Annotated in this window: 45 protein-coding genes; 17 read left to right on the top strand and 28 right to left on the bottom strand. The window is 40.0% G+C overall.

The features are described 5' to 3' along the window. Positions 1-101: 101 nt before the first annotated feature. The 6 genes from JKG61_RS19775 to JKG61_RS19750 all read right to left on the bottom strand — a co-directional run bounded on the left by JKG61_RS19775 (position 102) and on the right by JKG61_RS19750 (position 4,271). Positions 102-410: a hypothetical protein gene (locus tag JKG61_RS19775; protein ID WP_021070281.1), complete on the bottom strand. Its 309-nt coding sequence runs from the start codon at positions 408-410 to the stop codon at positions 102-104. 22 nt (positions 411-432) lie between these two features. After that, positions 433-1,011: a hypothetical protein gene (locus JKG61_RS19770; protein ID WP_202104741.1), complete on the bottom strand. Its 579-nt coding sequence runs from the start codon at positions 1,009-1,011 to the stop codon at positions 433-435. A 2-nt stretch (positions 1,012-1,013) separates the two neighbouring features. Further along, complete coding sequence (locus JKG61_RS19765) at positions 1,014-1,763, bottom strand: LytR/AlgR family response regulator transcription factor (RefSeq protein WP_202104740.1); 750 nt, start codon at positions 1,761-1,763, stop codon at positions 1,014-1,016. Positions 1,764-1,879: 116 nt separating this feature from the next. Continuing rightward, on the bottom strand, positions 1,880-2,845 hold the full coding sequence (locus JKG61_RS19760; RefSeq protein ID WP_202104739.1) for a sensor histidine kinase: 966 nt from the start codon (positions 2,843-2,845) through the stop codon (positions 1,880-1,882). Between the two features lie 128 nt (positions 2,846-2,973). Then, positions 2,974-4,023, bottom strand: a complete 1,050-nt coding sequence (locus JKG61_RS19755) for a lysophospholipid acyltransferase family protein (protein WP_202104738.1) — start codon at positions 4,021-4,023, stop codon at positions 2,974-2,976. Positions 4,024-4,121: 98 nt separating this feature from the next. Next, positions 4,122-4,271 carry a hypothetical protein gene (locus tag JKG61_RS19750; RefSeq protein WP_202104737.1) on the bottom strand — a complete coding sequence of 50 codons (150 nt, stop codon included), beginning with the start codon at positions 4,269-4,271 and terminating at the stop codon, positions 4,122-4,124. A gap of 300 nt (positions 4,272-4,571) precedes the next feature. Between JKG61_RS19750 and JKG61_RS19745 the strand changes: the two genes are divergently transcribed. Beyond that, entirely contained in the window at positions 4,572-5,546 is a 975-nt protein-coding gene (locus JKG61_RS19745) for an AraC family transcriptional regulator (RefSeq protein ID WP_202104735.1), read from the top strand. Here JKG61_RS19745 and JKG61_RS19740 read toward each other — a convergent pair. Further along, complete coding sequence (locus JKG61_RS19740; RefSeq protein WP_202104734.1) at positions 5,543-6,172, bottom strand: hypothetical protein; 630 nt, start codon at positions 6,170-6,172, stop codon at positions 5,543-5,545. The genes JKG61_RS19745 and JKG61_RS19740 overlap by 4 nt on opposite strands. 144 nt (positions 6,173-6,316) lie before the next feature. Between JKG61_RS19740 and JKG61_RS19735 the strand changes: the two genes are divergently transcribed. Next, on the top strand, positions 6,317-6,577 hold the full coding sequence (locus JKG61_RS19735; protein ID WP_202104732.1) for a hypothetical protein: 261 nt from the start codon (positions 6,317-6,319) through the stop codon (positions 6,575-6,577). A 112-nt stretch (positions 6,578-6,689) separates the two neighbouring features. On the opposite strand, the gene JKG61_RS19730 is transcribed toward JKG61_RS19735, so the two are convergent. From JKG61_RS19730 to JKG61_RS19700, 7 genes are all read right to left on the bottom strand, one after another. After that, positions 6,690-8,012, bottom strand: coding sequence for a TlpA family protein disulfide reductase (locus tag JKG61_RS19730; protein WP_202104724.1), 1,323 nt, complete (start codon positions 8,010-8,012; stop codon positions 6,690-6,692). After that, positions 7,990-9,435 carry an FG-GAP repeat domain-containing protein gene (locus JKG61_RS19725; RefSeq protein ID WP_202104722.1) on the bottom strand — a complete coding sequence of 482 codons (1,446 nt, stop codon included), beginning with the start codon at positions 9,433-9,435 and terminating at the stop codon, positions 7,990-7,992. Before JKG61_RS19725 ends, JKG61_RS19730 begins: the two co-directional genes overlap by 23 nt. Continuing rightward, positions 9,432-9,947 (bottom strand): hypothetical protein, encoded by a 516-nt coding sequence (locus JKG61_RS19720; protein WP_202104721.1) that lies wholly within the window; start codon positions 9,945-9,947, stop codon positions 9,432-9,434. The genes JKG61_RS19725 and JKG61_RS19720 overlap by 4 nt, the downstream gene beginning before the upstream one ends. Beyond that, positions 9,934-11,319, bottom strand: a complete 1,386-nt coding sequence (locus tag JKG61_RS19715) for a RagB/SusD family nutrient uptake outer membrane protein (protein WP_202104720.1) — start codon at positions 11,317-11,319, stop codon at positions 9,934-9,936. Before JKG61_RS19715 ends, JKG61_RS19720 begins: the two co-directional genes overlap by 14 nt. 28 nt (positions 11,320-11,347) lie before the next feature. Next, positions 11,348-14,695, bottom strand: coding sequence for a SusC/RagA family TonB-linked outer membrane protein (locus JKG61_RS19710; protein ID WP_202104719.1), 3,348 nt, complete (start codon positions 14,693-14,695; stop codon positions 11,348-11,350). A gap of 137 nt (positions 14,696-14,832) precedes the next feature. Then, positions 14,833-15,996: a FecR family protein gene (locus tag JKG61_RS19705; protein WP_202104717.1), complete on the bottom strand. Its 1,164-nt coding sequence runs from the start codon at positions 15,994-15,996 to the stop codon at positions 14,833-14,835. A 78-nt stretch (positions 15,997-16,074) separates the two neighbouring features. Further along, positions 16,075-16,671 carry an RNA polymerase sigma factor gene (locus tag JKG61_RS19700; protein WP_202104716.1) on the bottom strand — a complete coding sequence of 199 codons (597 nt, stop codon included), beginning with the start codon at positions 16,669-16,671 and terminating at the stop codon, positions 16,075-16,077. Positions 16,672-16,797: 126 nt separating this feature from the next. Between JKG61_RS19700 and tnpA the strand changes: the two genes are divergently transcribed. From tnpA to tnpC, 3 genes are read left to right on the top strand one after another with little or no spacing between them, the layout of a single operon-like run. After that, positions 16,798-17,079: an IS66 family insertion sequence element accessory protein TnpA gene (gene tnpA / locus JKG61_RS19695; RefSeq protein WP_237249552.1), complete on the top strand. Its 282-nt coding sequence runs from the start codon at positions 16,798-16,800 to the stop codon at positions 17,077-17,079. Continuing rightward, complete coding sequence (gene tnpB / locus JKG61_RS19690) at positions 17,079-17,417, top strand: IS66 family insertion sequence element accessory protein TnpB (RefSeq protein ID WP_262896217.1); 339 nt, start codon at positions 17,079-17,081, stop codon at positions 17,415-17,417. The genes tnpA and tnpB overlap by 1 nt, the downstream gene beginning before the upstream one ends. 48 nt (positions 17,418-17,465) lie before the next feature. Continuing rightward, entirely contained in the window at positions 17,466-18,983 is a 1,518-nt protein-coding gene (tnpC, locus tag JKG61_RS19685) for an IS66 family transposase (protein ID WP_202104714.1), read from the top strand. A 184-nt stretch (positions 18,984-19,167) separates the two neighbouring features. Here tnpC and JKG61_RS19680 read toward each other — a convergent pair whose 3' ends face one another. From JKG61_RS19680 to JKG61_RS19630, 11 genes are all read right to left on the bottom strand, one after another. Next, entirely contained in the window at positions 19,168-21,759 is a 2,592-nt protein-coding gene (locus JKG61_RS19680; protein ID WP_202104713.1) for an alpha/beta hydrolase family protein, read from the bottom strand. Next, positions 21,749-23,110, bottom strand: a complete 1,362-nt coding sequence (locus tag JKG61_RS19675) for a RagB/SusD family nutrient uptake outer membrane protein (RefSeq protein ID WP_202104711.1) — start codon at positions 23,108-23,110, stop codon at positions 21,749-21,751. The genes JKG61_RS19680 and JKG61_RS19675 overlap by 11 nt, the downstream gene beginning before the upstream one ends. Positions 23,111-23,121: 11 nt before the next feature. Then, positions 23,122-26,469, bottom strand: coding sequence for a SusC/RagA family TonB-linked outer membrane protein (locus tag JKG61_RS19670; RefSeq protein ID WP_202104710.1), 3,348 nt, complete (start codon positions 26,467-26,469; stop codon positions 23,122-23,124). A 130-nt stretch (positions 26,470-26,599) separates the two neighbouring features. Further along, positions 26,600-27,751 (bottom strand): FecR family protein, encoded by a 1,152-nt coding sequence (locus tag JKG61_RS19665; RefSeq protein WP_202104708.1) that lies wholly within the window; start codon positions 27,749-27,751, stop codon positions 26,600-26,602. Between the two features lie 76 nt (positions 27,752-27,827). Further along, positions 27,828-28,412: an RNA polymerase sigma factor gene (locus JKG61_RS19660; RefSeq protein ID WP_202104706.1), complete on the bottom strand. Its 585-nt coding sequence runs from the start codon at positions 28,410-28,412 to the stop codon at positions 27,828-27,830. Positions 28,413-28,694: 282 nt separating this feature from the next. Next, complete coding sequence (locus tag JKG61_RS19655) at positions 28,695-31,208, bottom strand: family 20 glycosylhydrolase (protein WP_202104705.1); 2,514 nt, start codon at positions 31,206-31,208, stop codon at positions 28,695-28,697. Between the two features lie 3 nt (positions 31,209-31,211). Next, positions 31,212-33,056, bottom strand: coding sequence for a hypothetical protein (locus tag JKG61_RS19650; RefSeq protein ID WP_202104703.1), 1,845 nt, complete (start codon positions 33,054-33,056; stop codon positions 31,212-31,214). 5 nt (positions 33,057-33,061) lie between these two features. Next, positions 33,062-33,898, bottom strand: a complete 837-nt coding sequence (locus JKG61_RS19645; RefSeq protein ID WP_202104702.1) for an N-acetylmuramic acid 6-phosphate etherase — start codon at positions 33,896-33,898, stop codon at positions 33,062-33,064. A 32-nt stretch (positions 33,899-33,930) separates the two neighbouring features. Next, complete coding sequence (locus tag JKG61_RS19640; RefSeq protein ID WP_202104700.1) at positions 33,931-35,682, bottom strand: RagB/SusD family nutrient uptake outer membrane protein; 1,752 nt, start codon at positions 35,680-35,682, stop codon at positions 33,931-33,933. A gap of 17 nt (positions 35,683-35,699) precedes the next feature. Then, positions 35,700-38,873: a SusC/RagA family TonB-linked outer membrane protein gene (locus JKG61_RS19635; protein ID WP_202104699.1), complete on the bottom strand. Its 3,174-nt coding sequence runs from the start codon at positions 38,871-38,873 to the stop codon at positions 35,700-35,702. Between the two features lie 37 nt (positions 38,874-38,910). Further along, positions 38,911-39,141 (bottom strand): hypothetical protein, encoded by a 231-nt coding sequence (locus tag JKG61_RS19630; RefSeq protein WP_202104696.1) that lies wholly within the window; start codon positions 39,139-39,141, stop codon positions 38,911-38,913. A 339-nt stretch (positions 39,142-39,480) separates the two neighbouring features. Here JKG61_RS19630 and JKG61_RS19625 point away from each other — a divergent pair, with 339 nt between their 5' ends. The 4 genes from JKG61_RS19625 (at position 39,481) to JKG61_RS19610 (ending at position 42,603) form a co-directional block, all read left to right on the top strand. Then, on the top strand, positions 39,481-40,230 hold the full coding sequence (locus JKG61_RS19625; RefSeq protein WP_202104689.1) for a DeoR/GlpR family DNA-binding transcription regulator: 750 nt from the start codon (positions 39,481-39,483) through the stop codon (positions 40,228-40,230). 370 nt (positions 40,231-40,600) lie between these two features. Beyond that, positions 40,601-41,413 (top strand): hypothetical protein, encoded by an 813-nt coding sequence (locus JKG61_RS19620; RefSeq protein WP_202104687.1) that lies wholly within the window; start codon positions 40,601-40,603, stop codon positions 41,411-41,413. A 129-nt stretch (positions 41,414-41,542) separates the two neighbouring features. Beyond that, a complete protein-coding gene (locus JKG61_RS23360; RefSeq protein ID WP_394371102.1) occupies positions 41,543-41,995 on the top strand; it encodes a MauE/DoxX family redox-associated membrane protein in 453 nt (150 codons plus the stop codon). Between the two features lie 206 nt (positions 41,996-42,201). Further along, a complete protein-coding gene (locus JKG61_RS19610) occupies positions 42,202-42,603 on the top strand; it encodes a hypothetical protein (protein ID WP_202104684.1) in 402 nt (133 codons plus the stop codon). Between the two features lie 59 nt (positions 42,604-42,662). Here the strand turns inward: JKG61_RS19610 and JKG61_RS19605 are convergent, their stop codons facing one another. From JKG61_RS19605 to JKG61_RS19595, 3 genes are read right to left on the bottom strand one after another with little or no spacing between them, the layout of a single operon-like run. After that, the gene (locus tag JKG61_RS19605; RefSeq protein WP_202104683.1) at positions 42,663-44,015 is read right to left on the bottom strand and encodes a RagB/SusD family nutrient uptake outer membrane protein; all 1,353 of its coding nucleotides are present in this window, start codon (positions 44,013-44,015) and stop codon (positions 42,663-42,665) included. 22 nt (positions 44,016-44,037) lie between these two features. Next, on the bottom strand, positions 44,038-47,247 hold the full coding sequence (locus JKG61_RS19600; protein ID WP_202104681.1) for a SusC/RagA family TonB-linked outer membrane protein: 3,210 nt from the start codon (positions 47,245-47,247) through the stop codon (positions 44,038-44,040). 5 nt (positions 47,248-47,252) lie between these two features. After that, positions 47,253-48,182 (bottom strand): TlpA family protein disulfide reductase, encoded by a 930-nt coding sequence (locus JKG61_RS19595; protein ID WP_202104675.1) that lies wholly within the window; start codon positions 48,180-48,182, stop codon positions 47,253-47,255. Between the two features lie 933 nt (positions 48,183-49,115). Here JKG61_RS19595 and JKG61_RS19590 point away from each other — a divergent pair. The 8 genes from JKG61_RS19590 to JKG61_RS23135 all read left to right on the top strand — a co-directional run bounded on the left by JKG61_RS19590 (position 49,116) and on the right by JKG61_RS23135 (position 57,641). Beyond that, positions 49,116-49,724 carry a hypothetical protein gene (locus JKG61_RS19590; protein ID WP_202104673.1) on the top strand — a complete coding sequence of 203 codons (609 nt, stop codon included), beginning with the start codon at positions 49,116-49,118 and terminating at the stop codon, positions 49,722-49,724. Positions 49,725-49,852: 128 nt separating this feature from the next. Next, the gene (locus JKG61_RS19585; RefSeq protein ID WP_202104671.1) at positions 49,853-50,191 is read left to right on the top strand and encodes a hypothetical protein; all 339 of its coding nucleotides are present in this window, start codon (positions 49,853-49,855) and stop codon (positions 50,189-50,191) included. Positions 50,192-50,253: 62 nt separating this feature from the next. Next, positions 50,254-51,990: an AAA family ATPase gene (locus JKG61_RS19580; protein ID WP_202104670.1), complete on the top strand. Its 1,737-nt coding sequence runs from the start codon at positions 50,254-50,256 to the stop codon at positions 51,988-51,990. Continuing rightward, a complete protein-coding gene (locus JKG61_RS19575; RefSeq protein ID WP_202104669.1) occupies positions 51,987-53,216 on the top strand; it encodes an HNH endonuclease in 1,230 nt (409 codons plus the stop codon). Before JKG61_RS19580 ends, JKG61_RS19575 begins: the two co-directional genes overlap by 4 nt. Before the next feature lie 25 nt (positions 53,217-53,241). Then, a complete protein-coding gene (locus JKG61_RS19570) occupies positions 53,242-55,680 on the top strand; it encodes a hypothetical protein (protein ID WP_202104668.1) in 2,439 nt (812 codons plus the stop codon). A gap of 31 nt (positions 55,681-55,711) precedes the next feature. Continuing rightward, positions 55,712-56,242 carry a hypothetical protein gene (locus tag JKG61_RS19565; RefSeq protein WP_202104666.1) on the top strand — a complete coding sequence of 177 codons (531 nt, stop codon included), beginning with the start codon at positions 55,712-55,714 and terminating at the stop codon, positions 56,240-56,242. Further along, complete coding sequence (locus JKG61_RS19560) at positions 56,242-57,477, top strand: DNA sulfur modification protein DndB (protein ID WP_202104660.1); 1,236 nt, start codon at positions 56,242-56,244, stop codon at positions 57,475-57,477. The genes JKG61_RS19565 and JKG61_RS19560 overlap by 1 nt, the downstream gene beginning before the upstream one ends. A gap of 38 nt (positions 57,478-57,515) precedes the next feature. Beyond that, a complete protein-coding gene (locus tag JKG61_RS23135) occupies positions 57,516-57,641 on the top strand; it encodes a hypothetical protein (protein WP_262896216.1) in 126 nt (41 codons plus the stop codon). Positions 57,642-57,671: the final 30 nt, after the last annotated feature.

Raw genomic sequence — 57,671 nt, 5'->3', positions numbered from 1 at the left:
TTATAGACGGTTCATAGGATGTAAGAAGTCCCTTCACTACGATCGCAATGACGGGACGAACCAGATTCTTCAAAGGTTAAATTTAATCACCTGTAAGTCTACTAGATAGAAGACTCCGTCTCTGGTTTTCGTTTATATTTCTTTATGGTTTTGAGGATTTCTTCGGTAAGGTAGTAGTCCTTGGCGTCGAGTTCATAGGAGGTAAACAGCTTTTTGAGTCGATAGAACTTGGTATCGGCTACTTTAAAGATCTCTTTGAGGTCTGCATTATCGATGATCATCTTTTTCAACATCTCTTTGTCGGTAGGGGTTGATAACGAAATCAGCTTTCCAATAAGCTGGTTCTGTTTTTTTGTCAACTTCAATCTTTTCTTGTCATGTTGAATCAATACTTTGATTAACTGCTCCATAATAGCTGTGGTCTAGGTTATCTTACATTGTTTTATCCTGATAACGTTTAAGCTGCACCAGCATTTCTTCGAGCAACCTGCGCAGGTTGATGATGGTATATCGATCCAGTTCGCTATACTTCTTACGCAGGCTTTCGTACGATAGGCTGTCTTGTGCATTTGTTCTAAAGCTTGTCTGCAGAAAATAGAAATAGGGTTTTAGCTGCTGCTCGGCGAGTATGCCTGTATCCCGTGCCAACCGCAACAATAAGAGTATCTGCCGCACTGTAAGCCCTACAGTACACTTTCCTTTATCTGTATGTACCAGCTCTGCAAAGCCACTTAACCACTGTCTATAAAACGTTATCTGGTCCTGGAAAAAGCTTTCGTAAGCGGCCTGCTTAATGCCTGACAGTTTTACAGCGTCCTGCAACTCTACACGGACGTCAATCTGCTCCTGCATATCCGAACAGCACTGACGGAGTGCTGCCATAAACTCCATAATCTGTCCATTAAAAGCCAACAGTTCCTTCTCCCGGTCTATTGCAGCGCCTTCATTCTGCAGCTCCAGCAGCCGTGATCGTATACTCTGCAACTGATGCTGTAACGCTGTATCTGACATTTCTATCTGTTTTTAATTACCCTCATATTCAGCATATCACGAACGTTCGCTTTATAAGTCCGGCCTATGGGCACCTCTTTAGAGGCCGAGTTGCGCAGTGTTATGATCTCACAGGCATTATCGACACTTGCTATATTCTTGAATGCGACTATATATCCTCTATGTACGCGAATAAAGTGCTCGGCGGGCAGCAGCCTTTCAAAATCGGCCAATGCCAGACTAATGGTATGCGAACCATCTGTATGCGTTACTATGGTATTATCGGACTGTGCTTCCAGGCATTCGATATCGATCAGTTGAAGGTTGAGCGTACTGCCTCCGCATACTTTAAACATCACGTAATCTTCCAGGCCGATCGGCAATACCGCAGTGCTACCTCCACTCTGTTTTTGGGTTATGCTCTGCCATACGCGGTCTATCGCTGTATGAAACAGCTCGGGCTTTACCGGCTTGGTGAGGTAGAATGCTATCCCCAGCTCAAAAAGCTCGGCACCGTACACCCGATCTGCCGAACAGCAGACCACCTCTACCTGATCCACCAACAATCTGATCAGATCCAACCCGTGGATATGAGGCATGTGCAGATCCACAAATACCAGTTCGACAGGATACTTCTCTATCATAGCGAGCACTTCACGGGCATCCTGCGTCCCCCCGGTATAGAGCAGGTCGTGCCTTTTCTTTATCAGTGACTTAAGGGTATTGATGCCTTCTATCTCATCATCTACCACCAGACATTTCAATCTTTTCATATGTGTATAATTTGATTTTCAGTTGTCATATGGAATACTCATGGGTGTTTGTGCTTTGCTAACCATGAGTATTTCATATGTATATATTTTGTTTTTCAGTTGCCATATGGATTACCTTATTCCTGCTCTATCCGTAATCCGACATAATACCGATCATCTCCAATCTCCAGGGCTTCAAACTGATAACATCCTGGAAATGCGATCTCCAATCTGGAGCGCAGGTTTCTGTGCCCAGTGCCCAATGAGCTTTGCAGTCCCCTCGCCTTATCGATTCTATTGGTACACTCAAACAGCACCGCCTCCTCGGTAATCGACAGCTTTATCTCTATAGGAGTCTGCCCCTCGGTGTATATCCCATACTTGAAGGCATTTTCGACCAGCGTAATCAGCGACACGGGCACGATCTTGTGCGACAGCGACATTCCCTCTACCCTGTAATCGATATAGGTATGCTCGAAACGGCTACGTTCTAAGGCGATATAGCTTTCCAAAGCTTCTACTTCCTTATAGAGCAGCACCTTTTTTTTACCTTCCTCGGAGGCTGACAAGATGTACCACATCAGATCGCTCAACCTATCCATATCACCCGCTACTGCGGGAAGCAGTTCCTGTGTCCGACTGCGCATCCCCGCCAGCGCATTAAAGAGAAAATGTGGGTTGACCTGTACAGTACGCAGGGCAAACTGCATCTCCCTGGCTTCTATCTCCTTCTGGTGTCTCCGCAGAGCTTCCTCCTGTCGTAAGCGGTCGTTGATCCGCGACCAGATATGAAACAGCAGGCTTCCCGCCATAATCCACACGCCGATATAATTGGCAAATACAGTCCAGTAATACTGTTCGCGTTTTGTGGAGAACAGCTCCTCCCTGAGCTCGATCCACTCTTCTCCCATATAGTACATCCCTTCGGTCAGCAGTACATATAGAACGATAATAAGCAATAATGATTTCCAGATCATTTTTCTTAAAAAAACAACATACAGTATCGCTAGACAAGCGTTAAAGACAAAGAGCAGAATAAGCCAAGCGATCAGCTGACTGAGCCCATCGGCCTCGGGCTTTAGCTTGCTGTTGATAAGCAACATCAGAAGCAAATATATAGGCCAACAAACCAACTGTATCCTAATGCTCTCCCGTAAGAAGATTTTGCCAGGCATGATTCAAAGTATTGGTTAGCAGCCCTAATATACAAAATCTTCTGACGCTTAATAAATTATGGAGAACCTCCGTAACCTGTCCGCTGCAGTAACCTGATCTTCTCCTGGGCGATCGAGAAACAATACAGATCCCTTTTGCGGAACAGTCCGCAAGTACCATCACTCTCGTAATATATACCATATTGCATGGGGTCATCGTAAGGTCCAGCTTCCAGCGAGTGCCACTCCAGGTGCCTGATCTGGGCATCCGGCCTTATCTTCTGGAGGAACGGCCAGTTGGTCCACTGCTCTGGCCAGCGCCCGAGGTAACCCGCAAACCAATCGTACAGCCTGTACAGCACGGAGCGCACAAACAGTGCCCTGTTGCTATGTGCCACCGGTGTTATCGCAGGCATACTCTCTATACGAACAGTATTGTCGTGTCGGACAGCCAGCATGGGGTAGATCGGCAGTCGAAGTGCATGCGCCAGTCCCAGCGTTCCACGCGGTACCTCGATCTCTCTTCCCAGAAATGACACCGGCTCCAGGACATGTCTTTTGCCGTATGCTATCCCCTCCAGTCCATCTACATATACCAACAGGTGATGTCCCTTTGCGCTCAGTTCGTACATCCGACGGAGTGCCCCCCTGTCGGCCGCATTGAGCAGCGTAAAACGGCCTTGCCGTGTGGCCTGTCCAAGCAATTTTTCGAGCCCCGTATTACGTTGTTCCCATTCGTGATACACCTTATCCCCGACTAAGAGAGCGAAGGGTTCCTTGACTTTCAGCAAGAGGTAGTTGATCAATTGATAGGCGCCAAAGTGATAGGTACATATCATTCCTTTCTGCGCTCTTATTTTCTTCAGAAAGCCTCTCCACCCCCTTATGCTATAGGGATAACTTCCGGAAAACAGCTTGAGATCCCAGGAATCCATCTTGAGCTGCCAGAGGCTATCCCTGAATATCCTCCGGTGGTCCCCATAGCTCAGCTCTGGGAAGAAGTATGCCATATTCGCGCTCATCTCTGTAAGGCGATTGATGATCGTGCGATTCCAATCTATCCCTTCCTTATAGAGTCTGTTGTGGAGCCGCTGCAGCTCCTTTTTGTAATCTTGTACGGTGTCCATATCATTACGATTTTAATCGATACGGGCACTGCCAATAATCTAGGGCGGCACCCGTACCAGTAGATTACCAATACCAATGTATGCCTGGTAAGAAGACATCACATGGGCTTGACTCGCCTTTTGCCATTACCTGCGCGGCTACAATTGCTGTGGCACACGCCACCGTCTTCACGCGCTGCATTCTTTTCTTTTTCAAGGGCACGTTGTGCACCGTTACTTTTCTTTTTGTTTTCATCGTTTCTGTTCATTTAATAAAACCTTAAATGGGGCCCCAAAAACGCATGCATCCATACCCCAAACGTATTCAAGAGAAAATAAAATGAAGAAAGAAAAGGTAGACAACCTTATTACCCGATGAGTGGCAGCCTACAGCCGACGAATGAAAACTGTCTCCCGATGTCACCTCGCAAAAGCTGCTTGATTCATTGTCCCTAAAGACACCTCAGCGAAAGGTAGATCCAATGTCACCCCTGTCACTTGACAGCACGGCTTTTAAGCCATTCATTTGTATACAAGCAAATTATAGACACACAGCAAAACCACGCCTTATGATACCTGGCTTTATGATCCATCTGGGAGCGATCTATCCGGCTATCGCCAAAAACAATAAGTTGCCCAAAGAGGTATCCTATCGCATCCCCTATGCCCAGGTCGACAGCTGGTACAAGGACAGGTACAACTGGTGCTGCATGCAGTGGCACAATGCCAAGCACGTCTACCTCTACAGCATAGAGCTACAGCTGTCCGAGCGGACACGGATCGCTGTCGATATCAACCACCCCGATACCCACTGGCAATATGCACTCCAAGGCGGCTACAGCCTAGTCGGCCAGGATGGCGCTATTCCGGTATTGGAGGAAGGCTGCAAGCACCTGCTGCGAGGCGCTCCCGGTCATCTACAGGTGGAGGTCGACGCAGGGCGCCACTGGATAGTAGGCTTCCATGTCGCCGCGAGCTGGCTGGGCCGCTATCCCGAAGAGCTCGCTATTGACGAGCAGCACATCTCGCGGGAGCTACAGCATGGCATACTGTACCAATCTGCCGCAATAGCCATGAGCGATCTGGACCGGGCCGAGCTGTACTACCTATTGGGTCTTGGTCCCAGCCGGCATATCCTGCAGGACAGTCAGATCTACCTGCCCATCTCCAAACTCGTCGAACAGATGCAGTCTCCAGATGATACGACACTATCCCCCGTGCAGAATAAGGTACAGGCTGTAAGGTACTATATCAAACAACTCATCGATACCGATCAGGACGTACCATCGATCAGTGCACTGGCGGATCGATTTGGCATCGACAAAAATTATCTGGGGCGCAGGCACAAATTGCTGCACGGGGAAAGTCTCTCCACCTATATCTTCGACCTCAAACAGGATCGAGTGCTAGTACTCCTGGCGAAGAAGACACGTATAAGCGACATCTCCCACCTATTGGGGTACAGTCACAGTTCGGCATTTCGGAAAGCTTTTATAAAAAAACATGGGATATGCCCGAGCGAATACCGGCGGCGCGGCACCTAGCTTTCGGGATTCATGCGTTTCAAGCGTGCTTTGTACAGATAGAGCATCATATAATGCATAAAAGCCAGGGGATCGAGCTGGGTCTGGAGGATCGCCGTCTCGGGTGTGGGTGCATACTCGGCGATGATCCGTTCAAACAGGCCAAAGGGTATCTTGACGCCCAGAGTATGGTGCCACCAGTACCACACGCGCTTGCGGTGGCCTATTTTCTTATAGCATTCGACACCATCCGCCTGATAGGGATTCAGGGCCAGGGTCTTCAAGAACGCTACCGGCAGCTTGAACTGTGCCGTGGTATGGAAGGCACGGCAGCGCCGGCAGTAATACACCCTGCGCTCGAGGCGCTTCTCATTGTCGGTAAAGATCATATTGGTGGCCACGATCATCTTGGCCCTATTGAGTGCGAGCGGGCGCTTGCCACAGGGCAGCTTTTCCAACTGCTCCCATTCCAGATGCGCCGGTACGACCACACGCTTGCTCCATACCTCCCGACTGGCCGACAGCCTATGGCCTATCACATCGTAATACCTGACCATAACCGTATGCTCCCGTACCGCCAATACGAATGCGAGCTTCCGTTTGGCAGAAGGCCACACCCATACCCATGTATTGACTTCATAATCCATAGCACCCTCCTTGATTTGTTGTTGAAAATTAATAAATAAAAACGAAACAAACTAATAACTAGCTATAAATCAATACCTAAGTAAGATTTCAATTCCTATCAAGTCGTATAAGGACTATCTCCTGCCCTGTTATTCGCCCTATATTTGGAGATTGAAACTACGGATGCAATTTATGCAGGTATTACCCTCTTCTTTCTGTCATTAACCGCATTGGTCTTTGGACAAGAAACAGTCAACAATACAACACAGACGATTACGCAATCTGGCGTAGGAGTTGGATCTATTATCGCGGTAGTCACTTTATGGGATGGCAACAAGTCGATTATGTGGGTCATGGAGCAGGCAATTGATAAGCTAATGGTGAGATTGAAAAATGCAATTTGTTGCTTACCCCATGTAAGGTAATAAGCAACAAATTGCATCTTCAGGTTTTACAAAAACATTGCTGTTTTTGAATGACTAATCTAAACAATCAAAAACTGTCAGATTGAAGTCCTTGGCACTTACATCCTTATTCCTATTTCAAGTTTTGAAGTATAAGATTTTCTAATTTTTCTCCTCTGGCATTCCAGTCGACCACCTTTCCATTTTTGTCAATCAGCCATACTGTCGGTAGAGAGGAAATTCCATAGAGTGATACATATGCATCCGACGAAAATCCAACCCCTTGAAATCTCTGAGGCCATCTTGCGCCATTCTCTTCCAACACTTTGATGGCCCGGTCTCGCGCGGATTCATCGTCTAAGCAAATCCCTATTACCTCAAATCCCTTGTCATGATACTTTTCATAAAGATCTACGAGCTTCGGTAACTCTTGTACACATGGTTTGCACCAGGTAGCCCAAAAATCGACCAATACAACCTTACCCCGCATATCAGCTAGGTTTATTTCCTTACCATCAGCCATGGATAAAAAGTCTATACTGACTTCTCTTTTGGCCTTTGCAGCATTTACTTCCAAGAAATCCTGCGCATACCTATTAAGCCCAACCATACCTATTTCTGACCTACCTTCGGTCGTTTCAAAAATAATTCTCCAATATTCAGAAACTAGTTTTGGAGCAAATGAGCTTAATACCGACAGCAGGTTGACCGTTCGAGGTTCTACCAAAGCAATGTTGGGAAACGATTTGATATGCCTCAACCATCTGTTAAGTAAGCTATCCCAGTAATAACACGACACCGAACTCCAGTAGTCAGACTCTAGCTCGCTAGAATTTACGGGACCTATCTCTCTAAAAACGGCTATAGCCCGATTAAAATCTCTTAAAATCAATAAAAAACCCGCTTCTTCTTTTTCTTCCTGAGTCGTAGCATGTTCCATCAGTTCTTTTATATAACCATCTGTTTCATCCAGCCATTTCTTTTCAGCCTGGTGATCCAGCTGTAGTGAACGGAGAATGCGAGAATACTTTAACGACCTTTCCACGCCACTGCTATTGGACAATTCTTCCTTATTGTCAACTTGACTTTTGGAGTAAAAGCGTGGATTGGCTTGGATCAGTTCGATTATAGCTTGCTTCCTTCTCCTGTCATCTGGATACTTGCGTAAGAAATCCTCCGCTCTTTGCATTCGGGTTATGGAAATGCTGTCCTCAAAAAACTTTTGATAAAATACTGTCCCTACCTCATACCTTTTGTACTCCTCAGGGCTTCGTGTAAAGACAGTACTGTTTTCCCCTAAAAGTTTCCAATCCAGATCAGCCTGTAAACTATCGTTCACTATTTTATTTTCCGTAATGGATTGTCCATAAATCGGCATATAGCAAAATGGGACCACCATAGATAGGAAAACTAAAAATCGACGCATATCTTTTCTATTTCTCTCCCAATAAGACATACACATAGCCTTTATGAGCCACTGTTTCCATTCCAAAATCCACGAAGTTTCGCCTATACTCGTTTATAGGATCGATAAACCTTTTATTTGCAATATCATTATTCGTCAAGTTATCTGCACGCATCACGCTATCAGCTCTAATAATAGTCTCCGCTATTCTATCCATCGAGCTAGACTCCTTACCTAATGAAAAACCCGGATTCATTTTCCCTGTGTTTACATGTGTCTCCCAGCTCCATGACAGATCATGGTCGTATCGATCGTATTTCGTAGTAACACTCACTCCAATAAGAAGATCTTTGACCCCATCGTTGTTCCAATCTCCGACGGCTAATACCGGCCAAGATCCAGGCATCAGCTTGTCTGAACCTTGTGGTTCGAACAAAGGAACCCCCTTTAGGAAAGAAAGTTTTCCATTCTTTCTGACTCCTTTAAAAAAAGTGACCAAGTGGTAGCCCGGTCCAACATATTGATTTGTTACCAACAGATCTTCGACTCCATCATTATCCCAGTCTACAACTAAAGGAACCATTGAACTACCAAGATAACCTTGACTTAGCTTATGTTCTAATTTTTTTTTATCTGCGAAATTATTAACATCCAAAACATGTAATGGTTCACCTTGTTCATCACGTAATACTGTACGAACACCTAATGCTGGTTTTTCACCATCACCTGTATTCAGCGCATAGCGAAGCGAACTTCCTCCAAAGATAGCATCTGGCTTTCCATCGCCGTCAATATCAGCAAAATCAGCGACAGAATAATACCAATACAAATCATCGTCAGAAGTCATGTCAGCAGGTTTTTGAGAAGAGGAAAAGTTTTTCTTTCCATGTTGTCCAAATTGAGGAATTATTTTCCCAAGATCAAAACCGTCCTCTTGTCTTTTAAACCAGATTACATCACCCGGATGATATACACCCGCAGCTAAATCTTTTACACCGTCGCCATCTAAATCCACAAGCCGAGGCGTAAATGCCATACAACACCAGTTGTTAACAGACATTGGCGCTGCACCAAGTCCGACGAATTTTCTAGAATAAGGCATAAAATAGCTAGTATTGCTATATACAGGTTCTTCTTTAGAACCTATATTGCGATACACGCGCAACAGATTTCCAATATTCATTCCTATAGTACCTGCCCCACTGCCAAACTCACCAATAACTAGGTCTTCTAATCCATCTCCATCTACATCGTATAATAATGGTGCAGCCCACCCCATACCATATGCAGCTACTGGCCCCAATTCATTTTCTATAAGAATAGGTTTTCCTAACTTAGGTGCGCCAGGAATATATGCTGAAACCAGTTTGTCAAAAACAGCAGGATCAGCTGCACGATGATAGCGTTGTGCTATCAAGTTACTATAGTTTATTGCTAATAAAATTACGATCGTTGTTATTATTCTTACTATCATGTTTTCTTCGTTTTTAATGGTTGTTTCTTGTTCTCTTTTTTTGATCTCAGTAAAACTTTACAAGTTAATGGTTCACTGACTGGAGCATGGCAAAATTCTTCATTACACAACTGGTAAGTAAAATCTCCCTCGATCACTAAGTGATTCTTTTTAGATTCGCTTTGATACTTAAACAGCTGAATAACTTTAATCCCTTTTCCTGTTGCTCTATTGGCTATTTCATGACCTGTAGCATCAAACATTTTTGACGTCCCAATAAGCTCCAGATGATTGTTTTTTTGAGAAGTAAACAGAAGTTGCGTTGGAGCGCCTCCTGATTCATCAAAATACCCTGGAGGATAAATATAATAACCGTCGCTTATGTCAACAGTTACCACAATAGACACAGTATCGCCCAGATGAACAGAATGCGTCCAAGAAAGCCGATAATCAATTGCCTGATCTTGAGATTGTCCGTCGTAAAAGCAGGTAAAAATCAGTAGCAGCGTCAAAAAATAATTAATAGCCTTCATTGTTCGGTAAAAGATTAGGATTTAGAAGTATTTCCTTTTCTGGATATGGAAAAAGTGCGTGTTTAGCCTCCCAATTCGGCTTAGTTTTTTCCAGTATATTGAGTTTATTATTCCTTTTAAGATCAAAAAAACGATGCCCGTGCTCTGTAAAAAACTCTCTTTTTGCCTCTTCAAGCATCTCTCCGACAAACTCTTCTTTGGTTAAATCAGTAGGTAATAGCTGTAATCCTGCGCGTTGTCTCGTTTTGTTAATGAAAGGAATAGCATCAGAAACACGGTCTAGATTGGCTAGCGCTTCTGCATAGATAAAATAGGCTTCTTCAATACGAAACAAAATAGAATTCTCGTCTGGATTGACACTGTTTCGATCCGCATTTTTATATTTGTGCGGGTGGGACCATGATTGTCCGTTTAATTTATCCGTTTTAACCCATTCTATCTTTCTTGAATCAGTAGCTGAAAAAGAAGACAGCAAGCTTTCAGTCATCATAGCAGAGCTAGGAGGAAGGGTAAACCATGTATAATTCAATGCTTCTCCTGTAGCCCCTCTGTTATTGTTTAAGTTATACTGCCAGAGTGTCCCTAGAGAAGTTTTCTTAAATACTTTTTTAAGATCTGGCTCAAATAGGTAAAGTGGGTTGTCTATCACTTTCTTACTTACAGTTGCTGCTTCTTCATTTCTATTCATCAACAAATACGTCTTAGCAAGCATGAGCTCAACGACGGCTTTGTTTGGAAAAACACGTTCAGCATTTCTATACTCATATTTTAACAGCTCTAAACTTTTCAACAAATCCTCCTCTACAAACTTCAATACATCAATATGTTTTGTTTTTTTAATTTTCGTATTAATTTGATAATCTAATGTTGTTACCAATGGAATATCACCAAAAAGATTCGTCAAATAATAATAGTATAGCGAACGTAATAGATATGATTCGCCTAACAAAGAGGACTTTTCGCTAACCGGAAGTTTTTCGCTATGCTCTAAACCTAATATCAATGAGTTAATAACATAAATATGACTGTATGAACTTGTCCAAATACTTTGGACCCTATCGTTGATCGGCAACAACGTATTATTGTGAATATCGAATATAACCGATGTCCCCTGAGGATCATAGGAGATCGCCAATTCATCTGTATATAACGAAAGTAAATATCCCACGCTGTTTCGTTCGCCGGAAAGTAACGATTGATCTCTTAAATTCGTATACGCTCCTGCCAGCACGGATCTAGCGGTATTTATATCTTCAAAAACCGTTTCAGCTTGAATCTTATTATCAGGAAGTCCTACTTCAACGATTGTCTCGCATGAGGCAAATAATATAAGTAAGAGAGTACCTATATAAAACTGGATATATTTATTCATGATTAATATCTTATTTAACAACATAACCTTACAAAATCAACTGTACACCAAAAGAGAAAGTACGAAGCGGAGGCAATACGATACTTGATAGATTTTCTGGGTCTAAACCCATGAAATTTGTAAAAGTCCATAAATTCTGACCTTGAACATATAGCTTCAGTGCTTCAACCTTTAGATTAGGAAATTTGAACTGATAGGCCAATGAAATGTTCTTAATCCTTAAAAAAGACGCATCAGTTACCGACCTATCGCTATACTCCATAAAAGTTATCGATTCCCGAATTTCTGGGGTAAACGCAGTAATGGTATATTTTGCATTAGGATTGTCAGGCGTCCATCTATCTGTCATTTCTTTAGGTTTATTCTGAGGTCCTCCCATAGAAGCACTTCCAAATAGTGGATTAGCGCCTTTCTGCTTTACAAAATGAAGCAGAATATCGAGGCTTACCTTATTAAAAACCAAGGAATTCTGTACTCCCCCGTAAAACTTTGGGTATAGGTCTAAAATTACTTTCCTATCTTCAGCAGCAGTTATCTTTCCGTCGTTATTAAAGTCTTGAAATTTGTAAGCTTTTGAATCTTGATCAATACCCAAATACTTATAGCGTCTACTTATACTTGTTGATTTACCTACCATATAAGTGTTGGCATACGTTGATCCTTCTAGATCTGGAAAAGACACCAGTTTATTTCTATTAGCAGAGATATTAAAGCTTGATTCCCATCTAAATCCTTTGTTCTTTATATTCGTAGAAGAAACAACCAATTCCCAGCCTGAGTTTTGGACTGTAGCTGGTAGATTTCCAGAAATACTAGGAAAACCTGTGGTTGCAGGGAGAGGAATCCCTACCAATTGATTAGAAGATCGATTATTATAGTAGGCGATCGACGTATTTATCCTATCGTTAAACAGTCCTAATTCGATTGCGGCTTCGGCTTTTGTCGTTTTTTCCCAGCCGAAATCAGGATTAAACAATTTGCTTGGCAATAGCCCTACAATGTCATCGTAGACAGCGGTGGATAGATCGTATGTGTCTATGTACTGATAATCTCCTGTATTGTCGCTTCCTGTTACTCCAAACGATGCTCTAAGTTTTCCAAAAGTCAACCAAGATTGTTCCTGCAGAAATCGTTCCTTGGAAAAAAGCCAAGCCCCTCCTAGTGCACCAAAATTGCCGAACTTATTGTTATCGCCAAACCGACTTGACCCATCGCGACGTCCTGTAATGTTGACAATGTACTTTGAATCGTAAACATAATTCAACCTCGCAAATAAAGCGGCATATTTATAAGGGTTGCCGCCAACGCTGCTAATACCTTTAGACTTAGCGGCACCAATATTCGTAATCAACGCATTGGAAGTAAATCCTGAACCAGAAATTTTTAACGTACTATTGTTCCGCTCTTCGTACGTCCCTCCAACCAGCGCCTCAAGACGTTGTATACCGAAGCTTTTGTTCCAGGTCACCTGCGGCTCAACAAGGTACGAATAGGCATCATTACGTGCCTTTGCTGACGTAGATGAGTTAGGGCTTTGGTATCTCACTAAAACCGGATTGTACATTGTGTTTGGTTCGTATCTACTCTCTTCAAAGGCTGTATTTGTAATACCTGCGTTGAGTTTTAAAAATATGTTATCGATCAAGTTGTAACTTAACGTACCATTTAAAACCAGATTTCTATTGTTGCTATGATAGGTTGCTTCAGAACTAGCTAATGGATTTACTCTATTCGACGAGTAATCAGTCCAGTTTAACGTTCCATCACTATTATATAAAGACGGTGCATTTGGGGGAAGCACTATAGCCTCTCTGGTGAGATCTGTATTAATGAAATCAGACTTTTGGACAGAGTAACTAACCGTTGACGTTAATTGAAACCTTTCATCCTTGCTTTTATGACTAATGTTTGTTGACAAATTATTTCGCTTGTAACCGTCGCTGATCGGATACACCGTCGTCTCATTGTTACGGTTCGCACTAATCAAAAAACTAGTATACTCATTTCCTCCTGACACACTCATTCCCAAATTCTTACTTATAGCAGTTCCTCCTATCAGTTCATCTTGCCAATCGGTTTCACGGGTTACATCCCATGTGCCATCGATATCCATATAGGTAATACCAGTATTTGCTTTAAATTCTTCCCTCATCTCCATATATTCCCCGAGGTTCATCAATTTCATTTTACGGGCAATTTTACTTCCTGCATAAGAAGAAGTAACGGTAAACTTGGTTTTTCCCGACACTCCCCTCTTTGTCGTAATTAGAACAACACCATTAGCCCCTCGAGAGCCATAAATAGCCGTAGCATCGGCATCTTTTAATATTTCTATACTCTCAATATCAGTATGGTTAATAGCACTCAAGGGATTAATATCACCACCTGGGTTAATTTGAGTGAAACTATAGTCTCCAACACTTACAGCTGAAATAGGCACTCCGTCAACTATATAAAGTGGTGTATTACCATCTTCTTGCGTTGGTGTCTTGGTACGCAAGCTATTACGCCCCCTAATTTGAATATCAAATCCGGCTCCTGGTATACCGGATTTCTGCGTGATGCTTACTCCTGCCATTCGTCCTTGAATGGCTTGCAATGGATTGATTACGGGTTGAAACTCGATATCCTTAGCGGTCACCCGAGCAATGCTCCCCGTACGTTCGCGATCCTTTACGGTGTAGTATCCCGCATTGACCACGATCTCCTCGACCTCAGCATTGATCAATGGTAGTACTATGGTTCCCATCTGTGCTTTAGCATGACGCTGTAGGGATCGATGACCAAGGTAGGATATCTCTATAAGCTGGCCTTCGGCTACATCCTTCAGTTCAAAATTACCGTTGGTATCGGTATTAGTCTGCTTGGATGTCCGTTGCTTATTGCCATCCAGTACATAGATCGATGCTCCGGCCAGGGGTTCTCCCTTTTCATTGGTGACACGGCCCCGGATGGGCTGTTGTACAGACAGCGTACTCTCCTCAACATCCTGCTTGGAGGCACCTCTGGGCCGTACAATAATAGTTTTCCCATTTAGGAGAAACTCGAGCTTGCTCTGCTTTTTAAAAATATCGGACAGCACATACTGCAAGTCGGTATGGCTGCTACTGACGGTGACGGACTCCGCAAGTTTATCAAATACGGAGGGATTGTATATGAGATCAAAGCCGGACTGCTTCTTGATCTCTTTGAGCACCCTTTCTAAAGATTGCCGTTTGGCTTCGATCGTTACTTTCTGGCCATAACTCGAGCTGGCGTTCAGCTGCCCCAGCAGCAACACGATAAAAAGCGTAATCAACTGTATCCGCATAATCCAATACCTTATAGTTTCATTAGAGAGATGCATCATGCAAGCTGCATCATGATTATTATTCATATATTTGGTCTTGTTAGGTTAAAAAAACTGTTAATACTTCGAAACTATTTATTATTGTTTTACCTGACTGTGCCGGTGGTGCGTCAACACTGCCGGCTTCCTTTTTTTATCAGGCAAACTAAACTCCTATACTTTTTCTATCTCTTTCGCACGACAACCCTCCTTCCTTCCATATTAAACGTTATACTTTGTGTCAATTCGAGGTCTTCCAGTATAGCGGATATCGGTGCCGACCGTGACAATGACCCGCTAAAGGTAACAGCTGATACATCGTCCATATACTGCACCTCTATATCGTACCAACGGGCTATCTGCCGCATCACGGTATGTATATCTGAATTGTTGAATATAAACTTGCCGTCTTTCCAGGCTATGGCTTCTGCAGCATCTACATCGATAACATCAAGACGCTTCGAATCCAACAAGCTCTGCTGACCTGGTGATAAAATGGTGGAGACTGCTCCGGATGCGGCTCTGCTCACGGCGACCTTACCTTGGATCAGCGTTGTCGCGATCTGCTTTTCGTCGGTATAAGCATTAATATTGAACACCGTACCTAACACCTGTAAGCGTTGTAATGCGGTCTCTACAATGAAAGGCTGTCGTGCATCGTGTGCGACTTCGAAGAAAGCCTCTCCGGTAAGTACCACTCTGCGCTCGGCTCCATCGAACCGCACCGGATACCGTAATGATGAGGAAGCATTAAGCCGTACTTTCGTGCCATCTGGCAAGGTGATACTATATTGCCCTCCTCTTGGGGTATTGAGCGTAGCAAAGGATGTCGCTGTTGCCGCTATCGCAGATCCATCTTCGTAGGCCATCTTGCCTGCGACTATAAGGCCAGAGTGCGCTTCGCTCAGCGCTATGGTCTCGCCACCGTCTATCATCAAAGTGGCTTTATTTCCTCCGGGCTGTGGAATACGCTCAGCCTCAACAAGGGCCAAGGTCTCATTCTCGGATAAAGTACTCGGGTTATAAAAATACAGGCCGATCGAAAGGGCAATCAGTGCCATAGAAGCTACGGCATAGCGGATCCAAATAGGCCGTACCTTGGCAACTTGACGGCCAGCGATCTGTTGTGCCATTCGCGATGATTCACGCTCCAGATCTTCGGAGGCTAAGCTATGGTAACCTTCGAGCTGCGCCCGTAGCCAGGACTCATCCTTTATCTGTGTCAGTAAATCGGTGTTTTCCTTATCCTGTACCAGCCACTCCCTCAACAACAGCGTCTCTTCTGCTGTGATGCTTTCATCCTGATATTTCCGGATCAGTAAGACAATTTTTTCCTGTTCGATAGCCATACGGTCGTTCTATTTTATAATCTATACGAGCTTGACGGGAAAATCTGTAATGAAAATTTAATATTTTTTTAAAATCGTTCAGAAGTCTCCAAACTGAAGGAGGAATAGCACATACAACCAATCTCCTTTGTCCTTAAAAATACGTTGCAGGGTCTTGCCTGCCAGAGACTTGTTGAGGTATACGGCATTGATGGATATCCCCAGTTGTATACTGATCTCTTCCACACTCATCCCTTCTAAATAACTCAATCGAAATACGGTAGCTTGCTTGTGGGGAAGATTATTGATCTCGGTATAAATAGCCTGCATGAGCTCGGTCTGTATTACCTTTGCCTCCAGATCGATATCTGCAATGGGGATCTCGACAGTATCGTCCAATACCTGACGAAAACGGGTATCGGCTGATTTCAGATGATCCAGGCACTTGTTTTTGGTGACGACATATAGGAAACGTTTTACCTGCAGATCGCTTTGAAACCGGCTACGCTCCTGCCATAGCTTTACAAAGGCATCGTAGGCTATCTCTTCTGCGACTTCTTTTATCTTGACAAAGGTCCAAGCGTAGTAACGCAGTGGCTGCAGAAAGTCTTTGATAATCTGTTGAAATACACGGTCATCTCCATCCCATAGGCCGGGGATCAATACGTCTTCATCTGGTCGCTGGTTAGTAGCCATGGCGCTAATATACAGAGACTGATGGAATATCGGGAATTTGAGTTTAAAATGGACGACATAGATTCAAGGTATCCGTCCGACCAAGTACATATTTTATAAGGGGTATCTAGTTTCGATCTTTGTTGCATGAGCATTCAAGAAAAAAGAAAATATATGCTATCGATGATAGCAGACTGGCAGCAGAGCGGAAAAAGTAAGAAGGCATATTGTGCTGAACATGGGATCAATGAAGCCAAATTTTATTATTGGATTTCCCGAATTAAAGAAAGCGATAAGTCCGCTGTTGGCTTTTTAACCATCGATAAAGCCAGTAAAAACAGTGATATTGAAATTATCTATCCCAATGGTGTACGTATAAAGGTAGAAAATGACCTTGGGCTTCTCTCTCAATTGATTCGTTTGTACTGATGTTTGCGCTAGGCTCATCGCATAGGTTTTATCTTTATGATGGTTTTTGCGACATGAGGAAGTCTTTTGATGGACTTTGTGGACTGATCAGTTCAGGTATGCAACGGCAGGCTACCAGTGGAGAGGTGTTCGTGTTCCTAAACCGTAGCCGTACGCACGTGAAGCTGTTACATTGGGAGAAGGGTGGCTTTGTTTTGTATTACAAACGTTTGGAAAGCGGAACTTTTCTGGCTCCACACACAAAAAACCACGAGTTGTCCTGGAGTGATCTGGTACTGATGGTTGAAGGCATACAGGTCGTAAAAAGCATTCAAAAAAGACGTTTTTCTTTGACTTAAAAGCGGTTTATTGTAGGATAAAAGCCGCTTTTTCCGTATATTTACACTATGGAAAAAGCGCTGGAAAATCTCTCTAAAGAGGACCTTCTCAAGGTCATTTCCAGCCGTGATGAAAAGATAAAGTCCCTTTCTCAAGATACCTCAAAAAAAGACGAAGAGATAGATTACCTAAAGTCACAGCTTGCCATGTACAAGCGTATGCAGTTCGGACAGAAGCGTGAGCGCTTTGAAAGCGATCCTGCTCAGACCATGCTCCCCTTTGAAGCAGAGCCGGCCAAAGTTGTTCAGCAACAGGAGGAAATCAAAGAAAAGATCGAGTATATACGTAAACGTCCCAACCATAAAGGACGTGCTAAATTGCCTGCACATCTTCCTGTGGAAGAGATTGAAATCCATCCCGAAGGTGATCTATCCCAAATGGTCTGTATCGGCAAGGAAATTACCGAAGAATTGGAATGCGAGCCTGCCAAGTTCTATATCAAACGTTACATCCGTTATAAATATGCGGCCAAAGATAAATCAGCCGTAGCCATTGCCGAGCTTCCTGAGCGTGTAATAGACAAAGGAATCCCTGGCGCTAGCCTGTTAGCGATGATCCTGACCGCTAAGTATATGGATCACCTTCCGCTATACCGACAAAAACAGATCTTTGCAAGGGAAAACATACAGATAGCCTCCTCAACGATCGAAGGATGGACCAAACAAGCGCTAGAAAAACTGGAACCATTGTATGAAAAACTCGTCTTTGACACTAAAGTACAGGGCTACTTACAGGTAGACGAAACACCGATAAAAGTACTGGATAGCGATAAAAAAGGCGCTACCCATCAGGGCTACTATTGGGTATACCATGCTCCATTGGAGAGAACCGTATTATTTGATTATAGCCCTACCCGTGGAGGTATTGCCGCTGTACCCATGCTTGGTAACTTCAAAGGTTATCTCCAGACAGACGGCTATGCAGTCTATGACAAGTATGCTAAAAAGAAAGAAGTAACACATCTAGCTTGCTGGGCACATGCACGGCGTGAGTTTGAGAAAGCACTGGATAACGATAAAGAAAGAACGGAAAAAGCATTGCTAATGATCCAGAAGCTTTATGCCATTGAACGGAAAGCCAAACAGGAAAATCTAAGCGCAGAGCAGACCAAAGAACTTCGATTGACCGAATCCTTACCTGTTATCAACGAGCTGGGCAAATGGATCTTTGAAGAGATAAAAAGCACACTCCCTAAAAGTCAGATCGGTAAAGCTATGGCGTATGCATACGCCAGATGGGATGCACTATCAGCATACCTGTATGATGGAAGGCTGCTTATTGACAATAATCTTGTGGAGAACGCTATTCGCCCGGTTGCCCTGGGACGAAAAAACTACCTCTTTGCCGGAAGCCATGAAGCAGCACAACGTGCAGCAATGATATACTCTTTTTTTGCGATCTGCAAAAAGCATGAGGTAAACCCATTTCAGTGGTTAAAACATACACTGGAAAATATCATGTCCATAAACCACAAAAATCTTAAAGAGCTATATCCTCAGAACTTCAAAAAATCAGCGGACCTGTAGTTCATAGGCCGGATACGATTCAAGGCGACTTCGCCGTTTTGAACGCTTCAAAGAGGAAGCTATGCAAGGTCTTTATAACGAGAAGACTAATCCTATTGAAGGAATGCACCGACAGATCCGTAAAACCACGAAATCTAAGGGTGCATTCGGCTCTGAACAAGCGGTGATGAAGTTGAAATTGCTTTTAGTTTTCAAGCATTCTTTCAGGATCAAAAGTAGTATTGTATTTTATCCAACGAGTTTCTTTATTATCTGCATTTTTTAAATAGTAATCAAACCAATTGAGTAATCGTTTGGTCAGATCTAATTGATTTTCAGGCTTCATTAAGTAATGACCCTCATCTTCATACATTAGTGAGATAAAAGGCTTTTTGTATCTCAGCATTGCCATAAAAAGTGTCTCTTGCTGTTTGGAACTTATTACTTTATCTTCTTTTCCAGTAAAAGAAAGAAGAGGCGTATTAATATTTTCAGCATAGAAAAGAGGAGAATTTAAAAAGTATAACTCTTTATCTTCTTTAAAAGGCTTTAGCATATTTAACTGTCCTGTTTCAAACTGGAAGTAACCGGGGGATCTGTAATTATAATTATAGGAGAAATAGTGACTTATAAAATCAGCAACTCCAGATCCACTGACAGCTGCTTTAAACAGATTAGTTTGACTTACAATGAAATTAGTGGTATAACCTCCAAAGGAATGTCCCATAAGACCTAGTTTGTCTTTATTAATAGCTTTTTCTTCTTGTAATACTTTTTTTATACTTTCCTCTACACAGTTTAAAGCAGATATCCCAGGGCCTTGTTTAGTTGTAAATACATCAGGAAAAAAAACAAAGTAACCTTTTTCTAAATATAGTTCCATATTAAAGCCGATATGATCAAAATAAGTTGGGTAGGTAAAATCCTTAGCTAGATAGTTTTGAATTTCGTAGGTGTGAGTAAGCATTGGATATTTTTTGTTTGGATCAAAGTCTTTTGGGTAAAACAGTATTCCTTTTAAATCATTGTTATACTTATCCTTATATGCTACTATCTTTTGTTTTTTCCAAGTATAAAGTTCCTTAGGCATAGAGTTTTCTAAAAGAAGCTTGGTTATACCATTATGATATACATATAGAGTTGCAGGTTTATTGAAGTTCTCTAATGAGTAAGTAATTGTTTTAAAATTATCACCATATTTTACATTTTTGATTTGATCATTTGTATTATTTATTATAAAAACCCGTTTATTCCCTTCAAGTAATAAAATAGAACTAGTACTCTCTTTGATATTATATCTTTCAATTAAGAGCTTCCTATTGTCTAGGATCATATTTGATGGTATTTGACTAGTTTGATTATATGAGGGTGACGCTAGAGTGTTAAGAATTTTATAGCGATAACTTGTATTGCCACCATCAATTAACACTTTAAATGTTTTGCTTTTAATATCGTATTGCATAAAGTTATTATCTGAAGCAAAATAAAAGTATTTTCCATCTTCAGACCAGTATCTTAACCTACTTATATAAACGTTCGATTTTGTTCTATCTTCTTTTAAATTAAAGGTGTTTTCTAGAGCTCTTTGCTCTATGTTATAAAAATACATTAGTCCTTTTTTAATATAGACAAAGTAGTTTGTCTTTGAAGATAAACTAGTAGTATTAAAAGGGTTTTGTTGAGCTTTTGTAATTAATGTAAACTTATCTTCTTTAATATCATAGATACTAATGTCTCTTGGTCTTGCACGATCTGAATTTATATAATCGATATATTGATTTGGATCATAAACTAAAAGTATATTCTCATTTAAAGGAATTGATATGTACTGATTTAAAGCATCAGGTTGGTAGACTTTTTTGTCTTTGTAGTTAAAAATAATATGACCATCAGTTTTTATTTCTTTTATTCTAGGATAAGCGATAGTAGTTGCTAATTCTGTATCTTTTGTAGTCCAGAGTTGTAATTTTTCAGTGTCATATGGCTTTTTTACTAAATTATAGTATTGCACTATTTTAAAACTATACTCATTGATTGCCTCGGGATAACTGTAAGATATAGTTGAATCTAAATCCTGCTTTTTAACTAGATTAGTGTCGTAGTTAAAAAAAGTTAAGTATGGAAAGTTGTTAGTGTGTTTTTGATTAGGACTTAAAAATACAACAGGTAGTTTTTTATCCCAAATAACACTTTTAATGAAATCAGTAATACTTGTGTTTGTAGTCTTTTTAAAATTTTCCAGATTAATTAATTCAGTTCCTTTAGTAAGATTGCTATATTGAATAAGTAGGTGTTTTTTATCATTACTTATACTAGTAAAGTTTATAAGAGTTTGAGGGATATTCCAAATTTCTTTAATTCCAGAAGAAAGAACCTTAATTAGTTTATAGCTTTCAGTTTTTGTATCAAAGTAAAAAATAACGTTGTAATTATTGATTACTTCTACCTCTTTTACATTAGAGATTTTCTTTGATTTATTAGTATTGGGATCAAGGATTTCAATTTCTGTTTTAGTTGGATTGATTCCAATAAGAAAATCATTTTTAAGAACTTCATATTTATTATTTGTTTGTTTTGTTAAAAGTAATTTTCCATTGTTATTAAAAATGAAAATGCTGTTTTTTTCAGAATCAAATAAAAAATTATTTTTAATAGTGGAAAACTTTCCACTTGAAGAGAGCAAATTGTTATATAGTAAACTATAATGTACACTGTCTTTTATAGTCTGACTATAACAAGTAAAATCTAATAAAATAAGTATAAAACTGTAGATAAATCTTAAGGATTTAGTAGTCATTTTGAGGTTTTAAATTAGGGTTAATAAGTATTTCTTTATCAGGGTAAGGAAAAAGGGCGTTTTTGCCTTGCCAGTTAGGTTTAGAGACCTTTAAAAGAGACAGTTTATTGTTTCTTTTAAGATCAAAAAAGCGTCTACCATGTTCTAGGAAAAATTCTTTTTGACTTTCTTTAAGCATAGCAAGTAGAGTTTGTTCTCTGTCTAGAGTATTAGGTAACGCCAGAAGACCTGCTCTTAGTCTTATTGCATTTAAGTAGACAATAGCTTCTTTTTCTTTATTTTGATAGATAAGGGCTTCAGCTAAAATAAAGTAAGCTTCTTCTACTCTAAAAAGAATTGAGCATTCATCTGAATTTGTTGTTCTATTTTGGTATTTATAAGCATGAATTTTACCTGTACTTTGAAATTCTTTAGTCCAAAGTTGCTTTCTAAGGTCATGATTATCAAAACAGTTAAGTAGAGTATTACTTAAGATATCACCGGAATTACTAGTGAAAAGAACATAGTTTCTGGCCTCATAGGTAGCAGCAACAGCTGTGGTATTAGCCAATTGCCAAATCGTACTTTTAGCCGATTTTTTAAATACTTTAGATAGGTCTGTCTCCATATTATAAAGAGGATTATCCATCACTAGTTTAGAATAGAACTCTGCTTTTTCGTATTTTTTTTGGAGCAAATAATTCTTGGCTAGGATAAGTTCTATTACAGCTTTGTTTGGATAATATTTATTAGAGGAATTGTCACTATAAGAAAGAGTCTCTATGGCTTTTAGTAGGTCCTGTTTAATCAGTTCTAAAACTTCAGAGACAGGTGTTTTTACAATTTTAGTATTAGCCTTGTAATCAGTGGAGGTTGTATAGGGAATATCTCCAAAGATTTGAATAAGGAGTTGATAATACATCGCTCTTAAGACATAAGCTTGGGCCAAAAACTGTTCTTTCTCTTCACTTGTAGTCCCATTAGAATTAGTAATACCACTAATAAAAGAATTAATAGCATAGATATGAGAATAAGAGTTATTCCATAAAGTTGAGATTATAAATCTAGTTGGATCTAAAGAGTTGTGAAAAATAAAGAAGGTATCTGATGTAGGTGGTAAATAAGTAGGAGTTAGTTCATCTGTGTATACGCCTAGAGTAGAACCAATACCTTGACTTTTTCCAGTAAATAAAGAAGTTTCTCTAAGGTTGATATAAAGTTCAGATAGAGCAGATGTAGCACTTTGCTTGTCTTTAAAAACATTCGGGCTAGCTATTTGATCTGTTGGAAGATCAATCTCAATTGTGTCATCACAGGATTGGAACAATAGTATAGCTATAAGTAACAGACTTGAACAGAATATATTTTTCATAATTAGTAGATTTAGAAAGCTAATTGAACACCAAAAGCATATGTTTTTAGGGGAGGTAAATAACGGGTTAGAACAAGTTCAGGATCTAGGCCATAGTAATTTGTGATTGTCCAAAGATTTTGCCCTTGAAAATAAAATCGAACAGAGTTTAACCTAGCTTTAGGTAATGTAAGTAAATAGGATAGAGATACATTTTTTAATCTTATGTAAGAGGCATCTCCAATGGCCATATTACTACTTTTAAATAGATTTATACTGTTGAGCATAACAGAATTATATCCACTAGAGAAATATCCGTATTGACTATTTGGGCTTGCATGTGTCCAGCTATTTAATACCTCGATTGGCTGATTATAAATTGAACCAGGAACAGTGATGTCGTAATTGAAATTATAATTGGTCTGTTTAACAAATTGAAATAGAAAATCAAGACTAAAATTCTTATAATAAAGCGTATTTTGAATCCCTCCATGATATTGAGTTTTTATCTCCTGTATATTTTGCCTATCAAATCCTGGAGTAATACTTCCATCCTTATTATAATCTGTAAAGATGTATTGACCTGTTAATGGATCTATGCCTTCAAAGTTGTATGATTTTTTTATACTGGTACTTTTTCCAACAATGAACTGATCGGCATAGGTAGAAGCTTCTAGATTAGGAAAAGAAAGTAATGTGTTTTTAGGAAAAGATATATTAAAGTTACTTGTCCAAGAGAAATCTTTAGATTTGATATTTTGTGAGTTTAAACTGAATTCCCAACCTTTGTTTTCAACCGTAGCAGGGAGGTTGTCTTGTATAGAAGGAAAACCAGTAGTTGCTGGTAAGGGAATACCCACCAGCTGATTAGAAGATCTATTTCTATAGTGAGCAAGTTCAAACTGCAATCTGTCATTAAATAAGGCAATTTCAATAGCGGTCTCTAACTTTTTAGTTTTCTCCCAACTAAAATTTGGATTGTAAAGTCTTGAAGGAGTAAGACCTGTTATTTCGTTGTAATTATTGGGATTAAGGGTGTAAGTATCTAAATACTGATAGTCTCCAATATTGTCATTCCCAGATGTACCGTAGCTAGCTCTCAATTTTCCAAAGCTAAGCCATGAAGTATCTTCAAAGAAGTTTTCTTTAGAAAATACCCAAGCAGCACCTACAGCTGCGAAGTTTCCAAATTTATTGTTGTCACCAAACCTTGAAGAGCCGTCACGTCTTGCAGTGAGGTTAAATAAATACTTACTGTTATAATTTAGGTTTAACCTACCAAAAAGGGCTACATATTTATATTGTAGATTGGCAGACTGATTTATTATTGTTGTTTTTGCTGCCGATATATTGGATAAAAAGTCGTTGGTTTGAAAATTAGATCCGGTTAAGTATAAAGCAGATGTATTACTTTCTTGGTATGTTATTCCAACAAGAGAGTTTATAGAGAATTTATCAAGGTTAAAAACGTAGTTTATTTGAGGTTCTAAAATGTAAGATTTATTATCTCTAATAGTGTTCTCAGCTTTAGATTGTTCTGAAGTATAACCTTTAGCAGGGTTATGAATGGTATGGGGAGTTAGTCTATTTTCTTCTGTATTAGATTTATTATATCCTGTATTTAATTTTAAATACATATTTTTTAAAAACTCATAACTAAGATCAAGATTTAATACAAGATTGCTATTGTCATTTTGATATGTTTCGAACATTGATGAAATTGGATTTGTATCTCCTACAAACCCCCAATTTAAACTTCCATCAACATTGTACAGACTTGGCGCATTAGGAGATAAAATTAGAGCCTGAGACGTTAAGTCAGTAGCAATTAGATTGTTTTTTTGAATAGAATAGTTCGTTGATGAGTTTAACTGAAATCTTCCGTCCTTACTATTGTGATTAACATTGATTAAAAACGTATTTCTCTTATAGCCTTTATCTGTTGGAAAGACAGTTGTTTGATTGTTGTAATTCGCAGAAGCTGTAAAGTGAGTAGTTTCACTTCCGGCACTAACTCCTACCTGTACATTTTGTGACTTAGCTGTCCCACCTATGAGTTCTTTTTGCCAATCGGTGTATCTATCTCGATTCCAAGTTCCATTTATATCTAGTGCATCAGAAGGAAAGGTAGTAATCTCATCATTTATAAACGCTTGGTCTCGCATTTGATTAAACTGCTCTGTATTTAAAAGCTTCATTTCACTAGCCACTTTGCTTAAAGAAGTAGAAGTGGAAAGAGTAACAGATCCATTATCTGATTTGTTTTTCTTAGTTGTAATCAGCACTACGCCATTTGCACCTCGCGAACCATAAATAGCTGTAGCATCTGCATCTTTTAACACCTCAATGCTTTGTATATCTGAAGGATTAAGAGAATTTAAGATATTGGTTTCATTATAAGGTAGTATAGTTCGTGCAAGAGGGGAATTTCTTAAATTGCTAGTTGGAATTACAACTCCATCAATAACATATAAAGGAGTATTTGCATTTGTATTGCTATTTTTATAATCCCTCAAACTATTCCTACCACGGATCTGTATATCAAATCCGCCACCTGGAACACCTGTGTTCTGCGTGATGCTTACCCCTGCCATTCGCCCTTGAATGGCTTGCAATGGATTGATTACGGGTTGAAACTCGATATCCTTAGCGGTCACCCGAGCGATACTTCCGGTACGTTCCCGATCCTTTACGGTGTAGTAACCGGCGTTGACCACGATCTCCTCGACCTCGGCATTGATCAGTGGTAGTACTATAGTTCCCAACTGTGCTTTAACAGGACGCTGTAGGGATCGGTGGCCAAGGTAGGATATCTCTATAAGCTGGCCTTCGGCTACATCTTTCAGTTCAAAATTACCGTTGGTATCGGTATTGGTCTGTTTGGCTGTGCGTTGCTTATTGCCGTCCAGTACATAGATCGATGCTCCGGCCAAGGGCTCTCCCTTTTCATTGGTGACACGGCCACGGATGGGCTGTTGCTGCTGTACTGGTACTTCTGCTTTATCGACCACCGCAATGATCTTACCGCTAATAGCATATCCAAAAGGCTGGCTCCTAAAGATCTCGGTCAATACATCCCCCAGTTCGGTATCAGTCACTCTCAGGGTGATGGGCTGCGCGTGAGCCAGATACCGGTTACTGATGGAAAAGGAATATCCCGTCTGCTTGCGTATGGCTAACGCCACATCCTGGAATCTTGCGTTTTTTACTTCAAGGCTTAATTTCTGCCCGTGTACGCTGGCAAAGCTGCTGCAGCAAAAAACGAAAACATATACGATTAATAGTTTCATTATGATAAGATTACCGATGGACATATGGACGGGTATCTTATTTTTTTTCCAATACGCGTCCATACCATTGGTATAAATGGTTGTATTCATTATTTTTGTTATTGTTGGTTTATTAATACTGTACGAAAATCCTTATTAATTGTCCGACTATGGCCGTCCTGATGTTACTAGCATAGGACGGTTTTTTTATATCGGAGAACTAAACAACTGAAAAGTCTATTTACCTCACGATTACCTCCTTCCCGCTGATCTCAAACTGGACTTGGTAGGTATGCTGCAGTGCAGCCAGTACCGATGAGAGCATTTCGTTCTTATTAAGGCTGTTCATGGCCTTTTCCTTATTTTTAAATCCTTTGGGGAATACAAACCTGACGTCGTACCAACGCTCCAGTTCGTAACAGGTCTCCTCGAGTGTCGCATCACTGTTGACGATGAGCCCGTCTTTCCAGGCTACAAAATCGGTCGCCTCTACCCTGCTTGTCGTGATAGACGTACCGTCAGAGCGCGCCTGATCACCTGGATGCAGTATGTGTACTTTATGGTCGAAGCTGTTGACCAATGCAATCTTGCCATGCACCAGCGTGGTGATACTGTGATCACCATAGTTGCGGATATTGAATGCCGTCCCCAATACTTCGATATACTGTCCCTCGGACTGTACTATGAATGGCTTATGCTTATCGCTGACAACCTCAAAATAGACCTCCCCTTCGACCGCCACCTTGCGTTGGCTTTCGGAAAAATGTGTCGGGTATTTAAGAGACGAAGCCGCATTGAGCCATGCCTTGGTACCGTCGGGAAGTGTAATCTGATATTGCCCCCCGACGGGTGTACTGATCGTTGCATAGGTGGTTTCAGCCGCTGTCAATACCTGCTCACCATTGCCGTATACCAGTACACCTTCTTTATTTTCAACCGTATTCTGGCCGCTGTCCAAGGTGATCTGTCGGCCATCTGCCAGGGTTATATAAGCCCTGTTCTTGCCTGGAGGTATGTCTGCCGCATTCTGTACAAGCGTACGCTCTCTGGAGGGGTCTTCTTGCAACTGGAAATACGTAACTGTCGCTATCGAAACCAAGAGAATAACCGAAGCTGCGGCATACCACAGCGTGCGGATTCTTCTTTTGATTGCGGGCTGTTCCGCTCTTGCGAGTACAGACGCCAACGCAGCAGAAGCATCATACTGCTCTATTCTCTTTAACAGGTACTGTCTTTCCTCTTGCTGAAGTGATTCATACGCCTGTCGGTATATTGGAGACCGATCCAACATATCTCTTAACAGTACAGCCTCTTCTTCGGACAATTGTCCCTGTATTTCTTTAGCAAACAGTTCGCCCAGTTTAATAGCTGCATATTCTTCCTTATAATCCATAATCTAGCGCTCGTATTTGTATATCAAACGACGCCAACGGAAAAAGGGATGACAAGGAATGCAAAAAAATATCTACTTAGAAGAAAAACATCAGCAGTATCGTAAAATGATCTTTAGGAAGGACCTGTCTCAACTTTTGGAGTCCCCGCTGCTTGTGGGTTTTTATGGTATTGATGGAGATCCCTAATTCGTCGGCCGCTTCCTGATTGCTCATGCCCTCCAGGTAGGTGAGTCTGATCACCTGGGCAGTCTGTTCGGGAAGACCGCTTAAAGCCTGATGCAGGATACGGATAGCCTCTGTCTGCATGATATGGGAAAGATAGGCCGGTTCGGCAATCTCCCTCTCTTCCACAAAATGGCGCTGTCTCTCTCCGGCGTTACTGTGTGTTTTGAGCAGATCGAAACAGCTATGCTTTACCGCACGGTAGAGGTAGGCTTTGAGGTGGGACATATCCTGAAATGTAGCATCACTTTGGTACAGTCGTAGAAACACGTCATTAGCGATATCTTCGGCATATTCTCTACCCACGTAGCCTTCGGCAAACAGGCACATGCCCGAATAATAGGTTACAAACACCTGTCCGAATGCTGCTTTATCTTTTCTATGAAATTTGCTGAGCATCTCTTGCTCTCCGTCCTTAGCTCCTGTACTATACTCCATCGCGTTATCACAATTTTACTTCGCAAGTTATAGGCTCTGCTTACTAATAAAAACAAGGGCTTGCTCCTACTATACAAATGGAAATCGGAGTTTATAACTTAGTCAACAATTGAAATCTGCCGCTAAATATAGCAAAAATCAATTATTTGTTCTAATGAATGGTGTTTCTTAGCAAAATAGGCCAAACTTGCATTGATCCCCACAATGCACAAAAACCTAGAACGTTTCCGTTAGGAAAAATTCTAGGCTTTCTAGTTGACCTCTAACGTCCATAATCTGGCTTCAATTTACAAAAGCCTTAAATAGAACGTTGCCTGTATCGGGTATCGGACCAGTGTATCGGGGAGACCTCGGAGTAACAGGGCTACCATCTGTTGTATAGCGTATAGTCATTCCAGGAAAACAAATATTGGCAGCAACCCGACCATGGCTTGATTGCCTCCCTATCGGTGGCATCCAAAAATTATAGCCCTGATTCCAGTGTGAAAGTATGGGAAGTTCAAATTTTGCAATGCGATTGGCAAAGCTGTTCCAATCCTTGTCAATAGCCCTAATCCGTTCCGCTCGACCTTCCTGCGATTCCCAAGCACGCTCTTTGGACCATGCCATCTCCGCAAATCCGATCAATTTTGGCAGCAGATAGGATTCTAACATTTCGGCACTCAATATGGTCTCAGCCCACATCTGGGCCTGCACCCCACGTATACGTCCTTTTGCCTCATCTTTAAGCCGCTCAAAAGTAGGAGAACTATCATGGAATACATCCTTTCCAAAACGATTGATCAAGGTAGAGTTTTGAAAATGATAGGGAGCAAAAGAAAAAGCTTTTTTGGTATCCACGAAACCTGCCCAAAGTAGACCCGGTGTTTTTGGATCGTTATTGTATGCCAGATCAAAATAGAGATTGGTCACGTTACACAAAATGACATCGTAGCCCATGTTGGCAAGCTTATAGCCCATATCGGGATAAGAGTACTCGTTGTTCCAGATATAAGGAACGACCTTTTTCCCTACAAAAGTGGGGTTTGGAAAGTACTTTTTATCCTCATGCTCGATAACAACTTCTTCCCAACCGTGCACTTCAAGACCTTTTTTTTCCATACGATGCACAAGCTCCTTGAAAAACGCAGCCTGAAGCGATAAAAAATCATTTTTCACGTTTCTATCGGCCGCCCAGTTTTGTACTTCAGGAGATTGGCTCCATGCCTTTTGTGCCACCTCATCTCCTCCGGCGTGAATCTTCTCTAATTTCAAGCCAGCCTCTTTATACATAGATGTAAATTCATCGATTATTTTTTCATAAAAGCGATAAGACGATTCACGACCAATACTAACCGTATTATCTTTAAAATATTGCGGACTTAAATAGTCTGACTTATCATTGGGATCCAAAAGCCGGTATTCTTCCGCTTTGTGCTGATCACCCAACTTCATGTACTTCTGATAACGGTTTTCCATAGCTATAATAGCAGCACGGGCATGCCCCGGAAAATTAAGCTCCGGTATCACATTAATGTGTCTAGCTTTGGCGTATTTTAGAATTTCGATAAACTCGTTACGTGAATAAAAACCCGACCCCGAGTTCTTGTCAGTAGCATAAGCGCCGGAGCCATAGGCTGGCATCACACCCTTCGACTCGACCCCATTCGTTGGGTGTAAGCGCTGGCTTCCAATTTCGGTCAACTCCGGCAATCCAGGAATCTCAATACGCCACCCCTCATCTTCGGACGTATAGAGTAATAGATTATTAAGCTTATAATGTGCCAATATATCGATGGTTTTTAAAACTGTTTCTTTACGTTGGAAATTACGTGCTACATCCAGGTGCAGACTACGAAAGTCCAACCTTGGTTTATCTAAGATACTGACATGCGAAAGGGATAAAAGCCCATCTTTCATAGGAGAGGATGCGATCAGGGAAAGTAAACTCTGCACACCGTAAAACACACCTGTTGTATTTGTCCCTTTTATCTGCACACCAGTAGCATCTATCGTCAACGAATATCCTTCTTTGTGTCCTTCTAGGACTTTAGTATCGATGCTCAACTGGATTAGAGGCCCTTGTTGACTCCTTTTCTTAAGACCAGGGCGAAGCTCTGCCGTCTTATCCCTGAGGTAATCAGCTTCAAACTGCAATTCCTTAGCATGCTTCATATTCCAGTTCCCATCAAGAAGCAATATTCCATCATGTCGGGTATAAGCATGAGGTGTAGGAATAATGGGAATAAGCTGGTCTTTTGGAATATCAGTTAAATCTTTGTTTTCGTTATAAACTCTTTCCAAGGAAAAGGGACCGTAGCCTTCTGCTGTACCTCTTACCAGTTGCTCGTCGCGGGTAAATGGAACCAAATGATATTGTGCAATATCGGCTATACCAAGCTCCTTTCCACCGTCGTCGTAGCGTACCATATAAGGCCCCATTGGTGCCAAGACTTCCTTGGTGATGTGTTTATTATTGCCATAATGAATCCGAGCTGTTTGGCCAGGTGATAGGCGAAAACCTTTCTTAGGGTATAGCCTATACCAATCTCCGTTTATATGCTCCACGCCCAACAGCGAACTGGAGTCTAAAATACCAACAGCAATAGGTGCCATCGAAAAAAAGATAGTCCAGTTCTTATCTGTAAGCTCCTCACCTTTGTTATGTATCCTGAATTCGGCTTCCGATTTAAAGCTAGATTGTGGAAGATTGGTCAGGAGCTCCCACTCCAAGTTAATTTTTGCTGACTGTGCAAGAGCCGGATACACTACAAAAGAACACAGCAAACAGCATATAATAGCTTTTATTATCTTCATATCTTATCTATTTTTCATTTTTATGTCTTCCAATATAATTTCTTGTACATTAATCGGTGGGATTCCCTCCTGTCCATACCAGAAAAAAGACTCATAGCCTTCATACACCTTATGTTTGATATGCCAGGCGTCGGGCAGATAGCTGGCCACATCGTTGCAATAACCGGCTACACTGACGTTTTGATCAGGCCATAATTCGCGGATCTTCATACCGTATGAGGTCACCGCCTCACGGGAAAGACCGAAAAGTTTCCACGAACCTACATTTAAAGTCTGGTAGTAAACAGGAAGTACATTCCGCAATTGTTGCTTGTCATAGCGTGTGCCCATCAATTTTACCCAACGGATATTCTTCTCAGACTGTACCGTCTGCTGTTTTAGTTCCATATTTTGTTTTCGAAATGCATCCAACTCTTCCCTGCTCATCGGTTTAACAGGAATGAGCACGCTATCCAGATAGGACGTTAATGCGCCCTGTACCGGCTCCATAGAGGAGGCCAGCACCTGTAAAACGTCCTTGCCCAGAGAAGTTCCAGTCTCGCGAAAATCATCAGTGATGGGATTTATGTCACCGGCACACCCTTGAATAAAGAGTGTGTGTACAGGTCCAAGTTCTTCCTTGATATGTCGACGTGCGACACCTGGAAAATTGGCACTGATGGTAAAAGCTTCTGCCCCTTTATTTTTGAAAACAGGGTGACAGCCTGTTAGAAAAACTACACCAAGCAGTTGATTGGACCTGTCCATCACCCGGATAACATCCAGTGCCCGATCAACAGGCCCCTGTCCATTTCGCTCTTTATTGCGGTTTGTTCCAATAAAAGTCTCCCCTCTTCCAAAATAAATGAAACCAGGTTGAAGCTTTTTGCTAGCTTCTTCTGCAGCACTGATCATTGCTGGCGCAATGACCTGATTCAGATAATTGCTATCGGGTTTCTGGTAGTAATCAGCCCAGGTGGTCCAAGCCTGTGATACCGGTGCAAAATGTGTATGTGACGCATTAATCAGGATCGCGTTTACTGGTAATCTCAGCTTCTTAGCTATCTTCTCTTTGACCTCATGTGTGAAAGAGAAATTGACGCCACATAGGTCTAATGTAAGCACCAGAAGCTTATCTTTGCCCTGTTGTATCATAAAAGCAGAAGTCTCCAAACTATGATCAGTACTGTGTACTGCTCGATACACATGCCCTTGATCATCCAACGCATACAACTGTCCATCTATAGTCTGCAGGGCATCAATATGAATATTAAACGTAAATCCATTGAAACGTCCGATCTGCACCTTTTCGAAAGTAGGATTATTGACTAGACTTACACGCCACATGCGCTCTTGGCCATCAATTGTTATCAAATTATTGCCCAGAACAGTAAAAGCGACAGTCTCTTTCAGCTGTTTAATTTTTTGCCAACTGACCTCATCTTTATTAAATACAGCGCGCCACAATTGTTGTTGCCTGTCCTGCCCAATAAGCAAATCGGAATAGGCCTGAACAAGCTGAAAGCTATGTTCACCAGAAATCAACTTCTGTTTTTTATTTCGGTGCAAATATAGCTCACCATCCTGCCGCAGAGTCATCTTGGCTTTGTTATGGTATAGGGTTCGGTGTTGGGCTTCAAATATCTTTCTAGCCTCAGACTCCATGTCAGCACCATCGATTCTGTCCCAGCTAAGACTAAAGCGCCCCTCTGCTGGCAGCCCATAGCCCGCAAGAGCAAGCGAGAGCAGCCGCTGGTCCGGGTCTAGAGACCTCTGGGAAAAGCCTACACTATAATCAGTGATAACCTGTGCTTGGCACAGGTTAAAAGTCCCTAAAAAGATCAATAGCAACAGTGGGTTAAAAGTCATGTTTTTCATGGTTTATTTTTTTCAGCATGCCAGGTTTCTGTTGCCGCCACTACGCTACCCGCCTTTAACAAAAGTTCCTTCGCAAAATCATAATCCTTAATTCCGGTTTTTTCCATCAGTATTTTATTGGCACGATCGATAATCTTGTCATTGATCAAATTTACATATACCATTTTATTATCTTCAACACGTCCCAACTGTACCATACTAGCTGTGCTGATCATATCAAAAATCATCTTTTGTGAAGTACCACATTTCATACGTGTACTCCCTGATATAAACTCAGGACCGGTAATAACTTCAACCGGATAGTTGGAATAAGACGATATTTCGCTATTCGGGTTATTCACAATCGAGGCTGTCGTAATTCCCTTAGATTGACAGTATTTTAAAGCCTGAAGTACGAAAGGTGTTGTACCACTGGCTGATATACCAATAACAAAATCCTTATCACTTACTTCTAATTCCTCCAACTGAAGAACTCCTTCATATAGATCATCTTCCTTTTCTTCTAAAGCTTCTATCAAGTGTTCTATTCTACCAGCAAGAACAACATTAAACAGTTCTTTCGGAACGCCGTAGGTAGTTGGCATCTCGATCGCATCTAAGACCGAAAGACGTCCACCACTTCCTGCGCCTACGTAAAACAGTCTACCACCTGCCTTTAATTTCACCACAAGTGCTTCAATTAACCTATTCAGTTGTGGCAACTGTTGCTCAATGGCAAGGGCGACAGTTTTATCTTCATTGTTAATGTTTTTTGTCAACTCGGCCACCGTCATCTTTTCCAGATGACGGTATTTGGAAGGCTGTTCTGTAATTTTGTCTGATGGTTTTATCATGTGTATTTATATTGATTAGTTGTACATTCATTTTATTCTCCCCAACCTGTATTTTGAGGTTTTAATGCTGGATTTAACACCATCTCCGTACGCGGCAGGGGGTATAGATAGTTTTTAGGTTCGTCAAATTTCTTCTGAATGTTTGGGGATACCAGAATACGGCCTTTGGTCCCCTCAGAAAGCTTCCTGGTACCTAGGACAAAATATTGAATACCTGGGACCTTAGGGTTAGGTAAAGCATCAACAACAGCAAAATCATTCTTACCATCACCATCCAGATCATGCTCTCCCTTTGCAGGGAAATACATACCTTCAAAAACGTTAGTGAAGTTTTTACCCAGTTTCCAACGCATGACATCATAGTAACGGAATCCTTCCATGGCCAGCTCCACCCTGCGTTCGCGCCGCACCTCTAGCAGCAGGTCGTCCACTATGCCCGGATTGTGTGTGCGCATCAATGGGTCTGTCTGAATAGCACCAATCACTAAATTAGGAATGCCCGCTCTCTTACGTATCAGATTGATCGAACGGTCCACCTCAGCTTGGGATAAGCTACCTAATTCAGCTTTTGCTTCCGCAAAGTTCAACAACACTTCTGCAAAACGAAATAACGGAATATCATTAGCATTGGTATTGTAATTATCTTGATCTACACCACTCACAAATTTTATATTCTGATAACCCGTTGGAGCGGTTGCAAAATCAGGCAGCAACACCGTGGCACTACCTATGCGCTTATAGCCAGGTGTCCGGATAGTCTGACTCAAGCGCGGATCTCTATCTTTAGTCTCTTCTGAAAACATCTGTGTGTCATATCCCGATACCGAAGAGAAAGGCTTACCTGTAATCGTTAAATAGGAATCCATTAATGCTTTAGTAAGTCCTACCCCTCCTCCTGTAGTAGCCACATTAAATATATTATTAGCAGCATGGAATCGCTTAAGTTCGGTATCATAGGCTTCAGCCAGAATAACTTCATCATCTTTAGCCTTATCTGCTGAAAAAAGCGTCAGGTAGTCTACGGTCGGATTATTGGTCGAATACAATTTATAGGGACCCGACTTCATAATTTCATCCGCCGCAGTGACCGCTTGCGTTAACAATGCAGCTGAAGAACTACCTAAATCGAGATAGGTATGGTACTTCCGATAGGTACCTTCAAACAGACACACTCTTGACTTTAATGCAAGAGCGGTCCATTTGTTTACCCGACTCACATTTTTCGTAGTATTGAGGTATTGAACGGCAAAATCTAAATCGGCAATAATAGAATCCGTAATCAGCTCTCGAGTATCACGGCCTTTGTATAATTCAGGACTGTTCGTTTCTAATGGAGTCGAATACCATGGTACATCGCCAAAACGCTTCATTTTTTCGAAGTAAAACAGCGCTCTAAAAAAGCGAGCCAATCCGATGTAGTTATTCTTAACTTTTTCCTCTATATCGGCTTTGTCTACCTGCTGTAAAAAATAATTGATCTCACGCAATTCAGTCCAGGTCCAACCGGCTTCGGAAGCAGTTTCTGGAACTTGCCATATACCCGACATGGTTTTGCCTACTGAGTTTTGCTCTACGTTATCACTAGAATTGTCAGCCGTAAATACATTAGTCCCGTTGAGGTAATTGTAAAAACTATTGGTGTATAAAATGAGGTCCTGCTCATTTTTGAAAAAACGCTGCGGACTGACTTCTGTGAGCGGGAATTTTTCTAGTAAATCTTTGCTGCAGGACAACAATCCCAACATGCAGCATAATGATATAAGGGTGAAATTTAATTTTTTCATGATCTTGTGTTTGAACGTTAAAAGTTAATTTCTAAACCGCCTGTAATGGTGCGTTGTACCGGATAAACAAATCCACTTCCATTGAACGTATTGGAATCTACCTCATCATTCAAGGCTTCAGGGTCTAGTGCTTTTGACATTCGGGTCCATGTTAAAAGATTTTCACCAGATGCGAATACACGAATACTGGAAATACCTGCGCGTTCTAACCATGGATTATGTATTCTATATCCCAACACAACCGATTTCAGGCGTAGATACGATGCATCTTGAAGATATCGTGTCTGCACTACGGAAAGCGAGCGTGTGCTAGACGCAGGATTGGCCTGATAAGCACGCAGGCGCGGAAAATAAGCATCCGTGTTTTCTGGTGTCCAATAATTGTTTTCCATATGTTCATAAACCGGATTGTTCCAGCGGTTGTAGAAACCCCAGAAATAGGCAGACTCTCTTCCTGGCCAAAAGTCACGCTTACCTACGCCCTGAAAAAAGGCACTTAGGTCAATATTACTCCAGTTAAAGTTAAAACCAACACTGTAAGGAAGGCGTATCGAGCTGTTACCTATGATGTGCTGATCTCCCGGATCAGCAAGCGTATTACTGCCTAAGCTGATTTCTTTGTCACCATTGCGATCTGCAAACTTGATATCTCCAGCCATAGGATGTCCACCACGTAAGTATTCAACCTCCTGCACCTTGCGCTGATCGGCATGTGTTTTGTATTCTTCGTCCGATTGAAAAAGCCCCTCTGTCGTCAAGCCCCATATCTGTCCGATCTCATATCCCTTATAATAGTTGCTCAAGAGCCCAGTCGTATTACTAAACTTCGTAATGGTCGCTCTATTATCCGACAGAACAACACGAACGCCATAATTAAAAGGCTTGTTTGCTAACTGGAATTGATCTTGCCAGCCTAAAGTCATCTCCCAACCCTTGGTAGAAACATCAGCAGCATTTACCTTTGGCACAGCAGTACCCAACACAGCAGGTAAGGTTTCCCCTGCAGTAAGCATACCTATTGTTTTACGGTTATACCAATCAAGGGAGAGTTGTAAGCGTTGCTTAAACGCGGCGACATCCAGCCCTATGTTTGCTGTATTTACTTTTTCCCAGGTTAAGTCTGGTGCTACAAGCCCTGGTACACCAACACGCTGTGGATATACGCCATCCAACACTTTAGGTAGCTGGGAAACGCCCATGGAACTGATATAGCTGTACGTATCCACTTGCTGATTACCTAGAGAGCCATAGCTAGCACGTAATTTTAGTGCATTGATATAAGGTTTGAGTGGCTCAAAATAAGATTCGTTTGCCATATTATAGCCAATTGCCGCCGATGGGAAAAAACCCCATCTGCTCTCTTTAGGAAAACGCGAGGTACCATCGTAACGTCCATTAAACTCCACAAGATAGGTGCTTTTATAGTCATAATTTAAACGGTAGAAGTAGCCTAATGTAGCCCATTCGTATTTATTATCACTTAAGGTCGCGTCCCCATTGGTCAGATTAAGTGAAGCAAGTCCCTCAACCAAATTGTTGGTACGCCACACATTGAACGTGCTGTACGCATTCTGCTCTTGATTAACACCTACTGTTGCACCTAAATAATGATCGTCAAGCTGCTGTGTGTAATTAGCGTACAGATTAAACGTACCTAAGTACCCTTGGCTATAAGCCGAACCATAATCATTGGGCTGTGATGCCAATTCAGTGATAACAGTATTGCTTTGCCTATAGGGTACACGAAGGCGCTGCACGTCATTTCGGTTTTTATTCCAGTAAGCGCTATATTCACCCGTCAATTTCAAAACATCCGGGATCAAGGTTGCCTGAGCATTAAAAGTATTGCGAAAAACACTTTGCTTTGATATGTCCCTTCCTCCTTCTTTCAACTGACCTATAGCAAACATACCACCATAGGTGTATGACCCATCTGCCGTATAAATGGCACTCCAAGGATGTGAAAACTGAGAAGTGAAACGCTGGAAGTTATTCCCTCCCGTGACAAACTTATTCGGCGTATCATACTCTCTTCCAGAGTACTCCGTATTATTGGTAATGTGTAAATATTTATTAACTTCAAACGCTATTTTTGAACGGCCATTATAACGTTTAAAATCATCTGTTGCTACCTTGTAAACACCCTTTTGATTTTGATAACCACCTGAGAGAAAAAAAGAGAGCTTGTCGTTACCGCCATCCATAGTTAAGGTATGTTTTGCAAAAGGCTGTGTTTTATTAAACATTTCGGCATACCAGTCGACTGGACTACCCGTTACATACCCGGTAGCATTAGAAACCCATTCTGGTTCTAGCGTCGGGTCCTTTTCATAGCGTTTCAAATAATCGATAACTTTAACCAGATCGGCATTATCTGCATCATAAAACCCACGCCAAGCCTCTTGCTGAATCTCAGCTGCCAACATCGGTGAACTGATCGTTTTCGGGGTACGAAGTGGTTCGTTAACACCTATATTATTGTTGTACTTAACATTTACCTTGCCTTTACCTCCGCTTTTTGTCGTAATCAAAATTACTCCGTACGAAGCTCTAGCCCCATAGATCGCTGCGGAAGAAGCGTCTTTCAAGACGCTAACTGAAGCTATATCTTCTGGGTTTAAATAATTTATTTCCCCCGGCACGCCATCGACCAACACCAATGGCGAGCCCCCATTTACAGATGTGAAGCCGCGCACATTCAGTGTAGCACCCCGATTGGGCTGTGCGTCTCCCATAGTCACCTGCAGATTAGAAATTGCGCCTTGAAGCGCTGCCCCTACCGAGGTGACAGGTCTATTTTCAAATTGCTGTTCACCAATCTGACTGACTGCACCAAGCACTTTCTCTCGCTTAGCAGAGCCATAACCAAGAACAACAACTTCCTCTAACGCATCATTCTTTGGCTTTAATTCGATAACCATATCTTCAATTGATGATACGGATACCTCGCGGCTCTCATAGCCGAGGTAGGAAACGAGCAAGATATCCTTCAGACTGTTAACTTGGATCGAAAAAAAACCTTGCCTGTCCGAAGTTGTCGTCGTATGGAGTCCCTTGACCCGAATACTCGCTCCCGAAATAACCTCCTGATTACCACCTTTGACAACACCGGTAATATTGGTCTGTTGTGAAAAGCTGACACTTATACTTGCTAGAAACAAGCACAAGAAACTGACTAATTTAATTCTCATACTGGATTAATTTATTGAATTGGTAGTTTAATTCTTTCTACAAATAACAGAGATCTCTAATTCCTCCCCTTTGACGTTCAGCCTGCCCTACAAAAGGCTCCCTCCTATTTTCCGCATACAGAGAGCTTTCTTTCATCCAGCTGCTCGACGAGATTTCGGATAGAATAGCACCAAGGCATTCCCGATATTTATTCCCCGCTACAGCAGTAGCGTCTAGGTCAGGCACAATCAGCAGTAAAGCAGAAATCTGATGTTTTATTGTTCGCATAACAAAATATTTTTATGGGTTAATGTCTAATTATTTTTTATTGCTTTCCTTACTTGACAGTTACAGTATTCGGACAATTATTTAATATTCATTCTCTATTTCCGATTCTTTTTTATGCGTGTTTGAATTCAAATATAAACGCATATATCGGAATATTAAAATATTTTTGACGAATATTGTATTATTATTACGTTAATAATTTGTAAAGCAATGATATTTTAAGCAAATATGCGCTTTTAAGCGCATTTACAAACTTGTTAAAAACGCATATTACATATTAAGCACGCGTTGTAAATGCTGCGCTTTTTAATTAGGTTTGGGATATTGTAACAAAAGGCTATGATTAAAGAAGAAAGATTAAAAATTATTCTAAGGGAAATAAACTTATACAACAAGGTTCTTTCTAGCGATCTGAGCGAATTGTTAAATGTATCGGAAGACACTGTACGCCGCGACCTGAAAGAGCTTGTAGAAGCTGACCTTGTCACCAAAGTACATGGAGGAGCGATAAACAAATCACTTACTAAAACCTTGAAAAAGGAAGAGGAAGTATATGGGGCAGAGAGCAAGGTTATAATTGCTCAAAAAGCCACCCAGCTATTAAAAAGAGATCAGGTTATTTTGATCGAAGGCGGTACAACCATACAATCTTTTGCGAAACATATCCCAGTAAATTTCCCTTTGCATTTTTTCACCATAAGTCCACAGACAGCCATCAGTCTATCTGAGAACGAAGGAGTCGTAGTCAACACCGTAGGAGGGCAGCTACATAAAGACTCCTACTTACACACAGGCTCTGAAGTAGTTATGCAACTGAAAGATATACGAGCAAACTTATGTCTATTAGGAGCAAATGGATTTTCGGTAGAAAATGGATTAAGTGATATCGACTGGGAAATCGTTCAGGTAAAAAAAGCGATGATGCAAGCATCTAAAAAAACAGCTATACTCTGTATCAGTGAAAAATTAAACAGCAACAGAAAATTCATCATCTCTGAGGCAGCCAATATAGATTATCTCATAACCGAACTGGATACAGACAGTCCATTATTAAAGCCTTATATGGACTTCGGTATTAATGTACTTTAAAATAAAGATTATACGCGAAGCAACCGTCTATCGACAGCTCCCGGTCAGGCATTACCCTCTCCCATTGTCGGTCTGCGCATTAAAATAATACATCCCGGACATCTGGACAATCAAGATAGATATTGGTATCCGGCAACTCGTAATTCAAGAACCAAGCTGCTGTGGCACTCCCCATCACTATGCCACAGACGATCGTCTTGATCTGTTATCGAAAAGCAACAAATAAAAGCACGATAAAGCAATAATACTCTGAAAACCACCGCAAAAGTCGTTTTATAACCCCTATCAAGTCGTATAAGGACTACCTCCTGCCCTATTATTCGCCCTACCTTTGGATTATGAAGCAAGCAAACTTTATAATCCGATAACAATGGCAGAAAGAACCACATATCTAAAAAGCAAGGTGCTCCATCACGTCATGGAACGCTTATATATACAGCTCCCCGAAATGATGTGCGAGCTGGCTCCCGAAGGGTGGAACAACAGTCCCTATCACTTTCCGTTTGAACTGATGGAGCAGGAGCGCGAGATCCTGTACAGCAGCTACGAGATAACCGCAAGAGCTTTTGAGCAACAATTCGGGCGATGTCCGCGAAAGTACTTAGAAGATGCAGCCGACACGATGGATCTGATATTCAAGACCAATCCTTACCGGGACAACGTCAGCGAAATGGCGTATCTGATCGAATTTGCACTGGCACAACTCACGCAGCAAGGCCTTCTTTTTAAGACCAACGATCCCGCACACTATTATATCATTGACGAGTTGGATATCGCAGAGCAAAGCTATATCCTCGGCATGGAACTGACACTTCCGGAGATGAACTTTCACACGATTGCCTCACTCAGTCCAGCGCGGCACGAGCTGCTGTTCCATCTCGACCTCAGCCTCCTGTACGCACATATATTGGAGATCTTTGCGCAAATAAACTACGACTGGCGATACTACAACGAGGCCCTAAAACTTGAATGGATCGGCTGGCAAGTGGCCAAAATTGTAAATCGGACTGACGGAGAAAAAAGCCACAACAGTCTATGGGCCAAACTCAGCGAATCGATAAGGAGTATAACCCGAGCACAACCACCAAACGAGATCATAGCCTACATCGGTACCCATGATAGATTACCAATAGGCTACCCACCCAGCATGGAAGATCTCGAACACATCGCAAAGCTAATTTAACGGACAACACTATAACAACATAACTATACAGACTTGATAATTCCGATGAAAAATTAGGATTCCGATAAACCGGAAAACACCAAGCTGGATAACTAGATCACACGATAACTTCATAACTAACACACACTCATGAAAACCAAAACATACATAACAAATAGCATCACCGTAGTCCTGCTGGCGCTATGGATCCCCATCTGCCTCTATCAGGTGCTGCATTTTGACACATTCCAGATTGGGATACTGCGACAGCCTCTAAGCGATGTTATAGCCTGGACGCTGATCTACACCTTGCCGGTCTTGGAGATCCTCACGGTCATACTGCTCATAACGGATCGATTCCGCAGGTTAGGCCTGCTGTTGTCCTCCATATGGATGGCCGCTTTTACCGGATACATTGGCCTAGCTCTACTCGGCGCATGGGGCAAACTGCCCTGCGGCTGTGGGCTGATCATCTCCGGTATAAGCTGGATGCAGCACTTCTGGTTCAATCTGTTTTTCTTGGCCATCAGTATTACAGGATTCATTGTACATCGAGAACCCCACCAAACTATAAACAATACAAGTCTGATAACTGATCACTGAATACTTGTCACTGACTACATACACAACGAATCCCGGTGACTAGGTCACTGTGTGCAGGGCGTGTCGGCCAAAAGACCTTTACGACTATCCAATAGATACGGCTTGGGGCATCGAACCAAAAGGCAGGTCGGTCTGGATAACATTCTCCCTTTGATCTTTCTGAGGGCAATAAAAAGAAAGAAACACAAACAACAAATTATAGCGTTATGCTAATAAACATTAAAAATTATGCAATGGCTTTGGCAGCCTTAGCGATTGCAGCAACAACACTAGCTTCGGCTGGTATCAGTAAATACCTAAAAGCAGATAAAGCGCTTGCAGGTCCGGTGTGGTATGAGGTCGAGGTAATTGACTCCAATTCGGACCAGACCCCTAGCAATCTAAAGATTACAGGTATTGCTACTGCACCTCCACAAGAGGACTCAGGTAATTTTTGCGGAACACAAAATCAACTTGACTCTTGTATGGTTCGTCTTAATACAGACAATCTATTGAATCAAAGTGAAGTAATTGGTTTAACAATTACCGAAGCATTTACTTTAAAAAACGCACCTGTTTCTCCAGAAAGCTTAGGTGACGGGTATGCAAGATCCATTGAGGAACAATAAAGCTATCTCTGTTTAAATATATGGGCCAAATTGACTTTGGCCCATATTGATTTATACAATTATCTCGGAGTTTGAACCATCTGGTTAAGTTCAAGCTCTTTCTCAGGTATAGGAAATGTAAATTTTGTTGATTTTGGATTTAACGTATGTGTCTTTCCGTTTATCTCTTTACTAACAACACGGCTATATTCCTCCATCCACCCCAAACGCCTCAGATCTTCCCACCTTAAACCTCTTAACACCAACTCTTTCCTTCTCTCTTCGAAGACAATTCGAAGCATATCCTTTTTGTCAATTACGGCTATTGGAATAAATTCGTTTTTATCACATCTGTTTTTCAACAAAACATTCAATGTCTCATTAGCTTCTGAAACTCTCCCTAAATGAGCGAGAGATTCTGCTTTTATTAAGTAAATTTCATCATTGGCTAACCCACAGAAAGGCGAGTTGCCACCTGTGTACGATCCTTTAAATAAATTATTGCTATTCTGCTGTCGAAAATACCCAATCTTACGAAGATCGTTATCGCTATATAGTTCCACTAAATCTTTATTTATTGGAGCCGAACTACCAAATAGTGATGGGCCCATATTGTCGTAAAATATAATTTCTTTATTCGTCAAACCTAGATCTGCCGTAAACAAAAAATTAGACTTCAGGTTCAGCTCGTTAAAATCGTTTAAGCAATCATTAATGGATAAGCACAATTCTGCATTTTTTAAAGCATTATCAAAATCACCCATCACCAGATAAACTCTTGCCAACAACGCATAACATGCTCTTTTCGAAGGTAGAAACCTGCTAACAAACGAATCATTTATTAAAACACTAGCTTCTTCCAAATCAGCTACTATTCTTTGATAGGTCTCTGCAATCGTACTACGTCCTACTTTAATACTTACATCAGACTCCAATCGAAGTGGTAAACCGTATGCATTTAGCTCCTTTTGATGAAAAGGAGGTGCAAAACTTTGGCTTAACACATAAAAATTATATGCTCTATGAAACAGTGCCGATGATTTAACCTGTTCCAATTTTTCGGATTGATTAGGCAATTTCTCTAATACCTCTAATGCTAGATTAGCGTTCATGATATAGTAGTACGGCAGATTCCAATCTGGCACTCTCTCTCCCAAATACACACTATCTGCCCATATATAGGCGTTCTTTTTATATACATTTCTCAATCCATTATAGATTGCATCAGTCAACTGATACTCGTCTCCTCCTGCAATTGCAAGCTCACGAGCGGAACTATTATATACCAAACCTTTTAATAGCGCATCAACATCTTCTAAACTATTCGGGATTCGTAACGCTTGATCCTGCTTGACATCTAGGAAGCCATCCGCACATCCTAGGACTAAAACCAAGAAGGATATGCAAAATCCAGTTTTTATATTTAGTCTCATATTTTTCTATCGTATTATCTTGTTAAAAACTTGATTGAAAACCAAAAGAAAACACCTTATTTGGTAGATAGGATGCATTATGGTAATCTGGGTCCAATCTTTCTTTGTTTTTGTTCCAGATTAATCCTAAATTCCTCGCCATCCCATACACACTCAGACTTTTAATACGGTTTCCTTTTAAAGGGACACTATAATCTAGACGTATATCATTCAATCGTATATGATCTCCAGGGCGTATCAGTGCCATCGTATACGTGTAAGCCGCACTTTGCATAGCCTTCCCTTCACCATAAGCTATTGCTCGTGGTACATCGGTGTATTTTTCATCACCTGATTTCTGCCACCTGTTAAAATAATCCATATGATACTTACCATTGTACTCATTTCCAGAGTCTAAAGAATTCTTTCTAAAGACATAGCCGAACTTAAATTGCATGGTCAATGACAGCGTCAAACCTCTCCATGACAGATCGTTGCGCCATGAGCCATACCAAGTCGGAATAGCAGCGCCGGCTCGTACAAGATCATCCCTAGTCTGTGCGTAGTAATAAGACGTATAGCTTTCTGTTTTTACACCATCAAGATACATTAACGGAAAACCGGTATCTGGATCGAGGCCATACCAAGGCAGTGCATACAGCATATCTTTGGATTCTCCAAGAACTGGCGGAACCGGTCCGGTTATAAAATAAGAAAGATCGTTTACCTCTGGGGTATTGTATTTAGAAACTTTATTTTTCACCCAACTCGACAACAAATTAGAACGCCAACCTACCCCTCTATAATCTAATCTACTCGTCAGGCTAAAATCAACTCCTTTTGTTTTAATATCCGCATAATTGATCATATAATCCGTAGTTACACCGGTGGACGGTGCCAAATACGTGTTGCCGATTAAATCATACCCATTCTTTGTGTAATAATCCACTGAGCCATTTAATCTTCCTGCCTTCAATCCAAAATCCAATCCAAGGTTTAATGTTTTCACACTCTCCCACTTAAGAGATGGGTTACCGATGTTGGAGACAATGGCAATTGGAACATTCAATCTTGAACTGACATCGTAACGAATAATCGGATGATGAGAGACCGATTTGTTGACATTACCACTTAGTCCATAGGTAGTCCTTAGCTTAAGCTGTGATAAAAAGTCCTCAGGTAAGGAGAACGTATTAAGTATATTCCATCCTGTCCCTACTGACCACAGCGCTGTCCCCTTCTGATTGGTTTTAACGCCAAACAAATTGGAACCGTCCCAGCGAAAGCTACCCGTCAATATATAGGTATCCTGAAACTGATAGCCTAAATTTCCAAAATAAGAAAGAAACCGATCTTTGATGAGTTTATGATTGGGATTGAGCAAAGGTATCCTAGAGGTGCCTGTAGGGAGAGTCCGATACAAGCTTGAATAATCCATCAGCCCGGTACCCGTTAAAAGATCGCTATCGTAATTGTACATTGTAAATCCCGGAAGTGTCTCTTGATTGGAAATTCTGATTTCTGAACCAGCGAGACCTGACATCTGATGATCTCGGTACCTTAAATTTGGTAAATCCAACTGCAACCGTGCTGCATGTACATATCCTGTATTACTAGGACTTTCTATATAAATGCCTTGATGTGGTATTACCTTCGTTCCGTCGGACTGTGTAAACCGGTTGACCAGATCACGCACATAATAGGAATCTTTATCATACTTGGTACTAGCTCCAAGTATAGATCGGGATAGCTGGTAATTGGCCGACGCACGGAATATACCTTTTAGTTGATAGGTCAGCACCTGTTGTACTAAAAAATCATCTGCTCTACTCGTGCGATCTACCAAGTTACGTTCATCCAGCGGCCTGTAGTACCAATCCAATAATCCAGACGATTCCGCCTCTCTTACATATCCAAGCGGGAGGCCAAAGATCTGGACTGGCATATTATCCCCGTTACTATCTTTAAGTGACAGATATTGGTATCCTTCTACATTGGTTAATGATGAAAATGCAATTCCATCCGATCGGTTCTGCCTATTCGTATACCTCAGGCCTGTCTGCCATTCCACAGACTTACCAATCAAGAATGTACCCGAAGAATTCAGATTATAGCGTGCACTCTTATTACCGACAAGCTCCATCTGATTCTGATCAACGCCCATCCCGATATTAAACCTGTACTGCTGCCCCCCACCAGAGCCAGACAAGTAATATTGTTGCTGTAGATTAGGTCTGTACAAATAATCCATGGCATCTTGCCTTACATTGGCTTTACCAAACCTGTCTTCCCATAGATCAAACTCCTGTTGTGTGACTTTCCCCTGTTGCAAATCTTCCAAAAGCTGCACATAAGCTGGAACTGCCGTGGTGTTATTAAAAGTATATGCGCTCTTTTTGTACTTCTCTTTTTCAATCTTTAATAGCTCGGACGATGGAATCCAATCCATGCCCTTCATCAAATCCGGCTTGTCTTTCCATGTCGTATTGTGGGTAAGGTTGAGCCGTATCGGCGCATCAAACTTACCTTTCTTGGTCTGGATGACAATTACGCCATTTCCTGCACGTGCACCCCATATAGAAGCGGCAGCTGCGTCTTTCAATATCGTGACACTCTCGATATCCGAGGGATTGATATTCTTCAGGTCACCCTCATATGGGAAATTGTCCAGTACGATCAATGGTGTTTCATCCGAATGAATGGTACTCAATCCACGGACCCGAATATCGGATGCATTGGAACCTTCCGGATTTTTGAATTGTAAGCCCGGCACTAGGTTATCCAATCGTGATAAGATGTCTTCGCCCACCGCTCTATTCAACATCTTTTCATCGATATAAGAATAAGAACCTGTTGCTCTTTCTTTAGGCAAAGAGAAATACCCCGTCTGCACAACCTCCACCTCATCTATCACAGATGTACTGGGTATCAGGTACACGTTCAGCGTATTCGCCATATCCTTCACATGCATCTCTACTGATTTGAACTGCATGTGCGTAACCCGTATCCGATCCTTGCCTTGCGCGATCTTAATACTAAAGTATCCTTTCTGATCACTACGTACCGATCTAGCGGTACCATCTACGGCGATCGAAGCCCCTGCGACAATGGAAGAATCTACCGCAGAGCGAACCACGCCATTAATCATAACATCATTTTGCTGAGCAGATACGTTCCCTAACAGATTAGCTAAGAGTATTAATGATCCAAGAAACCATCTCAGATCCATATTGATTTGATAATATCTTCTCATAGCACTTAATCTCTTTTGAAAGTTATTTCAGCAGGCAGCGCTGCTACTCTGCCAGATAAAATATCCTTGAACAATTGCGGGTCTTTCGGGACACCTTGCGAAATACCAAAAAGCTTTCCATCTTGGATCCATACTAAAGGCCCCATCGAAAAGCGGTTAAAGAAAAATTTACTCAACGCTAAGGCACTCCTCCCAATCACATGGGTACTGATCCAATTCCTTTTTTCAATCTCAAGAGGTACACGATATGGTTGATCAAGCGCAATACCTAGAAAGTGTACATCGCCTTCCAAACTTGACTGACTCTCCTCCCATCTTATGACAGATTCTAAACAGGGTTTGCAATGCGAGTTCCAGAACTCGAGTAATAAAAATCCCTTTCCGGCAAGTTGCCTTAGCGTTATCACATCGGTGAGAGCATCTGGATAATTGACGACCCATAGTGGCATATCCAAAATATAATCTGGAATAACCTCTCCTTCATCCAATAGATCAATAGGATCTCCATCGATATCATAGAATACCGATGGGTATTTGTCTAAGTCAGCAGCGGGAAATCGTTTTAATATTTTATCAGGATCTTCATTGTAACTTCTACGCCTGATGCTGTTTTGCAAGAACTCAATAGGCGACTCCTTTTTCTTAGTCTTCACGATGGCTCCGACTTTAGTTGGAAACTCCTTTAGGCCATCGGCCTCCTGCCCGAAGGCAGGAGAAACCAAAAGGCCAGTTAACAACACACAGAAAACCATTAATAAATTATTACATATTTTCCTCCCGTCATTCCGACCGTAGCGGAGGAATCTCGCACATGCTAGCACGTACTTATCTAGTTCTATTGGGCGACTGGAAAGGTCTTGATAACTCGTTAACATGTTAACTTGTTCACCTTTCCCAAAGGGCAGTCCTCTCCCAGCCTTTAAAAGAATGTTCATTTTTTAAGGATTATGCAATGATTGGTACATTGCCAATTCAAAAATCAGTTTGATTTATGAATGCCACCTATCGATATCATAATTGGTTTTAAACGTTAGCTCCGTGGCATTTCAAAAAAGAATACAAGAACCAGCCTCCATATTGCACATAAATACAACATGACATACAAACAAATTTGTACCAGTAGAAAGTAATATCTATCTTTAATGTGTCAGATTAAATAATTGATATCAGTCTACTGTACTTTCTTCGTATTGTACTGTGGCTGGTATTCAGAAAAGGTGTTGGCGATTATTTATTATAGTCGTCATTTCCCCCTCCCGTCATTTCGACCGTAGTGGAGAAATCTAAAGATATATACAAAAGATGTATTAATCTCTCCTCCCCTTTTCTGTACACCTAAATATCAACCTTACTCTGGCGGAGCGATAATATTTTTTTGAAATAGTGAATGGGAAAACCGATGACCTCGATCCTGGATCGGGTCTTGGTGGTTTTGCTTGGTCGTTTTAATTCGTCTCATAATCATTTAATGTTTATAAAAACGATGTGGCTCCCGAGAAGCTTGAAGAGTTCAAATTGGTAAAAAAACCAATAGGGCGAACTTCACTGCTTTATGATTGAGGGAAAACCGCCAAGCTAACCCTTGCAGTGTAATCTACAAGAGATTTATCTGCTTTGCCTTCATAAAGACTCACGCAAAGTTCGCCCTATTGGGTATTACGTATCTGTAAAGATAGAAATAATCCAATAGAAATGGCGAACTCACGATCATCTCGCAGGCAAACTTGGCGGTTTTCTCAAACGAGAGACATCGTTAGTGTAGAACTGTCTCTACACTTATTGTCGCAACTATTATAAAACAAATGTAAACAATAGTTTCCATTTTTCAAAACAGTTTAAAAAAATGGAAACAACTATAATTCAGAAACATGAGTATACCTCTTATTTTTTTAAAGAATGTTGAAATCGCTTGTAAGTATTTAGGTCTTTCAGAGACAGATTTGGACAATTTACTCAAACAATATAATGTAAAATATTCTTCATTAAAGAAAAGAGTATCATTAGAAGTTGCTTATTATATTTCTAAAATATTTAACAGAGTAATTGAAGATTTTATTACGGAAAATTTTCAACCATTTGCGCTTAATACTATAAGTATCGAAACCCAAGAGTATATAAAACATAATTCAACTATTAAAAAAACAAAAAAAATCACAAATAACATTAATGCTTACGTTGTAATTATTATAAAAAATTTTCCAAAGGGAACTCAGTTTATTAATTCTACCATTACTCACAAACTTCCACCAGACCTGAACTTAGAAACATCTATCGATTGGACAAGTGGAATATTAAAAGGATTAGTAAAAAACACTAAAACCTTCATGAAACCCGAAAATGACACCACCCAAAAGAGTCCTGGTGAGGCCATATACGAATTAAAGAAGGAAGTACCTGAGCTTGTTATTAGTAAGGCAATTAAGAAAGTGGATGCTCATTGGCTAAAAGAATTCGAAGAAAAAAATAAAAAGAAGTAAAAACAATCAATTACTACAGATACTTAAATTATGAATATACTGTATATCACTCAAATGGGTAATCTAATTACCTAAATAAATAACTAGTGTATTGACAGTAATTGAATTAAAAACGCCCCCTTAAGAATATGGCTGGACAAACCTTTGATTTAACTGATGACAATAAGATATTGTCTTTAAGATCACCCAAAGCCTCGATTAGTGGTCCCTATAAAGTTGTTTTCAAGAATATCGAAGAAAGATGGGCAATAGTAGCGATTGACTGGGATGGTGAACCTAGATTGGCTATCAGATGGTTTTGGGGAAACGGAGGAAATCCGTTTTCGAGTGGAAATCCAACTTGGTTGGTTATACCTAGCTCGTTATCAAATGCAACTCTGAATGGATTACCTTTAGACTTTAAGCTTTATTCAAAGCTGGTTGATTTTTTAGCTGGAAAAATTACAGGCGATCAAATATATATCTAAGATATTGAAAAATATAGAAGCAGGTAAAAATTAAAAGCAGTAGATCTCATTAAACTTAAAATATGGAGCTAATATATGCATGGATAGGAAAATTTAGAAATATAGAACATCAAAACTTCAATTTCTCCAACCAATATAATATAGATTATAATGAAATCGCAAATGAAATTACAGCTACTGCGATAGACGGTGGTGATGCTCTTAAGAATGAGAATGGAGTACTTACTTTCATTGAAGATGATCAACACTACTTGAAGAACTTTTTTCACACGAAAATATCAAATATAAGTGCTTTGATTGGGAAAAACTCATCAGGTAAGAGTAACGTAATTGATTTTATTCTCACCGCCATAAGTAAGGGTAATAGAGGTAAGCTTGCATCAAATTATATCCTAGTTTTCAAAAAGGATAATCAACCTTTTTTCTTTGGAAAAACCAAAAACAATAGTTTAGAAAATTCTTCTCTTAGCTCCTTAGGCGTTGAAATGGGGAAAATAAATCCAGATGATGAATGGGAGTCTATGTTTTATACGAATGTGGCAGACAACAAGGATTATATATTTGAAGATAGTTCAGTACATGATTTTTCATTTAAAGCGTTAAATAAGCTACAATCTAACAAAATTAAGTTTGTCAGTTCATCATTATTTAACCGTACATGGGCAAAACTAAATCCAGACAACCAAGATAGTAAGAAAGTTCGGTTTATATTTAACCCTATAGCCTATACGACTTTAGAAAATGACAATCCAACTAACGAAAAAATGTTAGGTATTCTCAAAAGATATAGAAGAGCGATCTACCAAGCCTCTACATCTAATTATAATAGATTTAGATATGGCATCGCAATAAACCTACTTTGCTTTTTATTTACTAATAACAGCAATGATGTCTCTTCGCTTTTAGATGATATTGAAATTGTAGGTACCGAAGGACTAGCAGAAGCAATTGCTTCACTAAATCCGAAGGTATCAAAGTTTTTAATAGAATTTAGTGACTACACAAATCTAGAAGAATTAACCGAAATAGATCTCAAACTCTATCAAAAACTACTTGCTGAGATCGATCCTAACAATGGATACAATTTTGGAGAAGTTGAAAAACATATAAACTCTATTATTGTTGACTTTAACGAAGACTTCAAACGAGTTATTCATGATAAGACCGAAATTTTTAATACCCAATCACTGATATCTCACGACTGGTCCCAATTAAGTTCCGGAATGAAGGCTTATCTAAATCTTTTTTCTCAATTATTTTATTTAGCTGATAAACCTGTCGATCAGGCTAAAAATCTTTTGATTTGTATAGATGAAGGAGACTTGTATCTTCACCCTGAGTGGCAGAAGAATTTTCTAAACGATTTAATAGACTTTGTCACCAATATTTTTGATACGGGTAAAATTCAAATTATTCTAACATCTCACTCTCCATTCCTCATATCGGACTTACCAAAGGAAAACGTTTTACTCCTAAATGAATCTGGAGAACCGAACAGACAGTTAATTGGTGAATCTTCATTTGGAGCAAACATCCATCAACTATTTGCCAACCAGTTTTTTTTAAGCAAAGGATCTATTGGTCAGTTTGCCAAAACTAAAATTCAAACATTACTAAAGGAGATACCTAATATGATTGACGAGAATGTTGACCAATATAGAAAGAAGATTGAAATGATAGGCGAACCAATATTACGGTACCGCTTAGACGAAGTATTCAGAAAAAGGATCAATGAGCTATCAAAGGTAAAGCAAATCGAATGGCATCAGCAACAAATTGAAAAACTTCAACAAATATGATTTACTTAAAAAATATTTCGGATTCAATTATCAATGCTCATTGGAAATATTTCAAAGAATCAGAAGGATATTCTAATCTTCTAAGATTATCAAACGATACGTTAATACCAAGAGCTGAAAAAGAATATTTTTTAAGACTTACAAATGAGTCGCTTTTAAAATCAATTATTGTTGGTAAACCAGAGCAATTAAGAAATGAGATACTATACTATCAAACAACAATTAGAAGTCAGATTCCTTTACTTACAGTTCATCAAGAGTTTTTATCAGTTTTAACCTGGGATGAAGGTATTTATCCGCAAATAAATACTATCGCAGAAAAAAAAACAGATAAAACTACAGTGACAAATAAAAAGCAATTCCTTTATGATTTCTTTTTAAATTTAATACATCAAGTAAATGATCCAAACCTGATTATAAAATTTGAACAAGGCAAGTTAACTATAAAAAATATAAAGATTTTGTATAGTGGCCTTAAAACATATTTTAAAACTAAGCTTGGAGAATTTTATGATAGAATTTCTTCCGTTTTTGATTATAATGACTTCATCAAAGAAAAAGAAGAATGGTATGCTTATAAATTAACTAGTGAATTAGGTGTTAATGTATGTCCATATTGCAATAGGAATTACATTCATACCTCAATTACTGAACACGGTAGAACAAGAGCTGAGTTAGATCATTTTTATCCAAAGTCCAAGTATCCATTTCTGTCGATATCTTTATATAATTTGATTCCCAGCTGCCATGTATGCAATTCTAACTTAAAGAAATCGAGGGACTTTTATTCCCAAAAACACCTACATCCATTCGAAAATGACTTTATAAACGATTTTTGCTTCGAGATCAATTACCTTGAAGACACAATTGATAATATAGTGCCAGACATCAAAGCTTTTGAAATCAAACTTAGACCTGACACTGATAACCCAGATGTAATAGATTTAGTTAATAATTCGAATGCAACCTTTCAAATTTCTAAACTTCACAATCACCATAAAGATATTGCCCAAGAATTGTTAGCACGATCCATACACTATAACAAATCTAAAATAGAAGAATTAAAAAGCATATTAGGGACTGAAGCCGGAATCGACGAAGAGTTTTTAAAGCGAGTAATAATAGGAAACTATGCTGATATAGGTAGCTTCGGAAAGAGACCGTTAGCAAAGTATTCCTATGATATATTATCTAAAACTGATCTAAAAGATAATCTTGATCTATAATGAGGTAGGCACCCACGTATTTACTATGAAAACACCGAAACAAATATTTGAAGAGCTTTTTCAATGCCATACAGAGGAATTAGTTGATAATTATATCGCGAATAATTCCGATATATTTCAACAAGGGAACTGGTCACCCTTAGGTGGGAATGAAAACAACTATGGCGTAATTGAAAATCAACAGGCATCACCTATCGCTGCGCTTATTGAAAAAATCACAAACTCGATAGATGCAACGCTAATGCGTAAGTGTTATGAGGCTGACATTGATCCGAAATCTGATGATGCACCTAAAAGTATGGAAGAAGCTAGAGAATCTTTCTTTCCAGATTACAAAAACTGGGATTTAACAGGTCCTCGTAAAGCACAAGCGAAAAATATTCAAATTTTGGCTGATGGTCCAAAATTAAATTCGAGTCTGACTATCTATGATAATGGTGAAGGGCAACATCCAGAAGATCTAGAAAATACATTTCTTTCTTTGCTCCGCGGAAATAAGAATGAGATACATTTCGTTCAAGGAAAGTATAATATGGGTGGCAGCGGTGCTATTATTTTCTGCGGTAAAAAAGGGTACCAACTCATCGGCTCCAGAAGATTTGATAAGACTGGTGATTTTGGCTTTACCTTAATTAGGGAGCACCCTCTTTCAAAAGAAGAAGAGAGTAAGAAAAAAAACACTTGGTATGAATATTTAAAAATTGACAGGAAAATACCTTCATTCAAAATTGATAAGCTTGATCTAAATCTTCACGAAGCGCTATTCGAAACAGGCTCCATTGTTAAACTATACTCCTATACTTTACCTGAGGGTAGTCGATCTGTAATTTCAAGGGATCTAAATCAAAGTTTAAATGAATTTTTGTTCAATCCGGCACTCCCTATCTTGACAGTCGATCGAAAATACCGCTATCCCAAAGACATCAATCTGGAAAGAGACCTATACGGGCTACAAAGGCGGTTAGAACAAAGTGAAAACAAATATATTGAAGACTATTTTTCAGAGACCTTTCGTGAAGAGCCATTTGGTTCTTTCAAAGTCACATCCTACGTCTTCAAATCAAGAATAGATGGTAAGAATATAAAAGAGACAAAAACAGCTATTCAGAGTGAGTTTTTCAAAAATAATATGTCTGTTCTATTTTCTCTGAATGGACAGGTCCACGGAAGTTATACCTCCGAATTTATAACACGATCATTAAAATTAAACCTTCTTAAGCATCATCTATTAATTCATGTTGACTGCACACATATGGATTACAATTTTCGTAAAGAACTATTTATGGCATCGCGTGATCGTTTAAAAGATGGAGAAGAAACAGCTCGACTGCGTAAATTCCTAGCTAATAAACTCGGTGCTGGTAATGGTCAGTTAGCTCAAATAGAGAAAAAACGCAAAGATTCTATATCTGTCGACACAAAGGATACAACGGAAATGTTAAAATCTTTTTCTAAAAATCTCCCTATGGATAGTGAGATGATGAAATTACTATCGCAAACATTTAAACTAGAACAAAAAAAAGAAAATCCAATTAAGAAAGATACTGGGAAGAAAAGAGAAACTGAAGAGAAGGAACCTTTTTTACCAAAGAGATTTCCTTCGTTTTTTAAGTTTAAAACTGCTAAAAAAGATGGTATAAATGCTGTAAACCTACCTAGAGGTCAAGATAAATCAATTAGTTTTCAAACAGATGTAGAAAACCACTATTTTGACAGAGTGGAGGAACCAGGCGACTTAAAAATTGCTTTAGTTTCTTACAACAAGAAGAATGAAAGCGATGGAGGTGATGCATCACCTGGCATTGAAAATATAGAAGAAATACTAAATATAAATCACTCTAGTCCTCGTGAAGGAACTATCAGATTGAATCTAACAGCTAAAAACTCTGTTCAAGTTGGCGATGAAATAGAATTGAAAATAACATTATCAGGAGCAGGCGAAGATTTTGAAGAAATATTTCTTGTTAAAGTTGCTGATCCCGAAGCACCAAAAGTCAATAAAGAAAAAAAAGACGACGAAGACCAATTTGGCCTCCCTCCTTTTGTACTTGTTTACAAAGACAAAAAAGAAGACCATTTAACATGGGAAGAGGTTGAAGAAGGCATTAATAGCGATATTTCTTATGAAACAGTTATGATTCCTCAAGTAAGTAATGAAAACCTAGAAAAAGTGGTGATTAATATGGATAGTAAAGTTTTAAAAGACTTTAAAACTCAATATAAAAGTGTAGATCAATTGGCAGTAGCAGAACGTAAATACATATCATCTGTTTATTTTCATACTTTGTTTCTTTATATGATCACAAAAAACCGAAAATACAGTATTGCTAAGCAAAACAATGGAACAAATATTAATGAACCTGTAGAATTAGAAACATATTTACAAGACTTATTTTCTAGTCATTACTCAGCTTTTATTTTAAATTTTGGCACGAACGATTTACTTCAAGGTATTTCTGAATAACATTAATTATTGACTGAAAAGTATATTCTATATGACAACACCCGCTTTTGAATTAGGAGAAGAATTAAAACTGCGTATACTTGAATTTAAACTCCATAGTGGTTTATGGAGTAAATTTAATAAAGTAGGAAAAGTAGACCTATCACTTTCAAACTGGAAAGAAATTAAATACCTCAACGCATCAGCTACAGGCTTACACATTGATACAGCTACAATACCAAATGGATCAGGAGGTTTGTATTTATTTACAATTAAATGTGATATTATTCCTGGGATGACTCAATTTCCAGTTTATTTAGGTCGAGCCCAAAAGTCAGACACACAAAATCTTAGAAAACGATGCAAAGAATATTACCAGAAATACGCTAGATCCAATGAAAGACCAAAAATAACCAGAATGTTTAAGTATTGGTCCGAAAACCTCTATTTATATTTTCTTCCTCTTGCCAATAATCAAGATATAATTGATTACGAAAGAGATTTAATAAATTCATTGTTACTTCCTTTTAACGATGAGATTCCTGAACAAGAAACAAGACAAGCAGTAAAAGCCTTTTCATAATGAAAATACCAGCATTAAGAGCAGAACTAGGTGGTAGGACATATTATGTAACTACCCTAACATTTCAACAGGTAAGTGATTTTGTTGAAAAAGTGGATGGTGAGCTTCACAAATCAGAAAGCTTAAAAGATCTGATCCAGAGGAGCATAACTAATAATTACGTAAGTATCAAAGATTATATAGTTAACCAAGATGAAAGATTCTTCAGTTCTTTAATCCTCGCAGTATATGACGACTATCCAACTTGGAGTGAAATAGAGCTAAAATATAATGATGAAAGCACCTATAACGTAGGCCTATTAGACTTTCCCACACAGCACAAGATATTCCCAGTAGATGGACAGCACAGAGTAGAAGGCATTAAAGCCGCATTGAAGGAAAATCCAAAGTTAAGCGAAGAGAAAATTGCTGCAATTTTTATTGGGCATAAAAATGACCATGAAGGAAAGCAAAAAACAAGAAGGCTATTTACAACGTTAAATAGATACGCTAAACCCGTGTCTTTTGATGACACTATAGCTTTAGATGAAGATGATACGGTCGCTATAGTGACTAGAGAATTACTAGAAGAACATAATTTGTTTCAAGGAAAACGGATTGTTTATGTCAAAGGAAAAGGGATACCGAACAATAATTTTGATGCGCTTACATCAATTATCACCCTTTATCAATGTAATGTGGAATTATTCAAAGTATGGCACTTCAACAACAAGCAAAAGAAAGCAACAGCTAAAGTCTTAACAGAATATTTAAAATTCAGAAAATCCAAAGAAGAACTAGCTGAAGTGAAAAAATACTTGTTCGACTTTTGGGATACATTTTCAAAAGAAAATAGTGTAATTCAAAAATACCTAAAAAACACTGAGCCTTTCGCTAAAAACCTAAGAAACAGCGAAGATGGTGGTAATCTACTATTTCGTCCAGTCGGCTTATTACCAATGGTAAAAGCAGTTTGCGAAATAAAACTACTAAAGCAATCAGATTATAAAAGTATACTTTCTGTATTTGACAAAATGGATTTTAATTTATCATCTATTCCATGGCAAAAAGTTATGTGGGATCCCACGACGAAGAGAATGATAATGAGCTCAGCGACATTGACGCAAATGTTGATGGTATACAAATTTGACAACAAATTATACATTGGTACAAAGCTAGATAAATTGAAAAAAGAATATGCCGCTAAAATAGACTTTGAGGGAAAAGTTTCTGAAGTATTAAAAGGAATCAAGTAAGGAATGAAAACGGAACGGTCTAATATCAAGTTTCCTCTATGGCGAAAGAAAGTAGATACTTCTCTCTTGAATATTCCGACAAAAGTACACCACGGATTCCGGACGAAAGTACACCAGGTTTAGTGACCAATAACCCGAGCTATTTTACAACTGGATTGTATTAACTTTTCAAACTTAATGATTTTTTTTCTTTC

Source organism: Sphingobacterium faecale, from assembly GCF_016746095.1.
GTDB lineage: Bacteria > Bacteroidota > Bacteroidia > Sphingobacteriales > Sphingobacteriaceae > Sphingobacterium > Sphingobacterium faecale.
The sequence above is the reverse complement of the archived record's forward strand: the minus strand, read 5'-3'. Positions and strand labels throughout refer to the sequence as shown.

Bases quoted from the DNA above. Each gene is read 5' to 3' on its own strand.
- JKG61_RS19750 (WP_202104737.1), bottom strand. From the start codon at position 4,271: ATGAACAGAAACGATGAAAACAAAAAGAAAAGTAACGGTGCACAACGT.
- JKG61_RS19705 (WP_202104717.1), bottom strand. From the start codon at position 15,996: ATGGCTATCGAACAGGAAAAAATTGTCTTACTGATCCGGAAATATCAG.
- tnpB (WP_262896217.1), top strand. From the start codon at position 17,079: ATGTTTGCGCTAGGCTCATCGCATAGGTTTTATCTTTATGATGGTTTT.
- JKG61_RS19590 (WP_202104673.1), top strand. From the start codon at position 49,116: ATGAGTATACCTCTTATTTTTTTAAAGAATGTTGAAATCGCTTGTAAG.
- JKG61_RS19680 (WP_202104713.1), bottom strand. From the start codon at position 21,759: ATGACTACTAAATCCTTAAGATTTATCTACAGTTTTATACTTATTTTA.
- JKG61_RS19755 (WP_202104738.1), bottom strand. From the start codon at position 4,023: ATGGACACCGTACAAGATTACAAAAAGGAGCTGCAGCGGCTCCACAAC.
- JKG61_RS19620 (WP_202104687.1), top strand. From the start codon at position 40,601: ATGGCAGAAAGAACCACATATCTAAAAAGCAAGGTGCTCCATCACGTC.
- tnpA (WP_237249552.1), top strand. From the start codon at position 16,798: ATGAGCATTCAAGAAAAAAGAAAATATATGCTATCGATGATAGCAGAC.
- JKG61_RS19585 (WP_202104671.1), top strand. From the start codon at position 49,853: ATGGCTGGACAAACCTTTGATTTAACTGATGACAATAAGATATTGTCT.
- JKG61_RS19650 (WP_202104703.1), bottom strand. From the start codon at position 33,056: ATGACTTTTAACCCACTGTTGCTATTGATCTTTTTAGGGACTTTTAAC.
- JKG61_RS19760 (WP_202104739.1), bottom strand. From the start codon at position 2,845: ATGTTGCTTATCAACAGCAAGCTAAAGCCCGAGGCCGATGGGCTCAGT.
- JKG61_RS19655 (WP_202104705.1), bottom strand. From the start codon at position 31,208: ATGAAGATAATAAAAGCTATTATATGCTGTTTGCTGTGTTCTTTTGTA.
- JKG61_RS19745 (WP_202104735.1), top strand. From the start codon at position 4,572: ATGATACCTGGCTTTATGATCCATCTGGGAGCGATCTATCCGGCTATC.
- JKG61_RS19595 (WP_202104675.1), bottom strand. From the start codon at position 48,182: ATGAACATTCTTTTAAAGGCTGGGAGAGGACTGCCCTTTGGGAAAGGT.
- JKG61_RS19610 (WP_202104684.1), top strand. From the start codon at position 42,202: ATGCTAATAAACATTAAAAATTATGCAATGGCTTTGGCAGCCTTAGCG.
- JKG61_RS19730 (WP_202104724.1), bottom strand. From the start codon at position 8,012: ATGTCTTATTGGGAGAGAAATAGAAAAGATATGCGTCGATTTTTAGTT.
- JKG61_RS19600 (WP_202104681.1), bottom strand. From the start codon at position 47,247: ATGAGAAGATATTATCAAATCAATATGGATCTGAGATGGTTTCTTGGA.
- JKG61_RS19640 (WP_202104700.1), bottom strand. From the start codon at position 35,682: ATGAAAAAATTAAATTTCACCCTTATATCATTATGCTGCATGTTGGGA.
- JKG61_RS19775 (WP_021070281.1), bottom strand. From the start codon at position 410: ATGGAGCAGTTAATCAAAGTATTGATTCAACATGACAAGAAAAGATTG.
- JKG61_RS19725 (WP_202104722.1), bottom strand. From the start codon at position 9,435: ATGATAGTAAGAATAATAACAACGATCGTAATTTTATTAGCAATAAAC.
- JKG61_RS19710 (WP_202104719.1), bottom strand. From the start codon at position 14,695: ATGAATAATAATCATGATGCAGCTTGCATGATGCATCTCTCTAATGAA.
- JKG61_RS19565 (WP_202104666.1), top strand. From the start codon at position 55,712: ATGACAACACCCGCTTTTGAATTAGGAGAAGAATTAAAACTGCGTATA.
- JKG61_RS23360 (WP_394371102.1), top strand. From the start codon at position 41,543: ATGAAAACCAAAACATACATAACAAATAGCATCACCGTAGTCCTGCTG.
- JKG61_RS19660 (WP_202104706.1), bottom strand. From the start codon at position 28,412: ATGGAGTATAGTACAGGAGCTAAGGACGGAGAGCAAGAGATGCTCAGC.
- JKG61_RS19670 (WP_202104710.1), bottom strand. From the start codon at position 26,469: ATGAATACAACCATTTATACCAATGGTATGGACGCGTATTGGAAAAAA.
- JKG61_RS19740 (WP_202104734.1), bottom strand. From the start codon at position 6,172: ATGGATTATGAAGTCAATACATGGGTATGGGTGTGGCCTTCTGCCAAA.
- JKG61_RS19605 (WP_202104683.1), bottom strand. From the start codon at position 44,015: ATGAGACTAAATATAAAAACTGGATTTTGCATATCCTTCTTGGTTTTA.
- JKG61_RS19720 (WP_202104721.1), bottom strand. From the start codon at position 9,947: ATGAAGGCTATTAATTATTTTTTGACGCTGCTACTGATTTTTACCTGC.
- JKG61_RS19625 (WP_202104689.1), top strand. From the start codon at position 39,481: ATGATTAAAGAAGAAAGATTAAAAATTATTCTAAGGGAAATAAACTTA.
- JKG61_RS19580 (WP_202104670.1), top strand. From the start codon at position 50,254: ATGGAGCTAATATATGCATGGATAGGAAAATTTAGAAATATAGAACAT.
- JKG61_RS23135 (WP_262896216.1), top strand. From the start codon at position 57,516: ATGGCGAAAGAAAGTAGATACTTCTCTCTTGAATATTCCGACAAAAGT.
- JKG61_RS19560 (WP_202104660.1), top strand. From the start codon at position 56,242: ATGAAAATACCAGCATTAAGAGCAGAACTAGGTGGTAGGACATATTAT.
- JKG61_RS19635 (WP_202104699.1), bottom strand. From the start codon at position 38,873: ATGAGAATTAAATTAGTCAGTTTCTTGTGCTTGTTTCTAGCAAGTATA.
- JKG61_RS19570 (WP_202104668.1), top strand. From the start codon at position 53,242: ATGAAAACACCGAAACAAATATTTGAAGAGCTTTTTCAATGCCATACA.
- tnpC (WP_202104714.1), top strand. From the start codon at position 17,466: ATGGAAAAAGCGCTGGAAAATCTCTCTAAAGAGGACCTTCTCAAGGTC.
- JKG61_RS19715 (WP_202104720.1), bottom strand. From the start codon at position 11,319: ATGAATAAATATATCCAGTTTTATATAGGTACTCTCTTACTTATATTA.
- JKG61_RS19765 (WP_202104740.1), bottom strand. From the start codon at position 1,763: ATGAAAAGATTGAAATGTCTGGTGGTAGATGATGAGATAGAAGGCATC.
- JKG61_RS19575 (WP_202104669.1), top strand. From the start codon at position 51,987: ATGATTTACTTAAAAAATATTTCGGATTCAATTATCAATGCTCATTGG.
- JKG61_RS19675 (WP_202104711.1), bottom strand. From the start codon at position 23,110: ATGAAAAATATATTCTGTTCAAGTCTGTTACTTATAGCTATACTATTG.
- JKG61_RS19630 (WP_202104696.1), bottom strand. From the start codon at position 39,141: ATGCGAACAATAAAACATCAGATTTCTGCTTTACTGCTGATTGTGCCT.
- JKG61_RS19645 (WP_202104702.1), bottom strand. From the start codon at position 33,898: ATGATAAAACCATCAGACAAAATTACAGAACAGCCTTCCAAATACCGT.
- JKG61_RS19665 (WP_202104708.1), bottom strand. From the start codon at position 27,751: ATGGATTATAAGGAAGAATATGCAGCTATTAAACTGGGCGAACTGTTT.
- JKG61_RS19700 (WP_202104716.1), bottom strand. From the start codon at position 16,671: ATGGCTACTAACCAGCGACCAGATGAAGACGTATTGATCCCCGGCCTA.
- JKG61_RS19770 (WP_202104741.1), bottom strand. From the start codon at position 1,011: ATGTCAGATACAGCGTTACAGCATCAGTTGCAGAGTATACGATCACGG.